Annotated in this window: 52 protein-coding genes and 2 tRNA genes (1 of these 54 running past the window's edge); 12 read left to right on the top strand and 42 right to left on the bottom strand. The window is 37.9% G+C overall.

Annotation, left to right across the window (positions count from 1 at the left end):
- Positions 1-272: the beginning of a Crp/Fnr family transcriptional regulator gene (locus ACI6PS_RS11915; protein WP_421012795.1), read on the bottom strand. Its footprint begins 409 nt before the window's first position; 272 of the gene's 681 nt are visible here — the first part of the coding sequence; its start codon is at positions 270-272; its stop codon lies off the left edge, out of view.
- A gap of 102 nt (positions 273-374) precedes the next feature.
- Between ACI6PS_RS11915 and ACI6PS_RS11910 the strand changes: the two genes are divergently transcribed.
- Positions 375-2,753, top strand: coding sequence for a heavy metal translocating P-type ATPase (locus ACI6PS_RS11910; protein WP_421012794.1), 2,379 nt, complete (start codon positions 375-377; stop codon positions 2,751-2,753).
- 95 nt (positions 2,754-2,848) lie between these two features.
- Here ACI6PS_RS11910 and ACI6PS_RS11905 read toward each other — a convergent pair whose 3' ends face one another.
- The 19 genes from ACI6PS_RS11905 to mraZ all read right to left on the bottom strand — a co-directional run bounded on the left by ACI6PS_RS11905 (position 2,849) and on the right by mraZ (position 22,292).
- Entirely contained in the window at positions 2,849-3,649 is an 801-nt protein-coding gene (locus tag ACI6PS_RS11905) for a polysaccharide deacetylase family protein (protein WP_421012793.1), read from the bottom strand.
- 13 nt (positions 3,650-3,662) lie between these two features.
- Entirely contained in the window at positions 3,663-4,370 is a 708-nt protein-coding gene (locus ACI6PS_RS11900; RefSeq protein WP_421012792.1) for a DsbA family oxidoreductase, read from the bottom strand.
- 50 nt (positions 4,371-4,420) lie between these two features.
- Complete coding sequence (locus tag ACI6PS_RS11895) at positions 4,421-5,014, bottom strand: hypothetical protein (RefSeq protein ID WP_421012791.1); 594 nt, start codon at positions 5,012-5,014, stop codon at positions 4,421-4,423.
- Between the two features lie 149 nt (positions 5,015-5,163).
- A tRNA-Arg gene (locus tag ACI6PS_RS11890) sits at positions 5,164-5,237 on the bottom strand.
- 60 nt (positions 5,238-5,297) lie between these two features.
- On the bottom strand, positions 5,298-5,747 hold the full coding sequence (locus tag ACI6PS_RS11885) for a GatB/YqeY domain-containing protein (RefSeq protein WP_421012790.1): 450 nt from the start codon (positions 5,745-5,747) through the stop codon (positions 5,298-5,300).
- 271 nt (positions 5,748-6,018) lie between these two features.
- Positions 6,019-8,022, bottom strand: coding sequence for a cell division protein FtsZ (gene ftsZ / locus ACI6PS_RS11880; RefSeq protein ID WP_421012789.1), 2,004 nt, complete (start codon positions 8,020-8,022; stop codon positions 6,019-6,021).
- A 69-nt stretch (positions 8,023-8,091) separates the two neighbouring features.
- Entirely contained in the window at positions 8,092-9,480 is a 1,389-nt protein-coding gene (gene ftsA / locus ACI6PS_RS11875) for a cell division protein FtsA (protein ID WP_421012788.1), read from the bottom strand.
- An 8-nt stretch (positions 9,481-9,488) separates the two neighbouring features.
- Positions 9,489-10,223: a cell division protein FtsQ/DivIB gene (locus ACI6PS_RS11870; protein ID WP_421012787.1), complete on the bottom strand. Its 735-nt coding sequence runs from the start codon at positions 10,221-10,223 to the stop codon at positions 9,489-9,491.
- On the bottom strand, positions 10,210-11,559 hold the full coding sequence (murC, locus tag ACI6PS_RS11865; RefSeq protein WP_421012786.1) for a UDP-N-acetylmuramate--L-alanine ligase: 1,350 nt from the start codon (positions 11,557-11,559) through the stop codon (positions 10,210-10,212). Before murC ends, ACI6PS_RS11870 begins: the two co-directional genes overlap by 14 nt.
- A gap of 88 nt (positions 11,560-11,647) precedes the next feature.
- On the bottom strand, positions 11,648-12,739 hold the full coding sequence (murG, locus tag ACI6PS_RS11860; protein WP_421012785.1) for an undecaprenyldiphospho-muramoylpentapeptide beta-N-acetylglucosaminyltransferase: 1,092 nt from the start codon (positions 12,737-12,739) through the stop codon (positions 11,648-11,650).
- Positions 12,740-12,785: 46 nt separating this feature from the next.
- Positions 12,786-14,108, bottom strand: coding sequence for an FtsW/RodA/SpoVE family cell cycle protein (locus ACI6PS_RS11855; protein ID WP_421012784.1), 1,323 nt, complete (start codon positions 14,106-14,108; stop codon positions 12,786-12,788).
- Positions 14,109-14,145: 37 nt separating this feature from the next.
- Complete coding sequence (locus tag ACI6PS_RS11850; protein WP_421012783.1) at positions 14,146-14,514, bottom strand: four helix bundle protein; 369 nt, start codon at positions 14,512-14,514, stop codon at positions 14,146-14,148.
- A 43-nt stretch (positions 14,515-14,557) separates the two neighbouring features.
- A complete protein-coding gene (gene murD, locus ACI6PS_RS11845; RefSeq protein WP_421012782.1) occupies positions 14,558-15,892 on the bottom strand; it encodes a UDP-N-acetylmuramoyl-L-alanine--D-glutamate ligase in 1,335 nt (444 codons plus the stop codon).
- The gene (mraY, locus tag ACI6PS_RS11840; RefSeq protein ID WP_421012781.1) at positions 15,892-17,121 is read right to left on the bottom strand and encodes a phospho-N-acetylmuramoyl-pentapeptide-transferase; all 1,230 of its coding nucleotides are present in this window, start codon (positions 17,119-17,121) and stop codon (positions 15,892-15,894) included. Before mraY ends, murD begins: the two co-directional genes overlap by 1 nt.
- Positions 17,122-17,128: 7 nt before the next feature.
- Positions 17,129-18,592, bottom strand: a complete 1,464-nt coding sequence (locus tag ACI6PS_RS11835) for a UDP-N-acetylmuramoyl-L-alanyl-D-glutamate--2,6-diaminopimelate ligase (RefSeq protein WP_421012780.1) — start codon at positions 18,590-18,592, stop codon at positions 17,129-17,131.
- Positions 18,589-20,592: a penicillin-binding protein gene (locus ACI6PS_RS11830; protein WP_421012779.1), complete on the bottom strand. Its 2,004-nt coding sequence runs from the start codon at positions 20,590-20,592 to the stop codon at positions 18,589-18,591. The genes ACI6PS_RS11835 and ACI6PS_RS11830 overlap by 4 nt, the downstream gene beginning before the upstream one ends.
- Positions 20,583-20,930 (bottom strand): FtsL-like putative cell division protein, encoded by a 348-nt coding sequence (locus ACI6PS_RS11825; RefSeq protein WP_421012778.1) that lies wholly within the window; start codon positions 20,928-20,930, stop codon positions 20,583-20,585. The genes ACI6PS_RS11830 and ACI6PS_RS11825 overlap by 10 nt, the downstream gene beginning before the upstream one ends.
- A 5-nt stretch (positions 20,931-20,935) precedes the next feature.
- On the bottom strand, positions 20,936-21,844 hold the full coding sequence (gene rsmH, locus ACI6PS_RS11820; RefSeq protein WP_421012777.1) for a 16S rRNA (cytosine(1402)-N(4))-methyltransferase RsmH: 909 nt from the start codon (positions 21,842-21,844) through the stop codon (positions 20,936-20,938).
- Positions 21,819-22,292: a division/cell wall cluster transcriptional repressor MraZ gene (gene mraZ, locus ACI6PS_RS11815; protein ID WP_421012776.1), complete on the bottom strand. Its 474-nt coding sequence runs from the start codon at positions 22,290-22,292 to the stop codon at positions 21,819-21,821. The genes rsmH and mraZ overlap by 26 nt, the downstream gene beginning before the upstream one ends.
- A gap of 411 nt (positions 22,293-22,703) precedes the next feature.
- Here mraZ and ACI6PS_RS11810 point away from each other — a divergent pair, with 411 nt between their 5' ends.
- The 3 genes from ACI6PS_RS11810 to ACI6PS_RS11800 all read left to right on the top strand — a co-directional run bounded on the left by ACI6PS_RS11810 (position 22,704) and on the right by ACI6PS_RS11800 (position 24,777).
- Positions 22,704-23,468: an alpha/beta fold hydrolase gene (locus ACI6PS_RS11810; RefSeq protein WP_421012775.1), complete on the top strand. Its 765-nt coding sequence runs from the start codon at positions 22,704-22,706 to the stop codon at positions 23,466-23,468.
- A 94-nt stretch (positions 23,469-23,562) separates the two neighbouring features.
- Positions 23,563-24,180 carry a ribosome biogenesis GTP-binding protein YihA/YsxC gene (yihA, locus tag ACI6PS_RS11805; protein WP_421012774.1) on the top strand — a complete coding sequence of 206 codons (618 nt, stop codon included), beginning with the start codon at positions 23,563-23,565 and terminating at the stop codon, positions 24,178-24,180.
- Positions 24,181-24,315: 135 nt separating this feature from the next.
- The gene (locus ACI6PS_RS11800; RefSeq protein WP_421012773.1) at positions 24,316-24,777 is read left to right on the top strand and encodes a lipocalin family protein; all 462 of its coding nucleotides are present in this window, start codon (positions 24,316-24,318) and stop codon (positions 24,775-24,777) included.
- Positions 24,778-24,807: 30 nt separating this feature from the next.
- Here ACI6PS_RS11800 and gldC read toward each other — a convergent pair whose 3' ends face one another.
- Positions 24,808-25,143 carry a gliding motility protein GldC gene (gene gldC / locus ACI6PS_RS11795; protein ID WP_421012772.1) on the bottom strand — a complete coding sequence of 112 codons (336 nt, stop codon included), beginning with the start codon at positions 25,141-25,143 and terminating at the stop codon, positions 24,808-24,810.
- Positions 25,143-26,105, bottom strand: a complete 963-nt coding sequence (gene gldB, locus ACI6PS_RS11790) for a gliding motility lipoprotein GldB (RefSeq protein WP_421012771.1) — start codon at positions 26,103-26,105, stop codon at positions 25,143-25,145. Before gldB ends, gldC begins: the two co-directional genes overlap by 1 nt.
- A gap of 149 nt (positions 26,106-26,254) precedes the next feature.
- Between gldB and nadE the strand changes: the two genes are divergently transcribed.
- Positions 26,255-27,064 carry an NAD(+) synthase gene (gene nadE, locus ACI6PS_RS11785; protein WP_421012770.1) on the top strand — a complete coding sequence of 270 codons (810 nt, stop codon included), beginning with the start codon at positions 26,255-26,257 and terminating at the stop codon, positions 27,062-27,064.
- A gap of 85 nt (positions 27,065-27,149) precedes the next feature.
- Entirely contained in the window at positions 27,150-27,779 is a 630-nt protein-coding gene (locus tag ACI6PS_RS11780) for a response regulator (RefSeq protein ID WP_421012769.1), read from the top strand.
- Here the strand turns inward: ACI6PS_RS11780 and dnaG are convergent.
- The 7 genes from dnaG to ACI6PS_RS11745 all read right to left on the bottom strand — a co-directional run bounded on the left by dnaG (position 27,776) and on the right by ACI6PS_RS11745 (position 37,275).
- Positions 27,776-29,758: a DNA primase gene (gene dnaG, locus ACI6PS_RS11775; protein WP_421012768.1), complete on the bottom strand. Its 1,983-nt coding sequence runs from the start codon at positions 29,756-29,758 to the stop codon at positions 27,776-27,778. The genes ACI6PS_RS11780 and dnaG overlap by 4 nt on opposite strands.
- Before the next feature lie 426 nt (positions 29,759-30,184).
- Entirely contained in the window at positions 30,185-31,240 is a 1,056-nt protein-coding gene (locus tag ACI6PS_RS11770) for a hypothetical protein (protein ID WP_421012767.1), read from the bottom strand.
- A 30-nt stretch (positions 31,241-31,270) separates the two neighbouring features.
- Positions 31,271-31,993: a hypothetical protein gene (locus tag ACI6PS_RS11765; protein WP_421012766.1), complete on the bottom strand. Its 723-nt coding sequence runs from the start codon at positions 31,991-31,993 to the stop codon at positions 31,271-31,273.
- The gene (locus ACI6PS_RS11760) at positions 31,980-32,540 is read right to left on the bottom strand and encodes an RNA polymerase sigma factor (RefSeq protein WP_421012765.1); all 561 of its coding nucleotides are present in this window, start codon (positions 32,538-32,540) and stop codon (positions 31,980-31,982) included. Before ACI6PS_RS11760 ends, ACI6PS_RS11765 begins: the two co-directional genes overlap by 14 nt.
- 157 nt (positions 32,541-32,697) lie before the next feature.
- Positions 32,698-33,675 (bottom strand): polyprenyl synthetase family protein, encoded by a 978-nt coding sequence (locus ACI6PS_RS11755; protein WP_421012764.1) that lies wholly within the window; start codon positions 33,673-33,675, stop codon positions 32,698-32,700.
- Positions 33,676-33,905: 230 nt separating this feature from the next.
- Entirely contained in the window at positions 33,906-34,949 is a 1,044-nt protein-coding gene (gene rlmN / locus ACI6PS_RS11750) for a 23S rRNA (adenine(2503)-C(2))-methyltransferase RlmN (protein ID WP_421012763.1), read from the bottom strand.
- A 61-nt stretch (positions 34,950-35,010) separates the two neighbouring features.
- Entirely contained in the window at positions 35,011-37,275 is a 2,265-nt protein-coding gene (locus ACI6PS_RS11745; RefSeq protein ID WP_421012762.1) for a T9SS type A sorting domain-containing protein, read from the bottom strand.
- Between the two features lie 92 nt (positions 37,276-37,367).
- Between ACI6PS_RS11745 and ACI6PS_RS11740 the strand changes: the two genes are divergently transcribed.
- Positions 37,368-38,009, top strand: a complete 642-nt coding sequence (locus ACI6PS_RS11740; RefSeq protein ID WP_421012761.1) for an O-methyltransferase — start codon at positions 37,368-37,370, stop codon at positions 38,007-38,009.
- A gap of 17 nt (positions 38,010-38,026) precedes the next feature.
- On the opposite strand, the gene ACI6PS_RS11735 is transcribed toward ACI6PS_RS11740, so the two are convergent.
- The 9 genes from ACI6PS_RS11735 to ACI6PS_RS11695 all read right to left on the bottom strand — a co-directional run bounded on the left by ACI6PS_RS11735 (position 38,027) and on the right by ACI6PS_RS11695 (position 45,585).
- Complete coding sequence (locus ACI6PS_RS11735) at positions 38,027-38,617, bottom strand: phosphatase PAP2 family protein (protein ID WP_421012760.1); 591 nt, start codon at positions 38,615-38,617, stop codon at positions 38,027-38,029.
- Complete coding sequence (locus ACI6PS_RS11730; protein WP_421012759.1) at positions 38,617-38,988, bottom strand: Sec-independent protein translocase subunit TatA/TatB; 372 nt, start codon at positions 38,986-38,988, stop codon at positions 38,617-38,619. The genes ACI6PS_RS11735 and ACI6PS_RS11730 overlap by 1 nt, the downstream gene beginning before the upstream one ends.
- A 91-nt stretch (positions 38,989-39,079) precedes the next feature.
- Positions 39,080-41,302 (bottom strand): M1 family metallopeptidase, encoded by a 2,223-nt coding sequence (locus tag ACI6PS_RS11725; protein WP_421012758.1) that lies wholly within the window; start codon positions 41,300-41,302, stop codon positions 39,080-39,082.
- Between the two features lie 64 nt (positions 41,303-41,366).
- A complete protein-coding gene (locus ACI6PS_RS11720; protein WP_421012757.1) occupies positions 41,367-41,870 on the bottom strand; it encodes a DUF6702 family protein in 504 nt (167 codons plus the stop codon).
- Positions 41,871-41,882: 12 nt separating this feature from the next.
- Complete coding sequence (locus ACI6PS_RS11715) at positions 41,883-42,683, bottom strand: carboxypeptidase-like regulatory domain-containing protein (protein ID WP_421012756.1); 801 nt, start codon at positions 42,681-42,683, stop codon at positions 41,883-41,885.
- Entirely contained in the window at positions 42,673-43,425 is a 753-nt protein-coding gene (locus ACI6PS_RS11710; RefSeq protein WP_421012755.1) for a hypothetical protein, read from the bottom strand. Before ACI6PS_RS11710 ends, ACI6PS_RS11715 begins: the two co-directional genes overlap by 11 nt.
- Positions 43,415-44,125, bottom strand: a complete 711-nt coding sequence (locus ACI6PS_RS11705) for a hypothetical protein (RefSeq protein WP_421012754.1) — start codon at positions 44,123-44,125, stop codon at positions 43,415-43,417. The genes ACI6PS_RS11710 and ACI6PS_RS11705 overlap by 11 nt, the downstream gene beginning before the upstream one ends.
- Entirely contained in the window at positions 44,112-44,864 is a 753-nt protein-coding gene (locus ACI6PS_RS11700) for a hypothetical protein (RefSeq protein WP_421012753.1), read from the bottom strand. Before ACI6PS_RS11700 ends, ACI6PS_RS11705 begins: the two co-directional genes overlap by 14 nt.
- Positions 44,857-45,585 (bottom strand): hypothetical protein, encoded by a 729-nt coding sequence (locus ACI6PS_RS11695; protein ID WP_421012752.1) that lies wholly within the window; start codon positions 45,583-45,585, stop codon positions 44,857-44,859. Before ACI6PS_RS11695 ends, ACI6PS_RS11700 begins: the two co-directional genes overlap by 8 nt.
- 157 nt (positions 45,586-45,742) lie before the next feature.
- Between ACI6PS_RS11695 and pepE the strand changes: the two genes are divergently transcribed.
- Positions 45,743-46,453: a dipeptidase PepE gene (pepE, locus tag ACI6PS_RS11690; RefSeq protein WP_421012751.1), complete on the top strand. Its 711-nt coding sequence runs from the start codon at positions 45,743-45,745 to the stop codon at positions 46,451-46,453.
- A 45-nt stretch (positions 46,454-46,498) separates the two neighbouring features.
- Here the strand turns inward: pepE and ACI6PS_RS11685 are convergent.
- Positions 46,499-46,571, bottom strand: a tRNA-Gly gene (locus ACI6PS_RS11685).
- 335 nt (positions 46,572-46,906) lie between these two features.
- Positions 46,907-47,614: a murein L,D-transpeptidase catalytic domain family protein gene (locus ACI6PS_RS11680; protein ID WP_421012750.1), complete on the bottom strand. Its 708-nt coding sequence runs from the start codon at positions 47,612-47,614 to the stop codon at positions 46,907-46,909.
- A gap of 198 nt (positions 47,615-47,812) precedes the next feature.
- Between ACI6PS_RS11680 and ACI6PS_RS11675 the strand changes: the two genes are divergently transcribed.
- The 3 genes from ACI6PS_RS11675 (at position 47,813) to ACI6PS_RS11665 (ending at position 55,065) form a co-directional block, all read left to right on the top strand.
- Entirely contained in the window at positions 47,813-50,215 is a 2,403-nt protein-coding gene (locus tag ACI6PS_RS11675; RefSeq protein WP_421012749.1) for a DUF5916 domain-containing protein, read from the top strand.
- A 104-nt stretch (positions 50,216-50,319) separates the two neighbouring features.
- Positions 50,320-51,837, top strand: coding sequence for a 2,3-bisphosphoglycerate-independent phosphoglycerate mutase (gene gpmI, locus ACI6PS_RS11670; RefSeq protein WP_421012748.1), 1,518 nt, complete (start codon positions 50,320-50,322; stop codon positions 51,835-51,837).
- Positions 51,838-51,999: 162 nt separating this feature from the next.
- Positions 52,000-55,065, top strand: coding sequence for a T9SS type B sorting domain-containing protein (locus tag ACI6PS_RS11665; protein WP_421012747.1), 3,066 nt, complete (start codon positions 52,000-52,002; stop codon positions 55,063-55,065).
- 71 nt (positions 55,066-55,136) lie between these two features.
- Here ACI6PS_RS11665 and ACI6PS_RS11660 read toward each other — a convergent pair whose 3' ends face one another.
- Complete coding sequence (locus tag ACI6PS_RS11660) at positions 55,137-55,409, bottom strand: hypothetical protein (protein ID WP_421012746.1); 273 nt, start codon at positions 55,407-55,409, stop codon at positions 55,137-55,139.
- Between the two features lie 53 nt (positions 55,410-55,462).
- Positions 55,463-56,740, bottom strand: coding sequence for an acetyl-CoA hydrolase/transferase family protein (locus ACI6PS_RS11655; RefSeq protein WP_421012745.1), 1,278 nt, complete (start codon positions 56,738-56,740; stop codon positions 55,463-55,465).
- Positions 56,741-56,878: 138 nt separating this feature from the next.
- On the opposite strand from ACI6PS_RS11655, the gene map reads away from it, so the two are divergent.
- The coding region (map, locus tag ACI6PS_RS11650; protein WP_421012744.1) for a type I methionyl aminopeptidase at positions 56,879-57,671 on the top strand (793 nt) is incomplete at its 3' end.

Raw genomic sequence — 57,671 nt, 5'->3', positions numbered from 1 at the left:
TCATCGCTGATCATGGAACGTTGTCCGAGCAATTCGCCTTTCTTTACCAGCTTCACGATTTGGTCTTTTCCGTTCTGGCTTAACTTAGTCATCTTACAGACCCCATCCTTTACACAGAAAACACCGTTTACATTCTCCCCTTCTTCAAAAATGATATCGCCTTTTTTTATATCCATAGAAGTTTTACAGTTTGCCATCTTCAATAACTCATCTTTACTGAGCGCTTTAAGGGAACTGAACTCTCTAACGATACATTGCTCACATTTACTCATAACCACCTTTTTAAGTCCCGCAAATTTACAACTTTATATGACAAATATCATATAATAAATAACACTATCGTAGGAACTTTGTCACAGGTAAATGAGCAAATTATGGATGCACAAAATTGTTTCCATTGTGGACTTGATGTTGTAAAAGAAGAAGAGATTGTTTTTGATGATCGGACGTTTTGTTGCCAAGGCTGCAAGACGGTGTACGAGATTTTCACCTTAAACGACCTTACTTCTTATTATGATTTTGAGCGATCGCCGGGCGCGACTCCACAGGATATCAAAGGAAAATATGATTTTTTAGACAATGAAAAGATCGTTGAGAAATTATTGGAATTCAGGGAAGATACAACCGCTATTGTTTCCCTTAACATACCGCATATACACTGCAGTTCGTGTATTTGGATTCTGGAAAATCTACAGCGTCTTCAAAAGGAGATAAGTTCTTCCCAGGTAAACTTTCCGGAGAAGAAAGTACGCATTATTTTTAATCCTGAACAGCTTTCGCTAAAGGAAATTGTCACGCTCTTGAGCAAGATTGGCTATGAGCCTTACATCAGTTTAGAGAATTATGAGACTGGAAAAAAGGTTACCGATCGCACACTGACTTATAAGCTGGGTGTTGCCTTCTTTTGCTTTGGAAACATCATGCTTTTGTCGTTTCCCGAGTATTTTGAATCGACTGAATTCTGGCTGGACCATTACAAAGGTTTTTTCAGATGGCTTGTTTTCGCTTTATCGTTGCCGAGCTTCCTTTATTCGGCGAGTGGGTACTATGTTTCGGCCTATAGGAGCATACAGGCGAAGATGTTGAGCATTGATATTCCGATTGCTCTGGGTATTATCATTATGTTTATAAGAAGTACGGTGGATATTGTCTTTGATTACGGCCAGGGATTTTTTGACAGTCTTACCGGATTGGTTTTCTTTATGCTCTTGGGCAAAATGTTCCAGATTAAAACCTATAGTTTTCTGAGTTTTGAAAGGGATTTTAAATCCTACTTCCCTATTGCGGTCACGAAAATAAAGGGCCGCAACGAGGAAGAGAGTGTTCCGATTTATGACGTGCAACAAGGCGACCGTTTATTGATCCGTAATGAAGAATTGATTCCTGTTGATGGTATTTTGATCAGTGACAAGGCTTCGATAGATTATAGTTTTGTGACGGGAGAAGCTGTACCGATTACAAAAAACTCCGGCGACAAGATTTTTGCGGGTGGAAAGCAGATGGGGAAAGTCGTCGAGATGGAAGTGCTCCGTTCGGTTTCGCAAAGCTATCTGACGCAGTTGTGGAGCAATGCTGTTTTCCAGAAAAAGGTAGAAGAGCATTATAAAACGATTACCGACAACATCAGTCATTATTTCACACCTATATTATTACTGATTTCGTTTGCGGGATTTGGATATTGGGCTTTCCTTGATATGAATACGGCCTTCAATGTATTTACGGCAGTACTGATTGTTGCGTGTCCGTGTGCGTTGGCCTTGACGGCACCCTTCACAATGGGGAATGTATTGCGTATTCTCGGCAAGAAGAAGTTCTATCTTAAAAATGCACTCGTGATCGAACAATTGGCCAAGGTTGATACGCTTGTTTTTGACAAAACAGGAACGATTACAACCAACAAAAAATCGAATATCTCTTATGAAGGCGCATTTATTTCTGAAGAAGATATGATTCTGATTAAGAATACGCTCCGAGCCTCGAACCATCCTTTGAGCAGGATGCTGTATGCTTATCTGCCGGAAACCATTTTGCATACATCCATCGACTTTGAGGAAATTACGGGCAAGGGAATCCGGGCGAATATTAACGGAATGGCTGTGATGATTGGATCGGCCTTGTTTGTGGAGCAACAGGAAGAGCAACACTTACAACAGACGACGGTTCATATTAAAATCAATGGAAATTATCTGGGCAAATTTATCTTCAACAATCAATATCGTGAAGGCTTGGAGGCACTGTTTGCAAGTTTATCCAAAGAATATGAGTTGAAGGTTTTGTCGGGTGATAATGAAGGTGAAAGATCTACTCTGGAACAACTCGTCCCTGCGGGCACCGAGTTGATTTTTGACCAAAAACCCGAGCAGAAGCTTGCGTTTATCAAAAAACTGCAGGATGAAGGTAAAAATGTAATGATGATTGGCGACGGCCTCAATGATGCTGGTGCCTTGGCGCAAAGTAATGTTGGGATTTCGATTTCGGAGAATGTAAATGTGTTCTCTCCTGCCTGCGATGCGATATTGGATGCAGGAGAATTCCAGAAGTTGCATTACTTTTTGAAGCTTTCGCATAAAGCGATTACGACGATCAAGATGAGTTTTGTATTATCCTTACTGTATAACGTGGTTGGATTGACGTTTGCGGTAACGGGAAATCTGTTACCGCTTGTTGCAGCGATTATTATGCCGCTGAGCACGATTACCATTGTGAGCTTTGTGACATTGATGAGTAATTATTATGCGCGGAAGCTGAAATAAAAACAAACACGAAGTGCACGAATTGCACGAATTTTCACTAATCATTCGTAAAAATTCGTGCAATTCGTGTCTATTAATAGTATAAAAATAATTGACTATTTCCCCTGCTCCTTCTTGATGTACTGCGCTACCTCTACCATTGTAGCCACCCAGATGTCCTTTTCTCTTTTCTTCAGATAATCTAAAAGCTTTTTGTGTTCGCTCTCCTCAACATTCATAGGATGCTCTCCTCCCACACCGTGGAAGAGGAAGACTATAAACGAACCCGCTTTTTCAGCTTCTTCAATCTGTGCTATCATTTGTTGGGCATTAGATCCATCGTGACCAAAAGCATTAATATCCGAAAGATTAACCGATTTCGCAGGGAGATAGCCTGATGCAACACCTCTTGCGCCTACAAAATCATTCTTTACGAGATCGTAATAAGGCTTCCCGCCAATAGTGAAATCGCCACACGGATAGGCAAATGTTCGCTCCTTTTTTCCATCAATCGCGTACAGAAGTGTGTTGGTGGTTTTGATTTCGTTTACCGCCCTTTCAACGGTGTAACGCGAAAGATCAGTTTCTGGATTTACCCATTCTCGTCCTGGCAAACTTCCATCACAGGGATGATTAAAAGTATGATTTCCTAATTCATGTCCGTTTTTAGCAATTTTTCGCCATTCCACCAACCTGTTTGCAACAACTGGCGATGAAGCAACGACATAAAAGGTACCTTTTAGCCCGTGCGCATCCAGTGCAGGGACCACTTTATCGAGATGCACATTCAATGCATCGTCATAGGTCAGCACGACTGCACATTTCTTTCCGTTCCAATTTCGGGAATTTTCTTGGGCAAAGGCTGAAACATTAGCGATCAGCAGGAAACAGAATACTGTTGTTATTTTGAACTTCATAAGCTTTAGCTAATTAATCACAGTTACCTTCTATATCACAGGATTCGCTTTGTTGGACATCCAGTTTAGTGATTGGACTTTTCTGCAAAAATTCCCCGTAGGATTTCTCCAGGGCCTGTAGAAAAGTATGGGAGGGCTGTGCTCCCGATACTGCATATTTTCTGTCGAATACAAAAAATGGAACTCCCGTTACACCGATTGCTTGTGCTTCATCTATATCCTGATGTACATTTTCCGCATATTGATCATTGGTAAATGCTTCGCTGATTTCATTTGGATCAAGGCCGATTTCTTTACCGATTTCTGTTAGTGTTTCCAGATTGGCAATATCTTTTCCATCCGTGAAATATGTTTTGAACAATTTTTCTTCGGCTTCGTTCCCCAGATTTTTTGATTTTGCAAATTGGATAAGCCTGTGCGCATTGAACGAATTGACGATTACTGATTGCTCCAAATTAAAATCCAGTCCTGCTTGACGGGCAGTATTGGTTACCTGTTCCATCATTCCCTTTACCTGTTCTGCAGGAAATCCTTTTCGCTTGGCGAGGTATTCTTCATGACTATCTGTAGCCACTGCAGGGAGATTTGGATCCAATTGGAAACTTTTCCATTCGATTTCTATGTTATTTGCTTCGGGGAATTGTGCCAATGCTGTTTCAATGTTTCTTTTTCCGATGTAACAGAAAGGACACATCACGTCGCTCCATATTTCTACTTTCATTTATTTTGCTTTATTTTTTTTTATATTTATTTCACGAGTTCGTGTTAGTGTCATTCTCTTTCTTTTATACCGTATTTGATACCATGCATGAGAAAGAAATTTTTAATCAAATCTAGTTTTCCTTGACAAAATTCTCCAAAATTATCTTTCTTAAATACTTTCACTTGACTACAGTCGAAACAAATTTCTAAAAACTCAATTATAGAATCTTCTTTGTCTAGAAAAACTATTGCATTTCTAGGCATATAGCAACTAGCCATCGTGTTTACCAATCCCTTCTTACGGTCATAATTGTAATTGTAGAGCACATCCGTCAAAAGTTTAATGCTTGGCAGTTCTAAATCTTTATATTCTTTTAGGTTCTCATAATCTAACCAATTGCCTTTTCTTGGAAGACTGTCCCTTTGAATGCTCTCAATTCCTTCTCCTTTGTCGTCAAGAATGATTGTATTTTCATATACAAACGAAACAATTTGAATCTTACTCGCTTTATTGAACGGATATTTTTTTATTAATTTTTCGAATTTCACATCCTTGTTTCGAACGCAGTTGTTACCATGCTGACTAGCAAGAATCTCCTCATTACTGGTTTGACAGAACGATAGGTTGGCATACAGAAACAATAAGAATTTAAATACTTTCATACATGCAGGTTATTACTTCATAAAACTTAAAAGGTAAACGAATGTATAAAAAAACAGTCAACTATCTTTTATCTGGAAGAAATAATCAATATTTATAAAAACAAAAGCCTATAAATCAAATGACTTATAGGCTTTTTTAATTAAGAATGTGACCGCGAAGGGATTCGAACCCCCAACCCTCAGAGCCGAAATCTGATATTCTATCCAGTTGAACTACGCAGCCAAAATAATTTTAGATTTCAGAGTTTAGATTGTAGATCTGAACTCCAAAATCTAAAGTTTTTTATGACAATAACTTCTTAACGATTGTTGAAATGGTTTTCCCTTCGGCTGTTCCGCCCAATTGTGCTGATGCAAGTCCCATTACTTTTCCCATTGATGCGATTCCAGATGCTCCGGTTTCGGCAATGATTTTAGCGATAACGGCTTCAACTTCTGCTTCGGAAAGTTGTGCAGGAAGGAATTTTTCGATTATGGCAACCTGAGCCAATTCTGGTTCTGCCAAATCCAAACGATTTTGCTCGGTAAAGATTCTTGCGCTTTCTTTTCTTGTTTTTACAAGACGCTGCAGGATTTTTATTTCTTCATCCTCACTGATTTCTTCTTTTGAACCTGTTGCCGTTTGTGCCAAAAGCAACTCGGATTTTACCGATCTTAAAGATTCTAATGCAACGGTGTCTTTAGCGCGCATTGCATTCTTTATTTCGTCCATTATTCTTTCTGAAAGACTCATTGGATTTTATATTTTAGATTGTTGAATTTAGATTTTAGATTGTCGGTTAACAATTTATGATTTGCTTACTAGCCCTGATGGTGCCATTGTTTGAGCTCTTAAAACTGTGACTAACAGTTTTAAAGCGAGTGGCTCCAGCAGGAAAATGGATTCTGAAAAAGCCTAAGCCTTTCGCTCCTAATTATGCTACGCAAACCGAGTGCGAAGATAAAAAAAATAACCCGAAAATCACATTGAATTTTCGGGCTATTTAGCGTTTGGTTTGAGTTAATTAATCCACGTTGTCGTGAAGGAAAGAATTGTTGGAACGCAACTGGATGTCGTCGTTACTGTCCATTCCTAATGAAGTTCTGGATTTATTATTGTTGGCAGGAGTGCTTGAAATGTCGATTCCGAGGCGTTTGTAGGCTGGCTCTTTTTCGAATTCGTCTACTCTTGACGGATTGTTGTGGAATTTATAGTTGAATTCTTTCAACTTTCTTCTTCTTTCGTCGGCTCTCAATCTTGAAGCTTCTTCCAAAGACATTTCTGTCGGAGAGATGGCTTCATAATGTGTTCCGAAGCTTGAAGGCTCGGTGATTTTCATGGTGATTTTCAAATCTTCGCTTTCTGGTTCTGCTACTTTTGCAACAGGCTTAGAATCGAGAAGACTGTTCTCCACTTCCATATATTCCTCTAAAGAATAACGGATTACACCATTTTCGTTCAATTCTGTCATTGGAACTACTTGAACCGGCTGGTTTACTTTGATGTCACGTGTTTCATTTGTCAATTCGAAAAGCATTCTGTCTTCGTTTGGCTTCTCTACCTTGCTGATTGGCAAATCGAATGAAAAGGTAATCTGCTCCTCTTCGCGAACGAATACCGGCTCACGAACTTCAATTTCCTTAACTTCCGGAGAAGTGAAATAGAAATCATCTGTAGAAACTGCTTTTACAGTAGAAGCTGGTGAAACAATCTCGAACGTAACGTCTAAATTCTTGATGAACTCGGTTGTTGGCACCAAATTGTATTCGAAAGCTGGCTCTTCTTTAGCAACTGGCTCTGTAAACAAAGGCATGTCAAAAAGAGGCTGTTCTGTTACTGCTTCAACCACCAAAGGCTGTTCGAAGATTGGCTCTTGTTCCATCAAATCGTGAACGATTTTTTCCTCATTCTTTGCGGATGGAATTGGGGCTGAAAAGTCGAATGACTCAATCACTTTTTGAGATAAATTGTGTGTCAATTTTTGCTCATCTTCCAAAGAATGGATAATCTTTTTTGGCTCTGTATTTACTATTTCGTTTTGTTGTTCAACATTGAAACCTGTAGCGATGATGGTAACCGCAACTGCTTCTCCTAACGACTCGTCTTCACCAACCCCCATAATGATGTTAGCATTGTAGCCTGCTTCAGTTTGGATATGGTCGTTGATTTCTCCGATTTCGTCAATCGTGATTTCGTTGGTTCCAGAAACGATAAGCAACAATACGTTTTTGGCTCCTGTGATTTTGTTGTCGTTCAATAATGGAGAGTCTAGAGCAGCAACAATTGCTTCTTTTGCTCTGTTTTCGCCACTTGAAATGGCAGAACCCATGATGGCAGTTCCGCTGTTTGACAATACGGTTTTAGCATCTTTTAAATCGATGTTTTGTGTATAGTGGTGCGTGATTACTTCGGCAATACCGCGTGATGCAGTTGCCAAAACTTCATCGGCTTTGGAGAAACCCGCTTTGAAACCAAGATTTCCGTAAACCTCTCTTAATTTGTTATTGTTGATAACGATAAGCGAATCTACTTGTTTTCTTAATCTTTCCACGCCCAAAAGCGCTTGGTCCTGACGCACTTTCCCTTCAAATTGAAAAGGAATTGTCACGATACCAACGGTTAGGATGTCTCTTTCTTTTGCCAATTGAGCAATTACCGGAGCAGCTCCCGTTCCGGTTCCACCACCCATTCCTGCGGTGATAAAAACCATCTTGGTATTGCTGTCTAGCATTTTCTCGATGTCGGCAATGCTTTCTATTGCTGATTGCTGTCCAACTTCTGGGTTTGCTCCAGCTCCTAATCCTTCTGTAAGGTTTACACCCAACTGAATTTTATTAGGAACCGCACTGTTTTGCAATGCCTGAGAATCAGTATTACATACAATGAAATCCACTCCTTTTATACCTTGTTGGAACATGTGGTTGATGGCATTGCTACCACCTCCACCTACACCAATTACTTTAATAACATTTGATTGGTTCTTTGGTAAATCAAATGAAATACTTCCAAAATCTGAGTTGCTTGTCATATAATCTGGTATTTAATTTTTTGTTTGTTTTCTTTTTTATAGCTAATTTTTATTCTTTTTCTTTAATCTCTATTCTGCATTGTCCAGAAAGTCCCTGATTTTATCTACATACTTATCAAAAAATGATTTTCTGATTTTGGTTTCTGTAGATTCAGGCTCTTTTGCTTTTGCAACCGGTCTTTCTTCCTCTTGCACTTGGACTTCTTCCTCGTATTGTTGCGTTTGCACTTGAGGCTCTGGTTGTCTGTAAACCACCTTTACTTCTTTTTCTGCTTCAATTGCAACGGCACTGTTTGTATTGTTTTGGATGGAATTCATCACCAAACCAACTGCTGTCGCGTATAACGGACTTGAAATTTCCTCGCTTGAATTACCCGCCAAATGTTCGTTCGGGTAGCCAATTCTCGTGTCCATTCCTGTGATGTATTCCACCAATTGCTTGATGTGTTGCAATTGTGCCCCACCACCTGTCAAAACAATTCCTGCAATCAATTTTTTTCTTGGGTCTTCGTGACCGTATGCTTTTATTTCTGCAAAAACCTGCTCGATGATTTCCACCACACGAGCATGGATGATTTTCGACAAGTTTTTCAACGAAATTTCTTTTGGTTCTCTACCTCTCAAACCTGGAATAGAAACAATCTCGTTGTCTTTATTTTCTCCCGGCCAAGCAGAACCGAATTTCACTTTCAATAACTCCGCTTGCTTTTCGATGATTGAACATCCTTCTTTGATGTCTTCTGTGATTACATTTCCACCGAAAGGAATTACAGCCGTGTGGCGAATGATTCCGTCTTTGAAAATAGCCAAATCTGTTGTTCCACCACCGATATCAATCAAGGCAACACCTGCTTCTTTTTCTTCCTGACTTAAAACTGCATCAGCCGAAGCCAATGGCTCCAATGTCAATCCAGACAATTCAATTCCTGAACTTTGGATGCATCTTCCAACATTTCTGATAGAAGAAGCTTGACCTACCACAACGTGAAAGCTCGATTCCAATCTTCCGCCGTACATTCCGATTGGTTCCTTGATTTCAGATTGTCCGTCGATTTTAAATTCTTGTGGCAAAACGTGGATGATTTCCTCACCTGGAAGCATTGCCAATTTATGTACTTGATTGATTAACAAATCAATATCCTTATCTCCAATTACTTCTTCAGGATTGTTTCTGCTGATGTAATCGCTGTGTTGGATGCTTCGGATGTGCTGTCCTGCAATTCCCACCACAACATCTTTAATTCTGTAACCTGAATCTGCTTCTGCCTCTGCAATTGCTTGTTGAATAGATTGGATGGTTTGGGTAATGTTGTTTACCACGCCTCGGGCAACGCCAAGACTTTTGGATTTTCCAACGCCCAAAATTTCCAATTTTCCATATTCATTTTTCTTGCCAATCATTGCAACAATCTTCGTTGTCCCAATGTCTAAACCAACAGCAATTTTTTCTTTTTCCATAACCAATTTTATTTTGTGCACACCACCTGTTGCGTAAACTTCAGATTTATTTCCTTGTATTTGCTAATCGTACTATCTTGAACTGCCTTTTGAAAAAACGCTTTATAGTTGTTGAATTTCTTCTCTACATTTTTTGTTTTTCCAAAATTGATGACATAATTAAAATTCCTGTTCGTCATTTTTAGGCTACCACCGTGCAAAACTTCAACACCAATGATGTTTTTCTTCAGAAAATCATCGCTGTGAATAAGCTTCAATAATTCGTATAAATCTTGCTCCTTTACTGCATTTATTTCACCCGAAACCAACGGAACCCTTGCTGTATTGATATCCGAAAGAGGCATTCTATTCCCCTCTGAATCAATATAAAAAGAACCTTCGTTTTCAAAAACCCTTGCAATTGGAGTCTTCTGTTTCACCACTGCTTTCAGGACACCATCAATACTCACAAATACTTCTGATTTCTCAACCATATCGTGTTCATTGATGGATTTTTCCAGTTTATTCAAATCTAAATTAACTTTCCCAATAGTTTGTTGCTCTTGATTTTTTTCTATTAACAATTTATTAACCGATTCGTGCGTCAAAAAAAGGCTTCCTTCGTCGAGAAATTCTACGATTGGTTTCTTGATTTTTCGGTCTTCATTTCGCTTTGATGTGAAGGAATACAAAAACGCAATTACTGCCAACATCAGCAATAACCGCACATTTGTCCAAATATTTCTCCAATTAAGCTTTTTCATTCAATGCTTCTTTAATCGGTTTTACCAACTCGCCAATATCTCCAGCTCCAATGGTTACGATAACCTTTGCGTCACTCTTTAAAATCGTAGAAATTAAATTTTCTTTTAAAACTAATTTCTTGTTTGCATTTGTCATTTTTCCTAAAAGCCAGGCTGAATTCACGCCTTCAACTGGAAGCTCTCTTGCGGGATAAATATCCAACAGAATTACTTCTTCAAAAGCGGAAAGACTTTTGGCAAAATCATCAATAAAATCCTTTGTTCTGCTGAATAAATGCGGTTGAAAAATCGCCAACACTTTTTCGTTTGGATACAATTCAGAAACCGCCTGATGTACTGCATTTATTTCGGTTGGATGGTGGGCATAATCATCGATATACACCAAATCATCTGTTTTTATTTGATACGAAAATCTTCTTTTAATTCCTTTGAAAGAACCCAAAGCCGAAATAATGGCTTCGTTAGATGTTCCGTAGGTTTTTGCCATAGCCAAAGCCATCAAGGCATTTGTCAGATTATGTTTTCCTGGCAATCCAAACTTTATATTTTTTATGGTTTCTGATGGTGTTTCCACATCAAAAACATATTGACTATTTTCTATTCTGACATTGATTGCCTTGTAATCGGCGGATTCGTTTACGGCAACTGAAATTCCTTTTAAAGGCAAATCTTTTGCAATAAACAATTTCGATTTGTCTTCGATTTTATCAGCAAATTCAACAAACGAAGCTTCGATGGAAGCACTGTCACCATAAATATCCAAATGATCGGCATCCATCGACGTGATGCAGGCAATATTTGGATGCAAATGCAAGAACGAACGGTCGAATTCATCGGCTTCGACAACGGTTACGGTTTTTCCGTTTCCGATTAAATTTGAATTGTAATTTTCTACAATTCCTCCTAAAAATGATGTTACATCAGCTCCGCTTTCATACAAAATATGTCCAAGAATGCTTGATGTAGTTGTTTTTCCGTGTGTTCCAGCAACTGCAAAACAGAACGTGTCTTTTGTGATGATTCCTAAAACTTCAGCTCTTTTCTTGATTTGGAATTCTCTTTCCAAGAAATAATTCCACTCTGAATGTGTTTTTGGAACCGCTGGTGTAATCACAACAAGCGTATTTTCAATATAATAATTCGCGGGAATCAAATCGATTCGGTCTTCAAAATGAATGTCAATTCCGCTTTCGATTAATTCATCTGTTAATGTGGTTGGCGTTTTGTCGTAACCCGATACATTTTTTCCGAGGGTCTTGAAATAACGAGCAAGAGCACTCATTCCGATTCCTCCGATGCCGATGAAATAAACGTTATGTATCTGATTTAAATTCATTTTTTTATTGTTGCTGAGTTCCTGAGTTTAAAGTTTCTGAGTTTTTCTCATTGATGCTAACTCTTGCCTCTATTCTTTTGGCTATTGCCTATTTAATCAATTTTACTATTTCGTCCACGATGTCTTTTGTGGCGTTTACTTTTGCTAATTTTTCGATGTTTTCGGATAAGCTTTTTTGCAAATTTTCATCGTTCAACACCTTATTAAAAGTGGTTGAAAATTGCGTATCTAATTCTCCTTCTTTCACCATCAAAGCACCTCCTTTATCTACGATTGCCTTTGCATTTTTTGTCTGATGATCTTCGGCAACATTGGGCGACGGTATAAAAATTACCGGTTTTCCAACGATGCACAACTCTGAAACAGAAGAAGCTCCCGCTCTTGAAATCACAATATCTGCAACAGCATACACCAAATCCATCCGGTCGATAAACGACATCACCTGAACATTTTCATTATCGTTGTAACGCTGGTATTCGTCGAAATATAATTTTCCGCACTGCCAGATTACCTGGACGTTTTGCGAAGTGAAATTCACCAATTCTTTTGCAATAAGTTGGTTGACTCTTCTCGCTCCCAAACTTCCGCCTAAAACCAACAATACTTTTTTATCTTCGGCAAGATTGAAATATTCCCTTGCTTGTTGTTTTTTGTTTTTGATGTCAATCAAATCCTGACGAACCGGGTTTCCTGTCAATACAATTTTACTTTTTGGGAAAAATTGCTCTAAATTCTCATAGGCAACACAAATCTTGCTTGCTTTTCTGCTCAGCCATTTGTTCGTAATTCCAGGATAGGAATTTTGCTCTTGGATAACCGTTGGAATTCCTGCAAAACCAGCCACTCTCAATAATGGCCCACTTGCAAAACCTCCCGTTCCGATGACTACATTCGGCTTGAAATCGCTTATTATTGTTCTTGATTTCAACAAACTGTCCAATAATTTTACTGGAAAAAGTGAATTGTCAAATGTCAATCTTCGTTGAATTCCGGCAATCCACAATCCTTTGATTTTATATCCGGCTTGCGGTACTTTTTGCATTTCCATTTTGTCCCTTGCTCCTACAAATAGGATTTCGCAATCGGGAAAGCGTGTCTTCAATTCATTTGCAATAGCGATTGCCGGGTAGATATGTCCACCTGTTCCGCCACCGCTTAATATGAATTTTAAATTTGTCATTCTTTCTTTAGTTGCTGAGCATCTGAGTTAATTGAGATACTGAGTTTTATTTATTTCTGACAGCATCCATCGGGTTTGCTGTTTCTTCTATTGAATAATTTCCTTCTGATGCTGTTTCTGGTTGAAATTCTTTTGCTTCTTCTTCCAAAGCATCTTCTTCTAATTGCTTGTCGATTAATTTCTGAAGTGCAATTTCTCTTTGTTCCTTTTCGGCCAATTCTTGAGCAATTTCTTCTTCTTTCTTGGTAACGCTCAAAATGATTCCGATGGCAATACAGGTCATCCAAACGGAACTTCCTCCACTACTTATCAAAGGCAATGGTTGTCCGGTAACCGGTAGTAATTCTACCGCAACTCCCATATTGATCAAGGCTTGGAAGATAATTGGGAATCCTAAACCGACAACCAATAATTTTCCGAAAATCGAATTCGACTTGTGAGCGGCAACGATAAATCTGAAAAACAATAAGAGATACAACGCTAAAACACCCAAACCACCAATCAAACCGTATTCTTCGACGATAATGGCGAAAATAAAATCTGATGATGACTGTGGCAGAAAATTCTTCTGAACACTTTTCCCTGGACCCAATCCGTAAATTTGGCCAGATGCAATTGCGATTTTTGCCTTTTCAATTTGATAATCGTCTTCATCAGGCTTGTCGCTTGTAAAATTTTCAATACGGCTTATCCAAGTATCGACACGGTTTGGAAAAGCATTCGGAAAAGCTTTTGCAACTAATACAAAAAATGCGAACGAAATAATTCCCATTCCGACAACAAATCCAATGTATTTCAAAGGATATTTTCCAATAAAAACCAACAGCAACACCATTGAAAAAATCAAGGCTGCTGTGGAGAAATTCGCAGGAAGGATAAACATTAACGTTACTCCTACTGGTGTCCAAAGCTCCCATAGGGAATTCTGGAAAGTAACCGGAGTTTCTCTTGTTTTGGATAAATACCGTGCAACAAAAATCATCAATACAATGGATGCCAATGTAGACGTCTGGAACGTAATCCCTACAAAGGGTACTTGTATCCAACGGCTTGCATTTGCTCCTTCGATTACAGTTCCTTTCAATAATGTATAAGCCAATAGCAACCAAACAATTGGCAATGCTATCCTTGAAATTCCTCTAAAATAATGGTAAGGAATTTTGTGCATCTGATAGATGATAATAAAACCTGTCAGGATGCTGATGCCGTGTTTTACTAGATAACCAATGGTGTTTCCAGTACCTTTTCCGCCCATGTAGGCCAAATTACTACTTGCACTAAAAACAGGCATAAAGGAAAACAGGGCAAGCAGGGCCACGAATGACCAGATGCCTTTATCTCCTCTTAAACTGTTTATTAGTTGTTTCATTTTTATTTTAGATTTTAGAATGTAGATTTTAGATTACTTATGATTGCTTGTTATTAATTCGATTATTTACCGTTTTTAAAGAGCTTACAAAAATCGCCGTCAACTCATTTCCTTCTTTCCAAACTTTTTCTAATTCATTTTCGAGTAACCAATTTTTTTCTCTTATAATTTCTAACCAAAATAAAGTTTCATCAACTTCTTCTAAAACAATATTCATTTTAGACACAAATTCTCTGTCGCTTCTAGCTCTACAAACTGCTCTGTAATTTGCTCCTACTGAAGTTCCACTTCTTACAATTTGATTTGAAATAACTCTTATTGTATTTAAGTTTGGCAGTTTTTCAACTAGATTTATAATTTCAATTGAAAAATTTTTTGTTCTTAATTTTAATTCTTCCGTCGTCATGGTCCCTTTTTAAAATCTAAAATCTGAACTCTAAAATCTAAAATTATAAATTCTGAACTGCTTGCTTGAATTGCTTTCCTCTGTCTTCGTAATTTTCGAACAAATCGAAACTTGCACAAGCTGGAGACAATAAAACGGCATCTCCTTTTTCTGCCAATCTTTGTGACGTTCTTACAGCATCCGACATATTTGAAACTTCCACCATCACATCAACAACATTACCGAAGGCATCAATTATTTTTCGGTTATCTACACCAAGACAAACTATCGCTTTTACCTTTTCGCGCACCAAAGACATCAATTCTGCATAATCATTTCCTTTGTCAACACCACCTACAATCCAAATCGTAGGAACCGTCATACTATCCAAAGCAAAAAAGGTAGCATTCACATTTGTAGCCTTAGAATCATTGATGTATTGTACATTTTGAATTTTCAACACCTTTTCCAAACGATGCTCCACACCTTGAAAATTCGACAAGCTTTCTCTGATGGTCTGCTTTCTGATTTTCATCAGTTGTGCTACAGAAGCTGCCGCCATTGCGTTTTTCATGTTGTGCTTCCCTTCGAGTGCCAAATGTGTCGTATCCATTGTAAATTCTTCGTCTTTGATGTTTATTTTCATTGTTTTGTCTTTTATTGATGCTCCTTCTTCAAGCTGTTTTGAAATTGAAAAAGGCACTTTCTTTGCTTTTGTTTTGTTGTTTTGAAACCAATTTGAAATAGCTTCATCGTCTTCATCATATATCAGAAAATCTTCTTTTTTCTGATTCATCGTAATCCTGAACTTGGAATTGATATAATTTTCATACTTGTATTCATATCGATCCAAATGATCCGGACTTATGTTTGTTATCACTGCAATATGCGGGTTGAACGTATAGCTGCCATCCAATTGGAAACTGCTCAATTCCAGAACATACACTTCAAACTTGTCTTCTGCAACCTGCCAGGCAAAGCTCTTTCCGATGTTTCCCCCCAATCCTACGTTCAATCCTCCTGATTTCAGCAGATGATAGGTCAGCATTGTGGTGGTTGTTTTTCCGTTGCTTCCCGTTATCCCGATTATTGTTGCATCTGTCAATGGAGCCGCAAATTCAATTTCGGAGATTACCGGTATTTTCTTTTCAAGGAGCCTTTTTACAATCGGCACTTTTTCTGGAATTCCGGGGCTTTTCATTACCACATCGGCATTCAGTATCAAGCTTTCCGTATGCTGCTCTTCCTCCCATTCTATCCTATTAATTGTAAGAACTTCTTTGTAATTTTCTTTAATCTTTCCGAAATCGGATACAAAAACATCGTATCCTTTTTTCTTACCGAGAATTGCCGTTCCAACGCCACTTTCTCCTCCGCCAAGAATTACCAGTCTTTTCATTATCTTAGTTTCAAAGTCACAATTGATAAAATGGCCAGTAAAATTCCAACAATCCAGAAACGGGTTACAATCTTGCTTTCATGATAGCCTTTCTTCTGATAATGGTGGTGCAAAGGCGACATCAGGAAAATCCTTCTGCCTTCGCCAAATCGTTTCTTCGTATATTTAAAATAGCTCACCTGAAGGATTACGGACAAATTCTCTGCAAAGAAAATTGCACATAAAACCGGCAACAGCATTTCTTTCCTAACCGCAATTGCCAAAACAGCAATGATCCCACCGATTGTCAAACTTCCTGTATCTCCCATAAAAACGGCAGCCGGATAGGAATTGTACCAAAGAAATCCCACCAAGGCTCCAACGAAGGCGGCGATAAAAACCGTCATTTCTCCAGAGTTTGGTATATACATAATATTCAGGTAATTCGAAAAAACGATGTTACCGGAAACGAATGTAAAAATACCCAGCGCTAGAACCGAAATAGCAGAAGTTCCGGCCGCAAGACCGTCAATTCCGTCTGTTAGGTTGGCACCGTTTGAAACCGCCGTAACGATAAAAATTACGATTGGAATAAAAACCAACCACGCCAGATTATGATAATCATCTCCTGTCCACGCCAATAATTCGGCATAATCAAATTCATTATTTTTAAAGAACGGAATGGTCGTCACAGTTGATTTTTCTTCAACTGGCATCTGTGTAATTACATTTTCAGTCTGATTTCTATAGGTAAAACTTCCTCCTGTATCTTGTCTAACCGTTACACCTGGATTAAAATATAAAACAAGTCCAACTATTAATCCTAGACCCACTTGCCCAATAACTTTGAACTTTCCTTTCAAGCCTTCCTTGTCTTTTTTAAAGATTTTGATATAATCATCAATAAAACCAATGGTTCCCATCCAAAGAGTGGTCACGATCAGCAAAACGATGTAGATATTATCCAACTTTGTCAGCAAAACAACTGGAATCAAAGTCGCCATAATGATGATCAAACCTCCCATTGTTGGCGTTCCTGCTTTTTCATTTTGACCTGCCAATCCGAGTTCTCTCACGGTTTCTCCAACTTGCTGTCTTCTCAAGAAATTGATGATCTTTTTTCCGAAAACGGTCGATATCAACAACGATAACAAAATGGCCAAAGCCGATCTGAAAGTGATGTATTGGAAAACTCCCGTTCCAGGAACATCAAGGGTTTTGTCTAGGTATTCAAATAAATAATACAGCATCTTTCAATTATTTGTTTAGTTGTTCTAAAAGTTCTTTTACAATTTGCATATCATCAAAATCATATCGAATGCCTTGAATTTCCTGATACGTTTCGTGACCTTTTCCAGCAATCAGGATGATGTCGTTTGGTTGTGCCAATTGACAAGCCGTTTTGATGGCCTGTTTTCTATCGGTAATCGAAATTGTCTTTTTAAAATTCTGAGGCTCCACTCCTTTTTCCATTTCAGCAATGATGGCTTCTGGATCTTCTGTTCTTGGATTATCTGATGTAATGATTGCCTTGTCGCTCAATGTTGAAGCAATGTTCGCCATAATTGGCCTTTTCGTTCTATCTCTATCGCCACCACAACCCACAATCGTAATCAATTGTTCGTTTTTTGTACGGATGTCGTTGATGGTTTTCAATACATTTTCCAAAGCATCAGGAGTATGTGCGTAATCAACTATTGCAGTGATTTTATCGTTTGAAATAATGAATTGAAATCTTCCTGAAACGCTTTCCAATTCTGATAACAATCGTAGAACTTCCAACTTATCCAAGCCCAATTCAACAGCCGTTCCGTAAATCGCCAATAAATTATAAGCATTGAAAGTTCCTATCAATCGCACCCAAACTTCATTGTCGTTTATTCTTAATAACAAACCTGAAAGTTGATTTTCAAGAATTTGCGCTTTATAATCGGAGTATGTTTTTAGAGCATACGTCAGCTTTTTTGCATTTGTATTTTGCAACATTACTGGACCATTCTTATCATCAATGTTTGATAAGGCAAAGGCCGTTTTTGGCAAATGATCAAAGAACGATTTCTTAACATCTCTATATTCTGCAAACGTTGGATGGTAATCCAAATGGTCATGCGAAAGATTGGTGAAAACGCCACCTTCAAAATGCAAACCTTCGGTTCTTTTTTGATGGATTCCGTGTGAACTCACTTCCATAAAGCAATATTCCACTCCGGCTTCGTTCATTTCCTTCAAATATTTATTGATGGTCAACGAATCTGGTGTTGTGTGTGTTGCCTTATATTCAATATCATCCACCAAAATTTTTACTGTCGAAAGCAGACCTACTTTGTAACCTGCCTTTTTAAACAATTGATACAGCAGAGAAGCAATTGTGGTTTTACCATTTGTTCCTGTAATTCCAACCAATTGTAGGTTTTTAGATGGATTATTGTAATAATTTGAAGCCATAAAAGCCAAAGCCGAATTGGTATCTTTTACTTTTATGTAAGCAATTCCCGTAACAATTATTTCTGGTAAAGTATCGCAAACTATGGCAATCGCACCCAGATTGATGGCTTTTTCTATAAAATCATGTCCGTCAGAAATGGTTCCACGGATGGCCACAAAAACATCATTTTCTTCAACCTTTCTTGAATCGAATTCGATTTTGTTCACAGCAGTTTCGGTCGTTCCGTGAACCGACTCAATTGCTACTTTATATAATATGTCCTTTAAAACAATCACGATAATTCGAGTGTTATGGTTTTATTTTTCTCTAATCTTTCTCCAGCCGAAAGGGATTGCTTTTTTACTTTTCCTATCCCGATAACTTTTACTTTCAATCCAAGATTTCCCAGCAAGGCTACCGCATCCATTCCTGCCATTCCGTGAACATTTGGCACAAGGCTCATTTTTGTTTCCGCTTTAGCGTAATAATCGCTGTAGCTTTTCTCTTGGATTTTTTCTTTCTTTTGAAGATTCTTAACTTCATTTGTTGTTGGCGAATCTGTAAAAATCTTTTGTGCAACTCTTTTAAAAACCGGACCTGCAACATCGGCTCCGTAATAATTATTCTTTGCTGTATTTGGTTCGTGAACTACTACAATACAAGAATATTTAGGTTCATCAGCAGGAAAATAACCTACGAATGAAGAAATATAATGTTTCTCTGAACCACCTTTCTTAGCATAATTGGCTTGTGCTGTTCCTGTTTTTCCGGCCATAGAAAAATCTTTCGAATACAACTTAGCTCCTGTTCCTTTCTTTACCGCATTTGCCAAAACAGCTTTCACTTTCTTAAGCGTTTCATCCGAACAAATCTTCGGATTTATTACTTCCTTATCATATTTCTTGATGGTTTTGTTCCATGCTTTTATTTCAGAAACAAATTGTGGTTTTACCATTTCTCCATTATTTGCCACAGCATTATAATAGGTCAACGTTTGCAAAGGCGTTATCGAAACTCCATATCCAAAAGCCATCCAAGGCAATGAAATCGCACTCCATCTGGCATCTTTTGGATGAGGAATATATGGTTTTCCTTCACCTTTAAAGGGCAATCCTAATGGCTTGTTCAATCCGTAACTATGAAGATGATTTACAAACTGCGTCGGATTATCTTTGTAGGCATTGTAAACTGCCTGCACCATGATCGTATTCGAAGAAACTTCAAAACCTCGAGCCAACGAAATTTTTCCATAACCACCTTCTTTAGAATCTCTTACCTTTTTTCCAGAATAGGTCATTATACCACCAAATGAATTGTAAACATCACTTGTATCGGCTTTTTTGTCCTCCAATAAGGCCATCAAATCTGCCAATTTATAGGTTGAACCTGGTTCGTGAGATTCTGCAATAGCGTAATTTGTAGTTTCATAGTATGAACCGTCTTTTGCTCTTCCGAGATTTGAAATTGCCTTTACGTGACCAGTTTTAGTTTCCATCACCACCACACAACCGTGCTCTGCTTCGTACAACTCCAACTGTTTCAACAAAGCGTGATGTGCTATATCTTGAATGTAAACATCAATAGTTGAAATTACGTCATAGCCGTCCTGAGGTTCAATTTCATTGTCGTCACGAATTGGTTTCCATTGTCCTTTTGCTATTTTTTGTTTCCAAATCCTGCCGTCTTTCCCGTTTAAATAATTACGGAACGCCCATTCAATTCCCTTTCCATCAGGAGTTCCGTCTGGTGTTATCCTCTCATAACCAATCGTTCTTTCGGCTATTTTCCCGATAGGATGTTCACGAACCGTTTGCTGGTCGACGATAATACCTCCTTTGTAAACACCAAGATTGAACAACGGAAAGCTCTTGATTTTTACATATTCGGTATAACTCAAATTTCGAGCAATAAGGTAATACCTATTTTTATTGGTTCTGGCACGTGTCAATTCTCTTTCGTAAAAACTTTTTGGCTTTCCTAACAACATCGAAAGTGAATCTGCCAAGGGCTCGATGTTTTTTTGAAAATTTTCGCTTGTTGGTGCTACCGCATCAAAACGGATGTAATAGTTTGGGATAGAAGTTGCAAGCAAACTCCCATCCGAAGAATAAATATTTCCTTTATTAGCCGGAATCACAAATCGTTTTACCGATCTGTCTTTGGCTAATTTTCGATAATAATCACCTTCAACCCATTGAATATTGGTCAGTTTTATGACAATTGCAGACGCCATCAGCAGTATTGCGAATGCAAACAGATAAATTCTATAAGAAATATTTTTATCTTCTACTGCCATAATTTTTTATACCAACTTTTTTCTTCTTCTTTTTTGACTTTTATTTTTACCGGAGGAACCGATGATGGCACTATTCCCTTTTCTGCCATTTTCTTTTCTATTGTCGATTCGAGCTTCAACTCCATCAACTCCGATCTTCGGTCTACAAATTCAGACCTTAACTCCTTAACTTCTTCTTCTAGCGCCTTGATTTTAAATATCTTTCTTTCGTATCGATTGGTATTTGCAATCATTACAATGGCGAGAAGAATGATAAAAACGATGAACCTCCAGTTTCGATTAGCATCTTCGTTTACAAGAAATCGGGCTTTTAATATGTTATAAATTCCGCCTTTCATGCTGATTATATTTTTTCAGCGATTCTCAACTTTGCACTTCTCGCGCGATTGTTGATTCTGATTTCCTCGTTATTTGGAACAATCAATTTTCCGATTGTTTTAAATGGAACCGAAAAATTCCCGAAGAAATCACGCTCTGGCTCACCTTCGAACATGCCATTTTTGATGAATCTTTTTACTAATCTATCTTCTAATGAATGATACGAAATCACACTTAGCCTTCCTTCTGGGTTTAAAATTTCTAAGGATTGCTCCAAAAATTCTTTCAAAACATCCATTTCTTGGTTTACTTCGATACGGATTGCCTGATACATTTGAGCCAAAATCTTGTGACTCTTGTGAGCTGGAAGGAATCGACTTAAAACCATTTTCAACTGTTCCGTATTTCTGATTTCTTCTTTTTCTCTGGCTTCTAAAATTACTCTAGCAATAGCAGGAGCATTTTTCAATTCGCCATAATCCAAAAACACGCGACGAAGATTGGCTTCATCGTATTCGTTTACAACTTTATAAGCACTCAAATCGTTTTTCTGACTCATTCTCATATCCAATTCCGCATCGAAACGGGTAGAGAAACCTCTTTCTGCGACATCAAATTGATGGGAAGAAACCCCCAAATCAGCGAGAATTCCGTCCACAGATTTAATTCCGTGGAAACGTAAAAATCTTTTTATAAATCTGAAATTCTCGTTTATCAATGTAAAACGTTCGTCTGGCAAGGCATTCGCCAAAGCATCTTCGTCTTGGTCAAATGCAAACAGTTTCCCGTTTGGCCCGAGCCTGCTCAATATTTCTTTTGAATGACCACCTCCACCGAAAGTCACATCCACGTAAACTCCATCCGGTTTAATATTCAAACCATCAACAGTTTCCTTCAATAAAACCGGATTATGATATTCCATTTTCGTCGTCATTTAAATTTCCCATTACTTCTTCTGCCAAATCTGCAAAATCAATATCATCATCTCCGATTGATTTTTCATATAAATCCTTGTCCCAAATTTCAACGATGTTCACTTTTGATGAAAGCACGACGTCTTTAGTGATTTTACTGAATGCTACAAGGTCTTTTGGAATCAACAATCTTCCCAAATCGTCAATTTCAATCACCTTTACACCCGCCATAAATTTCCGGATGAAGTCGTTGTTTTTCTTATTGAAACGGTTCAGCTTGTTTATCTTCAGCATCATTAAATCCCATTCTGCCATTGGCCAAAGTTCCAGACAAGCATCAAATACTGAGCGTTTTAACACAAAACCTTCCTGCAACGACGCGGTCAATTGCTTCTTCAAAGGAGATGGCAATAGCAGCCTTCCTTTAGCATCAACCTTACATTCGTATGTTCCGATTATTGTGTTCAACTTTCAATCATTTGATTATAGCAACAAAAATATAAAAAATAATACCACATTTTACCACTTTATACCACTTTGTTGATAAGTTTTACCACTTGGACATCAAAAAGCTTAAATGTTCGTTTACAGATTATTAGAATTTTATTAGCGATACTATAATGATTCGAGCATTTTGAAAAAGAATCATCAACAATTGATCTTTGACCTCATAAATTTTATTATATCTTCAAGAAACCAATTTTCAATATTTTAATAAGTAAATCATAACCAGATGAAATTGAATTGTTAAAATCTCATGAAACGATTTCGATTAAATCGCATTTAAACACAAATAAAAAAGGGAGAAAAAATGATTTTTACCTATAAAATCATATATTTGTTGTTCTCGAAATTCGGGATAAACGCTCAAATTCAAGAATGGAAAACGACTTAAAAAAAGAAGGAAAATATAAATATTTCGAAGCCGGAGAAGGCACCCCAATCATCATCCTTCACGGCTTGATGGGAGGCTTGAGCAACTTCGATGGAGTTGCAGATTATTTCCCAAAAAATGGCTACAAGGTTGTGATACCAGAATTGCCAATTTATACCCAAAGCATCCTAAAAACGAATGTTAAGGCTTTCGCCAAATATGTAAAAGATTTCATCACTTTTAAAGGTTTTGACCGGGTAATTCTTTTAGGAAATTCCCTTGGAGGGCATATTGCACTGTATCATACAAAAATGTATCCTGAAAAGATGCTTGGACTTATAATTACAGGAAGCTCAGGCCTATACGAAAACGCAATGGGCGACAGTTATCCTCGAAGAGGTGATTATGACTACATTCAAAAGAAAGCCGAAGATGTTTTTTACGACCCAAAAATTGCCACAAAAGAAATCGTTGACGAGGTTTACGGAGTAGCGAATGATCGTATAAAATTGATTAAAACGCTAACGATTGCAAAGAGCGCCATCCGTCATAATATGGCAAAAGATTTACCAAAAATGCACGTTCCTACTTGTATTATTTGGGGCAAAAACGATAAGGTTACACCACCAGAAGTTGCCGAAGAATTTGATAAATTACTACCAAATTCTTCCTTGTATTGGATTGATAAATGTGGCCATGCCGCCATGATGGAACATCCAGATGAATTCAATGAAGTGATGCATTCTTGGTTGAAGAAAACCAACTTGTAACTCTAAAACAATAGCAATAACCGCTGTTTACTGAATTTTTTTCGGCAAAACAGCGGTTATTTTTTTTGATTAACTTTGCAGAAATATTCAAATAATGAAAATTAATACCGCCGAATTTATCATCAGCAATTCTGAAGTTGCAAAATGCCCGAAAGACCCAATTCCTGAATATGCTTTTATCGGGCGATCAAACGTTGGAAAATCCTCGTTGATCAACATGCTGACGAATCATAAAAATTTGGCAAAAACTTCTGGAAGACCTGGAAAGACGCAACTTATCAATCACTTTAAAATCAACAACAATTGGTTCTTGGTCGATTTGCCTGGTTATGGATATGCAAAGGTTTCGAAGAAAACAAAATCGGTTTTCCAGCAATTTATTACGGATTATTTTGAAACGCGAGAACAGTTGGTTTGTGCTTTTGTATTGATTGACATCCGCCATGAAGCTCAAAACATTGATATTGAGTTTATGAATTATATGGGCGAAAGTGAAATTCCTTTCTGTATTATTTTTACAAAAGCCGATAAGATCAGTAAAACCAAAATCGACTCTCATATAGCCGCTTACAAGAAATCAATGTATGCTAATAACTGGGAAGAGATGCCTCAATATTTTGTCACTTCTTCACTCGATGGCTTCGGAAAGGATTCTATTTTGGAGTTTATAGACGGGATTAACGACGAAATGTTTAAAGGAAATTTATTGTAAATACATTTTCTAATATATTGTTGCAAATTGAAATTTAAATTTAAACATCTGTTGCTAAAAATACCTAATTGTAGGCATTTTATAACCGGTGAAAATCTTTTAAATTTACAGTTATTAACTAAACCAAAATATATTATGAAAAAACAAAACTTAAAAACTACTGTCCTTTTATTATTTATTAGCAGCCTCTTAATAAACCTTTCAAGCTGTTCCGGTTCTGATGATAACGAAAATTCAACTTCTTTAGACAAGAACAAACTCTATGGCAAATGGGAATTTTATAGATATCTTGATTCAACAAATGAGGAAGGTTATGGACTTTACGAACATGGCTGTGAAGACAAAAAGGATTATTTGGAATTTCAAATGACCGAGTCTCGATTTTTTCATCAAAGCTGGGATACGGATTGTGAACAATTTACAGCTACAGGCAATTGGTCTCTTTCTAACCAAAACATCACCATCAATGCTCAGGATGAATTTGAATCCTATCAGGTTACCGTAGAAGTATTAGAGTTAACCGACAACAAGCTTGTTGTAAAGGAAACCGAAGCAAACGGCGATTTTTGGATAGACGAATTACGAAAAATAAATTAATAAAAAGGGCGGTCAAATGACCGCCCTTTTTTATTTCTTCAATTCCATTTTTTCAGCAAAATAATCGCAGAAATCCCTCATAGTATCCGTCATTTTTTCGTCGTCTGTTGCACGCTGGAAAGTATCGGCCATTGCTACAAGCGTTTGATGAAAAAACACTTTCATTTCATCAACAGGCATGTCTTTTGTCCATAAATCAATTCGGAGCGTTTCTTGTGCTTTGCTGTCCCAAATCGACAACATTATTGCCTTTGCTTCTTCTGCATCAACACCGCCATCTTGTGCAGTCCATTTCAATTTTTCCGGAACTCTATTTTCGTCTAGTTCAACTAGGAATTTTATCTCTGAGGTAATTGTATTTGCCATTATTTCTTTGGTTTGTATTTTGATTTATTAAAAATTTCTACAGCATCCATTTGTAAAAGTTGCTCCAGCTTCACATCATTATTTTTCATGAACGAACGAACGATTTGCCATCCTACCCAAGTCCCAATTCTACCTGGGGATTCATTATCAATTTCAAGATAGAATTTAGAAAATGGCGCCCTGTTGATGAAACGGTTTCCGAGTTTGGAATCTGAATCATATAAAAGATTGCCTTCTATGAAATAACGCCACATGTATTCTTCGTTTTCCTGACTCCATGTGATTTGTTCAGGCGTATAGCCAATCTTATCAGCATCTGAAGTTTCTGGAAGCAACAAGTCCTTAATATATAGTTCCTTTCCAGCATAGATCATCTGTGACAAAAGATTTTTATTTGTTGGTTCTGCAATTTTTCCAGTTGTCAACGTTGAAACTATATCCGGCATCATTTGACTTTTTTCAAAGTTCTGACGGATATAAACCGGAAATTCACCTTCATAATATTTATGATCTTTTCCCAGATAAAGTTCCAATGAGATCAAAAGCAAATTCCCAGTGTAGATTACCTTATTATTATAGTCCATTTCCGAAATAACCGTAATCACTTCCGGAACCTGTGTTTCTGGAAAATAATATTTCGCATGTCTAAAGACATCTTCGATAGCTGTTTTTTCTGGACCAAAATCGCCAAATGTTTTTTGAACTTCAGAATAAAGCTCCTTCCAAAGAGGATTTGTCATTTTTTCAACCCAAACTTCATCTTGTACGCCAGGCGGGAAAAATTCGGGATAGGTTTTTTTAATCTTTGGCAATTCTTCAACTGGAGATTCAAAGAACACTTTATCGAAACGCTCTACTTTTATCTCCAATGGAATTTCTTCTACTTCTTTTTCTACTTTGGATTTCTTGTCGCATGAAATCATCAGTACTATTAAGGAACAAGCTAGAATTATTTTTCTCATAAAATCTTCGAACTAAATTTTGTTTGTCGGTAATTACCTAAAAAAATAATGAAATATTATAACATTCACTACTTTTGCTTTTTATAATTTTATAACCTTGAAAACTCAGTGCAAATATACACCGCTGTTTTTTTAGATATCAAAATATTATGCAAAAAAACAATAAAATTGACGTTTCTAAAACAAACGATCATATTGTAAATTGGTTGAAATCATACGCCGTTAACGCTAAAGTTGATGGTTTTGTTGTAGGGATATCTGGAGGTGTAGATTCTGCAGTGACATCAACACTTTGTGCACAAACTGGCTTAAAAGTTTTGTGCATTGAAATGCCTATTCATCAGGATCCAAGACAAGTAAATCGTGGAAAGGAACATATCGAGCAATTGAAAAGTCGTTTTGATAACGTAAGCAATACAGTTGCTGATTTGACTTCTACATTTGAAACTTTTAAAAGTGCTGTACCTGAAACTGAGGATCTGGCAAAACTAAACTTATCTCTTGCTAATACAAGAGCTCGTTTACGGATGACAACTCTGTATTATTTTGCAGGTATTCACAGTCTTTTGGTTGCAGGAACAGGCAATAAAGTTGAAGATTTTGGCGTAGGATTTTATACAAAATATGGAGACGGAGGTGTCGATTTGAGTCCGATTGCCGATTTGATGAAAAGCGATGTATATGCCTTAGGGGAATATCTAAAAATTCCAGAATCTATTTTGAATGCTGCTCCGACAGATGGATTGTTTGGCGATGACAGAACTGATGAAGATCAGCTTGGAGCAAGCTACGATGAGCTCGAGTGGGCAATGTTAGCTCATGAAGCTGGGAAAAATTCTGATGATTTTACGGGAAGAGAACAAATTGTTTTTGATATTTACAAGCGATTGAACACTGCCAATCACCACAAAATGAATCCTATTCCAGTTTGTGAAATTCCTTCGCTATTAAAACAATAATTTTTTAACATTTTTATAACACTATATGTTTTTTTTAATTAACTTTACGTGCCCGAATTGATTAACGTTTCTTAAATTTATTATTATGATCAAAGTAATTGTAGCAGATAATCAGCCGGTGGTTCGATTTGGAATTAAATCTTATTTTAAAAATCATTCAGATATTAGCACAGTTGGCGAAAGCCAGAATTTTTCAGAAGTATTGGATACTCTAAAAAACAAGGATGTTGATGTCTTGATTTTAGATTTAGAATTTGAAGGTTTAAAGAGTGTGAATGTGGTAAAAACTATGGTAAAGGATTTTCCAAAAACCAAAGTTGTTATTTTTACCAATCTTTCAGAAACAATGTATGCACCAAATCTTTTAAAGACGGGGGTTGCTGGATTTCTTCACAAAACAGAAAGTCTGGAGTCGCTTGAATCCGCAATAATCAATGCTTCCAAAGGTGAGGTTGTGTTCAGCGAAGCCGTGAAAAGAAACATTGCGATGGCAGCCAAACTTCACAAAAGTGAAAGACTTTACAGAAAATTATCTACAAGAGAGCTTGAGGTTTTAAGGTACCTGAGTGGTGGAAAAAAGAACCACGAAATATCTGAAATTCTTGGACTGAACGAAAAAACTATCAGTACTTACAAGCTAAGACTGCTTAACAAATTGAATGTTACCAATCTTGTTGACTTGGTAAACAAAGCAAAAACACTCGATATCGTTTAGTGATATCGGGACATTACCCTTCCTAGTTTGGAGGAAAACGAATTAATCAATTTATAATAATCCATAGCCATTAAAAGGGTTTCTGAATTATCTGCATCAGGCTCTTGAGAGATTTCTCCTTTTAATTCTTCGATTATTTTATCTACTAAAAACCATCTCATAGTGAGTATTGTTTCTGAAACATACTGACTTATGGAATGGTTTTTTTGTTTTACGATGATGTTCTGCGCTTCCCAATTGTGGAGTGCCACTTTTTCATCTTCCATCAAAATATCGGTTACTTCTTGGGCAAAATCTTGGTTGAGTTGCATAAGATAATGCTCCATGTTAAAATTCTCGGCTTGATGAAAATAATTGATAAGGTCGTTATAGATGCCTCGAAACAACGGATTGGCAAGCTCAACCTCATCTTCCTGAAGGCTCAGGTATATGCGTTGGTATACTTTATAATTCTTTTTTTCAGAAACGGTGACAATCTCTCCTTCTTCATTGGCTTTCATCAAAACATCTTCAAATTCGTCTTCGATGTTTCCGTAAAGCAATAAAATTTCGATTATTTTTCGCTCTAGACCATAAAGAATATCAATTTTTTCTGGAGTTATCGCCTCATCTTCGGGCTTGATGACATCAAAAGCTTTCTGCTCCTGCTTCATCTTTTTACCCACTTCGGCAATATCTTTTTGAACGAGCTGTGCAAGCGTACTCACCAATACCTGCTCGGAAATATCCATAATTCGGGAACATTCTTGGATATAAATCTCTCTCTGAATGCGGTCTGGAATCTTGGAAATGCTCACGACAATTTCCCTAATCAAATCGGCTTTCTTTACCGGATCGTTCTTGGCATCGTCCATCAAAAGTGAGGCCTTGAATTGAATGAAATCCTTTGCATTGGTATCCAAATAAGCTACCAAATCTTCGTAGGATGTTTTTCTGGCAAAGCTATCCGGGTCGTCTCCATCAGGAAAAGTGCAAACTTTTACGTTCATGCCTTCTTCCAAAATCAAATCGATTCCTCTGATAGAAGCTCGAAGTCCAGCCGCATCTCCATCAAACAAAACGGTGATGTTTTTGGTCAATCTATTGATCAATCGAATCTGATCGGGTGTCAAGGCGGTTCCAGAAGAAGCTACAACATTCTCAATTCCTGCTTGGTTGAACTGAATGACATCGGTATAACCTTCTACCAAAAAACAATTGTTTTGCTTGGCAATGGCTTGCTTCGCCTGATAAATTCCGTATAGAACCTTGCTCTTATGATAGATATCGCTTTCGGGCGAATTCAGGTATTTCGCCGCTTTTTTATCATTGGTTAAAATCCTTCCACCGAAACCCAATGTTCGTCCCGACATACTTTGTATCGGAAACATCACTCTCGCACGAAAACGGTCTAAGAGTTTTTGATCATCTTTTACAATCGTCAGACCGGTGCTTTCAAGGAATTCCAATTTATAGCCTTTCCCTAGAGCTTCTTTCGAAAAAGCATCCCAAGATTCGGGCGAATAACCCAAACCGAATTTCTTGATGGTTTCGTTGGAAAATCCTCTCTCCTTAAAGTAGGAAAGCCCAATAGCCTTGCCTTCCTCCGAATGTAAAAGTGTATCGTGAAAATATTTTTGGGCAAATTCCGAAACCAAGAACATACTTTCCTTCAAGTCGACATTGGCTTTCTCGGCTTCCGTCTGTTCGGTTTCTTCAATCTCAATATTGTATTTCTTGGCCAAATAACGAATGGCTTCCGGATAGGTAAAATGCTCGTGCTCCATCAAAAAGGCGATGGAATTCCCTCCTTTTCCAGAACTGAAATCCTTCCAAATCTGCTTGACAGGCGATACCAAAAACGAAGGTGAGCGCTCGTTCGAAAACGGGCTCAAGCCTTTAAAATTGCTACCAGCTCTTTTGAGTTGCACAAAATCGCCGATAACCTCCTCTACTCGGGCGGTTTCGAAAACAGTATCTATGGTGGCTTTGGATATCACTTTTGTAGAATAAATTCAATGGTTGAGAGGCTCAAAGATACAAAGTTTTTGGTCTTTTAAAATAAAAGCGAGCCGTCCAAGGGGTTTGTTTTCGTCAATTCAACTTTCTGAGAACAACCAAGGGGTTGGAAAGTTCAAATTCGCTTGGCGCACTCCAACAAACCTCTTGAAAAGCTCAAATTCGCTTGGCGGAGGCAAACCAAGTGGTTGGAAAGTCCAAACTCGCTTGGCGCACTCCACCCAACCCCTTGGACGGGTTCTAGAAAAGTGGTTTCGCTCAAGGGGTTTGGCGAGAGGCATTTTTCTGAAAAAACAGCCTTTTTTCAATATTTTAATTTTAAAAAATAGCATTAGATTGGTCATCTTAAACAAAAAAGTGCCTCCCAAAAGAAGCACTCTTATACAAACTAATAACTAACCTAATTCTTAATTGAAGTCGAAACGGATTCCCAAGGAAATATTATTCTGGTCGATGGCATTGTCCTTAAACATTGGATTCAAGTCGTATTTCAAGTAGATGCTCGTTTCTTTGTAACCGATGTAAGTGCTCACACCATATACAAAATCGTTCACATTGAAATTCCCTTTTGTTACCTCTCTGGTTTTGTATCCGTCAATATCATACTTGATGATTTGTTTCGATTTCACGTTTACTCCTGCATAACCTCCAATCCCGAAGCGGAAGGTTTTGTGTGTCTTGAAGATTTGCTTTCCGTCGTGTTCTCTCTTTGGTGTAAAATCGAATTCCAAATGAACCGGCACCACCAGATTTACATTCCTGAAACGAGCATCTTTCATGTTAACAGGAGAAGTTTCTAAATCCGTAGTATTTCCATTATCTACAAACAAACGATTGTCGGTAGCGCGAAGATTGTTGTACATTACCGAAATACCGTACTTCAAGTGCAAAAGGTTGTTGTTCTTGGCCAGACGTGTGTTCCAGGCTGTTCCCCATTCGTAAAAATGCGAACCCATGTATCTGAAATCGGAGTTGGCTACTGCTCCATCGGTTACTAAATTATTGATACCTGCCGCAAAAACAAACTGCGAAGTAGTTCTACTTTCTGAAGTTATGTTGTGAATAGAATCTCTTTTTCTGACATCTTTCTTCCAATTGCTAGAACGCCATACAAACTTAAATCTTTTTAGCGTGTCCGGATCTTTGATCTTTCCGTCCACCTTTTGTTGCACAATTTCTTTCAGTTCGGCTTCATATTGCGCCACCTTGGTTTCAATGTTGGTCGATCTCGTTTCGGCAAGTAACAGTTTCTTTGCATCGCCTTCTTTATACGATAATTTTCCGGCTTCGACTTCTGTATTTACGGCGTCGACTTCTTTTTTAAGCAATGCTTTTTCTTCTTTTGTTACCTGCTCAATTTTCTGAGCGATGTCGCGAACTCTTTGGTCGAAGGTTTCCTGTGCTGTCATTTTGGTTGCAAAAAGACATGCGGTTACAGCTAAGTAAATGGTTAAATTTCTCATGATTGGTTTATTTTAAAATTGATTGATGATTTATTCTTGGTTGCGTGTGCTCAAGGCCACTTTCACTTCTTGGTAGTTTTTCTTTACCGATTTGATTACTTTTTGTCTGAAAGAAAGCTCCAACTCGCCATCTACCTGCGAAAGCAAGTCGTTCGAGTTTACCCTAACCGTAGCCTTGTCCTGAAAAAGCTTGTCCTTCTTGTTTTTCTTAACGGCTGCCAAAAGTTCGTCAACATCGGCAAAGTTCGATTTTTGTTGGGGAGCTTCCGTTATCAGTTGTTGGTTTTCGGTTGTCGGTTGGTGATGAACGGCAACTTCGTTTTGAGGAATAACAACAGGCTGATTTTGATTGATTGTTTTTTGACTGATGATTGATTCTTTCTTATTGCTTGATTTATCCTCCGTTTTTACAATGGTTTGCTCAACTTTTAGGGTGATGTTTTCCGCTTTGATGACTTCCTCTTCGGACGGTTTTTCGATGGTTTCGTTCACGATTGGCGCTTTTTCAACATCCACCAACTCTTCTGTCTGGCTTAGAAAAACCGTTGCAATCATTATAAATCCAATAAAGCTTGCCGCGATATGCATCCATCCGAAACCTCGTTTTGGTTTTTTCTTTTCCTCTACCGTATTGTTCGAATCGGCAACCGTCAGCATGGCATCCAAGCGGTCCCAAGCATTATCCGAAGGCTTGATTTCCCTGCTGTTCAGCTTTTCTCTAAACTGGTTTTCTATATTGTTATTCGGTTCCATTTTCATAATTCTTTAATTTGTTAATCTGCTCCTGCAACATTTTCCTGGCGTGCGATAACTGTGATTTTGATGTTCCTTCATTAATATTCAACATCTCTGCAATTTCCTTGTGTTTGTAACCCTCGATGGCATAAAGGTTGAAAATCATTCTGTATCCATCGGGCAAACTGTCTATCAACGATTGAATGTCTTCTACCGAAAAATTACTTTCGATGTTGTTGAAGCTTCCTTCGGCATAATATTCATCTTCTAAAAAGCTTACTCTTTTTTGAGCTCGGACGAAGGAAATGCTTTCATTTACCATAATCCTTCTGATCCAACCTTCGAAACTTCCTTTGCTTTCAAAATTTTTCAAGTTGGTAAAAACTTTCATGAAAGCAGTGATCATAATGTCTTCTGCTTGATGAACATCTTTGATATATTGACGGCAAACGCTCAACATTTTAGGCGAAAACTTAGCATATATCTGATGCTGCGCATGCCGATTATTTTCGGTAGCCAGTCGGATCAAATCCTTTTCGTCCTGATGTAAATTAATTACCTTCAACTTTGTTTTGTTTTGTTTTTGGTTGAAATCCTGTTTTCTAACCGACTTCTATTACATAGACGAGAAAGGTTGAAAAATAGTTGCATAAAGAATTTAAAAAAGTAGAAAAAAAATACTTTATTCCAGTAAAATCAATACTTTACAGCGATAAAAAAATTTATTTTTTTCTTTCGATAACGTAGTTCACCATCAACGTCAAGGCTTCTTTGTATGGGGAATCTGGATAATTTTCGATTAGGGCGAGTGCTTCCTGTTGGAATTCTACCATCTTGTCTTCGGCATACGAGAGTCCGTTATTGTTTTTTACGAACGCAATAACCTCCTTCACTCTTTTCTTGTCCTTGTTATGATTTTTGATGGAATTGATAAGCCAATTCTTTTCTTTTTTGGTGCAGTGGTTGAGGACGTGAATCAGAGGCAGGGTCATTTTCTGCTCCTTGATGTCGATTCCTGTAGGTTTTCCGATGGCATCGTCGGTATAATCGAACAAGTCGTCTTTGATTTGAAATGCCATTCCGATGAGTTCGCCGAATTTCCGCATATTCTCCACTTGAACTTCATCTTCAATAACCGATTTGGCACCAAGCGCACAACAAGCGGCAATCAAGGTTGCAGTTTTTTGTCGGATGATTTCGTAGTAGATGTCTTCGGTAATGTCGAGTCGGCGTGCTTTTTCAATCTGAAGTAATTCGCCTTCACTCATTTCACGAACGGCTACCGAGATGATTTTCAACAAGTCGAAATCGCCATTGTCTATGGAAAGTAATAATCCTTTTGAAAGAAGATAATCACCAACGAGGACAGCAATCTTGTTTTTCCAGAGTGCGTTGATGGAGAAAAATCCTCTTCGGCGGTTACTGTCGTCCACCACGTCGTCGTGGACTAAGGTTGCAGTGTGAATAAGTTCAATTACCGAAGCACCGCGATAGGTTCTTTCGTTTACGATTCCGCCGGAAATCATTTTAGCCGTTAGGAAAACGAACATCGGTCGCATTTGTTTTCCCTTTCGGTTGACGATGTAATAGGTAATTCGGTTGAGCAAAGCCACTTTTGAAGTCATTGAGTCCTGAAACTTCTTTTCGAAAAGTTCCATTTCTTGTAGGATGGGCTGTTTTATTTGCTCGGTGATTTTCATTGATGACAAATATACGGCTTATGATTTTAAAATTAAAAGATTTAAATATTGAAGGATTGAAAGATTCGGCCCTGATGAGTCAGAAAGTTTAAAGAATGCCTAAAGTTTTTAAACTAGCCCCGACTGGAGGGAAAATCCTTTTTTGTTTTTTCTTTAAAAACAAAAAAGATTTGGAAGGAAGGCGGGAATATGGTTTCTGAAACCAGACTAAAGTTCTGCTCCTAAAAATACTATGCTTCTTTATTGGCCAATTGTCCACAGGCGGCATCGATGTCTTTTCCGCGACTACGGCGTACTTTTACTACGATTCCGGTGGCTTCGAGCGCCTTGATGTAGGCATTAATGGACTCTTCGGAAGCTTGTTGGAATTCGCCGTCGTCGATTGGGTTGTATTCGATCAGATTGACCTTGCAGGGAACGTATTTGCAGAATTTCACGAGTGCATCGATGGATTCCTTGTTGTCGTTGATGCCTTTCCAAACGACATATTCGTAGGAAACCTTGCTTTTGGTTTTTCGGTACCAATATTCGAGTGCTTCGCGCAAATCTTTTAAAGGAAAATTCTTGCTGAACGGCATGATTCGGGCACGAATTTCATCGATAGCGGAATGCAGGGAAACGGCCAGCTTGAATTTCACCTCATCATCGGCCAGCTTTTTGATCATTTTTGGAATTCCTGATGTGGAAACCATGATGCGTTTTGGCGACATTCCCAAACCTTCTGCCGAAGTGATCATTTCGATGGCTTTGAGGACGTTATTGTAGTTCATCAACGGTTCGCCCATTCCCATAAAAACGATGTTGGAAAGTGGATGATTGTGATACAAACGGCTTTCGCGATCGATGGCTACGACTTGATCGTAAATTTCGTCTGGACCAAGATTTCGCATTCTTTTTAAACGGGCGGTTGCACAGAAATTACAATCGAGACTGCAACCTACTTGCGAAGAAACACAGGCGGTTGTTCGGGTTTCGGTAGGAATTAAAACGGATTCTACGACAAGACCATCGTGAAGTCGGACTGCGTTTTTAACGGTTCCGTCTTCGCTTCGTTGCATCTGATCGACCTTGATGTGGTTGATGACAAAATTCTCTTCGAGCATCTGGCGGGTTGGCTTGGCTACATTGGTCATGTCATCAAATTGATGGGCGCCTTTGCTCCAAAGCCATTCATAGACTTGATTTCCGCGAAAGGCCTTGTCTCCATTTGCCACAAAAAAATCCCGAAGTTGGTCTTTTGATAATGCCCTGATGTCTTTTTTCTCGATTTGCATGATGCAAAAGTACTGAAATTGTTTTGCATAAAAAAAGGGAGCTAAATGCTCCCCTTTTGTATTACTCTTTTATGAGTTTGAAATTTTTAGTTTTGCTCGAAACTTTGTCGGTTATCTTCAAAAGATAAACTCCTTCAGTTTGCGCAGATAAATCAATTGTAGACTGATTACTATTTGAACTTCCTTTTATGATGGTTTGTCCCAAGATATTATAGACTTCAAATTCAATATCCAAAGCATTGTCAAGTTTTAGATTGAAAATTCCTTTTGATGGATTTGGATACACTTTTATGAAATTACTTGATGTAAAATCATCTGTAGAAAGATTTTCTGATGCTCCAAAAGTGATTGATTCGCCTGTTTCAAAATTTCCACCTTGAATAATTATTTGATTGCTTATTGTTTTTAAAGAATAGCTTCCATTACCCTCTTCACAACAAATACCATCGCCATATTCGTCATTGATTTCAAAAGTATAACATCCGTCTGCCGGTAAATCGATTATTTGATTAAAGGTTGTGTTATCTGCATAATTTTCACCCGAAGCAATGACTACATCATTTGAATCTTTTAGCGACCAAGAGGTTTCCTCACCATATCCATCTGTAGTCAACTGAAATACCACTTGAGTAGTTTCATACGAAGTAGCGACGCTAAAGGCAACTGAGGCAGTATTGTCGGCTGGAAAACCATCTGTTGTATTATTAGGGTTTTCAATAATTGCATAGAAAGTGCTTTCGCTACTGGCTATATTCAATTGTCCAACAGATACCTCAGCACTTTGTCCTTGCAAAAGGTTTCCTGTCCAGTTGATCGTAGTTTGCGAACCTGTATTTAAATTATACTTAACTGTAGCCGATGTTAAAGCAGTGGAACCGTTATTGGTTATCTTGATTGTAGGACTAATTTGGCTTCCGCAAACTACGTTATTCAAACCTGCTATTGAAGCTTGCGCATTTACCGGATAAACCACTGAAGGCGGATATACATCTGCTGTCATTGCATTGGTATTGGTTGGATCCAGCCAATCTCTTAGTCGCGTTGCTGGAGTTGTTCCTGTATTCCAAGATGTATTCAATCTTCCGTAATCGTCATAACCACCATTATCAACCAATCCGCTGCATCCTGAAGAACCACCCCAAAGCTGGCCAATAATTCTTCCCTGGTTATTGAAAAGTGGCGAACCGGAAGAACCGCCTTCTGTTACACCTTGTGTCCAATCGTTTACTCTCCAAACATTTCCGCCAGCATCCTGCGAAGTTGGAGCTCCATTATCCAGACATACTTTCATGATTGCTCCAGCCGGGTGATGAATTCCAAAAACGGATGGTGGCGCAGTTGTTCCTCTGTCCCATCCTGCCCATTTAACATCCCAAGTTGCAGGTATTGCGGAATTAATTTGAACCAAACAGAAATCAGATTCTGTACGTCTGGCTCTTAATGTTGCTCCACTAATTGTTAGGTGCCCTGTCATATTTGTACTTGCAGCATTCTGAGCACAAACTGGATTCGGGCTGATCCACTTGAACCTGAACGACCAAGTGGCTGGATTAGAATAGCAGTGATTAGCCGTTAAAAAGTATGGAGTTCCATTATTACTCGTATTGTTGATTAAAGCTCCAGTACAGAAGCTATCGCCACCAGTTATCATTAATCCTACCGATTTCTTGTTTACATTTTTTAATGCGTCAATAGCACCCATCGTACAATCTACGTCGTAATTACATTTCCCAGCAGAATTCAAATCATCGTCAACCGCTTTTTCATTTTCATCAGATGTTCTGTATCCATGGATTACTTTAAATACTTCCAGCTTTCCTTGATTGAATTGTGCTTTTGGCTCATAATATTCCAAGAAAATATCTTCTCCATTAACCAACCAAGTTCCTAAAACTCTTTGATCGTTATTTTGCTTAGAATCATAAGCTCCCAATAAATCGGTACGATTATTATTGTACAAGTACAAGGTTGCGCCTTCCGGCATATAAAAATCGCTGAAAATAAAATTCATCGTTTTGGCTCCATTTGATTGGAAACGAATCCTCCAAATTCTATCACCATTTTCAAGAGTAGTCCACTCGCCTGAATTTCCAAGATTATAGTCTACGATGATTTCTTGTCCAAAACGCCAAGGCAAATCCTTTCGCTGATCGTTCACCAAATCCTCTGCTTGTAATTTTTTCAGATTAATTTCCGGAAGAACTATCGGGGTAATTTTAGCTGTATTTCTAAGGCTCCAACTCTTTGGCTTACCCTCATTTGTAACTTGTGCGTTCATTCCATAAATGGAAAACAAAATGCACAAAAACGCAATCTTAAATTTCATTTTCTAACAATTTTATTAAATTTTTGTAAAACTATAAAAAAAGCGGATACCTAAAATTTTATTGCTTGCTTTTTTATCTTTGCAGAAAAAACATGCACTTCATATCACAAGAATTAGAAGACTACGTTTCCCATCATTCTGAAAATGAACCGGCACTTTTGACTGCCTTAAACAGAGAAACACATCAGAAGATTTTACTGCCAAGAATGTTGAGCGGTCATTTTCAGGGACGTGTTTTGAGTATGTTGTCCAAATTGATTCGACCTTTGAATATTTTAGAAATCGGAACTTATACCGGTTATGCAACTTTATGCCTTTGTGAAGGAATGCAAGAAAACGGAACAGTTGACACCATTGACATCAATGAAGAGTTAATGGATTTCCAGAAAAAATATTTTGATTTATCGGATTGGAAAGGACAAATCTTTCAGCATTTAGGAAATGCTACACAGATTATTCCAAATTTGGACAAAAAATATGATTTGGTTTTTGTGGATGCCGACAAGGAAAATTATTTAAATTATTTTGAAATTATTCTTCCTAAAATGAATAAAGGCGGCATCATCCTTTCGGATAATGTGTTGTGGAGCGGGAAAGTTCTGGAAACACCAAATCCCAAAGATTTGAGCACAAATGTCTTGTTGGAATACAACAAAAAACTGAAAGAAGACCCAAGGGTTGAAACAGTTTTGTTGCCAATTAGAGATGGACTGACTGTCAGTAGGGTACTTTAAAAATAAAAAAACGCTTTCTAGATGAAAGCGTTTTTATTTTGTTTATCGGTCAAGTTGTATTTATTGTTGAAATAACAAAATAGTTTATAAAAACCGAAACCTGTTGTTGTTCCAAAAAGATAACCAACCAAAATATCGCCGGGGAAATGCAATCCCAAATAGATTCTGGTATAAGCGAAAATCAATGGAAAAAAGAAAATAAGGAAGGCGTATTTATAGTATTTTCTTAAGATTAAAAATAAAATCAAGATGGAACCACTCGAATTTGAAGCGTGTCCGGAAAAGAAACTCCAGCTGTGGCTTCCCTTTACAAAACGGATGACGTCTTTTAATTCCGGATCGTTTACTGGTCTATAGCGTTCAACTGTGTTTTTTACCAAGTTAGTCATCTGATCGGTGAAAACAAAGAAAACGGTTAAAACCAAAACCAATAATAAAAACTGTTTTGGACTTATTTTTTTTAGAAGAAGATAAATAAGAAACAAGAAGAAAGGCCACCAGTTGAGTTGCTTGGTTGCATATAGAAAAAAGCCATCCCAACTTTCAGAACCCAATCCGTTAAGATAGACCAGTAGATCCCTATCGAACTGTAACAACTGCTCGAACATTATCGCTGTCTTTTGATAGGTCCGGTCATGTCTTCGATGTTTTCCTTGGCTTTGTTGATTTCGGTTTCGATATCGCCGGTAACGGAAGTCATATCCAAAGGCTTGTCGAGATTATTATCGGATATCATCTTATTGAAACCTTGCTTCACGTTATCAATTTCTTCTGTGAAACCGCCTGTTAGGCTGTTTTTATCGAAGCCACTTTCTTCGGCACTTCTATGGATTTCACTTTTGATATCGTTAGTTGCATTTTTCAATTGTGCCATTCCTTTACCTAAAGTTCGTGCAATGTCTGGTACTTTATCGGCACCAAAAAGCATTACGACAATCATTATGATAAAAATTATTTCCGAACCACCAATTCCAAACATCTTGCTTTTTTTGAGGTTACAAAGTTAACTAAAAAATGGTTTTAGGCTTTGCCAATTCTCTTAAGATTTTCCCATTTTATAAATTAACAACTTAATCAAATTTTGATTTCACGGCTTCTTTTGGCCATGTATTATTGGTTACATCAATATCAGCAGTAAGTAATTTCGGGTCAATTACTATTTTGGAAATCTTCTTTTCAGTTGCAAAAACTCGGCTTACTTCCTTATCATTCAAACGCCAGATTTGTGCTGGAAATGAATGATTTTCGGTTGTTCCATCTTCAAATGTAAGTTCTACCAAAATAGGCATAACCAATTCTCCAGGTTTATCAAAAGTGACTTGATAGAAATAGTTTGGAGTTTTTAACTTAGTTCTTTCTTCTGCTGTGAAATTTGATTTCAGATATTCCTCCAAAGGCTTGATGTCTTCAATTTTCAAGGCTTTTGTTTTTCCGTTACTGTCTTCAATCATATACACCATTTTTCCTTCGAGGTTAAACCTGTTTCTTCGAGATGGCTGTTCCACTTTGATTCCGGCAGGCGCTTTATCGGTTACGACAAAACTTTTTACTTCCTTGATTCCGATGTCATTCACCCAAGTGGTATAAAACCATCCTCTCCAAAACCAGTCTAAATCTACAGCTGAGGCATCTTCCATCGTTCTGAAAAAATCTTCGGGTGTCGGATGTTTGAATTTCCATCGGTTGGCATAGGTTTTAAAGGCGAAATCAAACAATTCCCTTCCCATTACCACTTCTCTCAAAATATTCAAACCAGTTGCAGGCTTCGCATAAGCATTGTTCCCGAATTGACGGATGTTTTCGGAATTCGTCATAATCGGTTCCAAGCCAGATTGTTCGCCACTCATATAAGGAACAATAAGTTTCGCAGGTCCTCTTCTGGTTGGAAAATCGGCTTGAAATTCTAATTCTGTCAAATACTGTAAAAACGTGTTTAAACCTTCGTCCATCCAGCTCCACTGGCGTTCATCGGAATTGACAATCATCGGGAAATAATTATGCCCAACTTCGTGGATGATTACGCCAATCATTCCATATTTTACACCATCTGAAGTGGTTCCGTCTTTCTCTGGTCGTCCGAAATTCCAGCAAATCATCGGATATTCCATTCCTTGGTCTTGGGCATTTACGGAAACTGCCTTTGGATACGGATAATCGAATGTATACTTTGAATAACTTCTTAAAGTATGGGCTACCACTCGTGTAGAATATTGTTCCCAAAGCGGATTTCCTTCTTTCGGATACAATGAAGTCGCCATCACATCCTTGTCGCCTAATTTCACGGCCATTGCATCAAAAATGAATTTTCTGGAGGTTGAAATTCCAAAATCGCGCACATTTTCTGCCTTGAATTTCCATGTTTTCTTTTTATCCGAAAAACCTTTTTCGGCTTGCATCGCTTCGGCTTGTGTGACAATAATCACGGGATTGTCATAGGATTTTTCAGCTTGGGCATATCGCTTTAATTGTTCTGAAGTAAAAACCTCTTTTGGGTTTTGCAAAACACCAGTCGCTTCCATGATGTGGTCAGCTGGAACGGTAATATTCACTTCGTAATTCCCGAATGTCAAGGCGAATTCACCACTTCCCCAGAATTGCATGTTCTGCCACCCTTCAACATCGTTGTAAACTGCCATTCGAGGATAAAACTGTGCCAAAACATATAAATTATTACCATCTTCAAAACGTTCATAACCCGAACGACCACCTTGAACCATGTAATTATTGATGTTGTACCACCATTTTATAGTAAACGAAATCTTTTCGCCGTGCAACAAAGGTTTCGGCAAATCGATACGCATCATAGTTTCGTTTACCGTGTAGAGCAAGGCCTTTCCGCTTGCGTCTTTTACATATTCAATCTTGAAACCGCCATCAAATTTTTCTTCCAGATAATTTTTAGAAAAACCTTGAACGCTTATCGCAGGGTCAACCGAATTGCTGTTTCTTTTTTTGGTAACCGAGTTTGGATTTTGAGAATTCTGATCCAATTGAATCCAGAGATAATCCAATTGTTCTTTTGCGTTGTTGTGATAGGTGATGGTTTCTACTCCATCCAGACGTGCTTTTTTATCATCCAAAACAAGGTCCATTTTATAATCGGCTTGTTGCTGGTAGTATTCTGGACCAGGAGCTCCCGAGGCGGTGCGATACATGTTTGGAGTCGCCAAAAGGTCATACATCTGGCGGAATTTATCGGTAGTGGGTTCTGATTTTTGCTTATCGGTTTCTTTTTGTTGTGCAAAAGCAATTTGAAAAACGAACAAAAACAGCAAGATGGTATATTTTTTCATAACACTAAAAATTGATGCCTTAGGAAAAGCAAAGCCCTAAAAGTAATTATTTTGTTTGGATTTTTTAAAACTTTAAGATTTCAGTAAAGCTTTCGCCCTCGAACATCAGGCTTTTCTTTTTGCCGTTGATGTTGGTTTGGATGATGTTTTGCTGGTCGGAATTTAAATCCAAGAGCACTTTGTTCTGTATTTCGATGGAAGTAATTTTTGAAATAGCAGTTATCCTAAAATAGCAAACCACCACATTATTGTCAATTTCCTTGCTCAAGAAATGAATCTCTTTTGGCTTTCCGTTGATTTTGATGGAAAAATTTTCCTCGATGTACTTTTTCATCATCGAAACATCTTCCTCACTTTCGTTAGGTTCTCCGATGTTGACTCTTTTTTTGAATTTCTTTTCCAAAACAAAATTCAAATCGTCCATAAAAATACGGGACGTGATTTGAAGCATTTTTTTCTCGGGAACAAAATTGATCTGGTAAATGGAAACATAGAATTTATGCACTCCAAAAGACGAGAACGCAACAAACAAAACCCCTAAAAACAATAGAAAACCTTTCTTTTTCATCTGCCAAAAATACTATTTCTTTTCGAGCGATTTGAGGTATTCCGGTTTTTTAGAAATCAGAAAATCGACCAATTCAAATTCTTTGTTGGCATATAATAAACCCTGGGCCCTTGGATCATTTTCACAATAGGCCAAGAAAAGTCCAATTTGGTCTTTCTTTAATTTCAAGGTGTCCAAGAAAAAACCTTCGGATAATTTTTCTTGAACGGCTACGGGGAATATTTTACTGGACGTGAATTCAACTTTTTTATCCTTCTTTTTCCCTTTGAATAGCCCAAACATTTGAACAATTTTAATTAGATCGGGTTGGTAAAGTGTTTCAACGTGCCCCGGCCCTCGAATTGCAGTATTTAGCGCAGAAGTTTGTCCATCAGCCTCAAACTCCTGATTTAATGCATCTTTCATATTGATTTTCATATCAATTTGAGTGACTTTTATATTCTTACTGTCCTTATCCAAATCACCCGTGAGTGAATTTGGGTCGATGATCACTTCATCGAGCTGCATAATATGACTTTTTAATTTTATGCGAAGAATCTTCATCTTAAAATCAGAAGAGTTTAAAACAACCGATTTCGAAGAATAATTCATACTCGTAAAAACCAAGGTATCTTTTTCCCTAGCGTGTAAACTAAAATTTCCCTCATTATCCGAAACAGAATAACGGTTTGTGGTTTTATTCGTTATGGTAATGCCCTCAACTGTAATAGAGTCGGAAATGATTTGTCCATAAAGAATTTCACGCGGCAGTTGCTGTGCAAAAAAAATTTGCGTGATAAAGAGCAAAACGAATGTAAGGGTATTATTTTTCATTTGATATTTTATTAAATTCCAAAGCCAATCCTCCTATTAAAAAAGTCGTGAGCACCTTATTTCTTGAGTTCAAGGCTTCGATGAAACGTTCGTTGTAAATTGCATAATACTGAAATCCTTTGATGGATTCTTTCTTGATTTTTAATTTTTCAGTGTAATATTTATCGTCGTACAAATTGCGAAGTTTTTGGAGCAGGAATTCTTTTTTCTCTACCTCTCCTTCCTTCTTCAACATGGCCGTTCTTCCAGAAATCCAATTAATCAAGGGATCCAAACCTAGGGAACCTCCCATCATTGTTCCGACATTTGCCGTGGGATACATGGCTGTAGCGGTTTTCAATCTTCTTTCTGCCGGTGTGTATATTTTGGCGGGCCTGGAAAGAATTCCCAAACTAACTGCATTTATATTCGAATAATTTCGCACCTCCACTTCATCCAATTGCGTTACTTTTGAAGTCATCTCAATAATGATGGCACCTGAAGTATAATCTTCCTCTTCAATAAATTTCCGCATGTGATCCAAATGTGTAGCCGAGAACACAAGCAAATCTTCGGGTTTAACCATAATGGTAAATTCACCTTTACTGTCGGTCAGCACTTCCTTTTCAGTCACAAGATTGACAACCCGGACACCAGAGACCATTGCATCCTTTACCACTATTTTTCCTTTGAGAAGCTTTGCCTCTTGAGAAAAAACAAATTGTGTGACTATCAAAACAACAAAAAGAAAACTATTTTTCATTTAGCAGATTGTATTTTTGAGCAATTTCTATAATCAAGAATGTGGCCAGCATTTTGTTTTTTGCATCCAATGCTTCGGGAAACCGTGAATCTTCCACCAAGAAATAATGAAACCCTTTGATTCTTTCTTTTTCGATTCCAAGATTCTGAAGGTAGAATTCATCGGGATAAAGTCCGTCCAACTTGTCCAGCATAAACTCTCTTTTTTCAATCTCTACACCTTTTTCAAGCATTTTTGTTCTGCCCGAAAGATAATTGATCAAGGCATCCACAGGAGAACTTGTTGCTCCAAAAAGCCTTCGTTCGGCTGGAGTATACTCCTTCGCTGGTTTCGATAAGATTCCTAAAGCAACTGCGTTCACGCCCGAATAGTTCTTCACCACAACTTCATCCAATTTATTGATTTTAGAAGTCATTTGTATTGTAATGAAACCAGAATCATAATCGTCTTGTTCCACTATCTTTCGCATATAATCTAAATAATCTGCCGAAAAAACCAGCAAATCATCTGGCTTTACTAAGATACTAAATTCTCCCTTCCTATTGGTTATTGTTTCTTTTTCGTTTGATAAATTTATTACGCGGATATCACTGACTTTGGCATCTTTCACTACAACTTTGCCATTGATTATTTTTTCCTCCTGAGAAAAACAAAATTGTACACTGAAAACCAAAAAAAACAGGAAACTACTTTTTTTCATCTGAAATTAAATTATTGTATTCTACGGAAAGCTGGCTCATTGAAAACGAAATCTGGGTTTCATTGCTTTTTTCCAAAAGCGTTACAAAAGCATCATCTTCAAGCAGATAATATTTAAAACCATCCACATAATCGGCATTGATTTTTAATTTTTTTATATAGAAATCAGTTTCATACAGTTCATCCAGCTTAGAAAGATACTGTTCTTTTTGTTCAATCCTAATTTGCTCCTTCAATCTTTTCGTGCGTCCGTTTATGGCGTTCAAAACAGGATCAAAAGGCATCGAACCTCCAAGTATCTGCAATAAATGTATAGGCTTAAAATCTCCGGCAGTTTGCAATTTCCGTTCAGCCGGTGTGTATGTTTTTACGCCATTGGTAATACCCAGATTTTCTGCATTGAGATGAGAATAATTCCTCACTTCAACTTCATCCAATTCATTGATTTTGGAAGTCATTTCAACTCTAATTTGAGCAGAATCATAATCCGATGGCTCTATAATCTTTCGCATGTAATCCAGATGATTGGCCGAAAAAACCAACAAATCATCCGGTTTTGCCAAGATTGAAAAAACTCCTTTACTGTCCGAAACAGTTTCTTTTTCGTTCATCAAGTTAATGACATGAACTCCTTGAGGCGTAGCATCTTTTATTACAATCAAACCATGAAGAAGCTTCTCATTTTGCGAAAAAACGAATTGGGAAATAAAATAAAAGATCAGGAAAGTAGCTTTACTCATAGGCGATTGAACTTTTATATTTTACCGCCAATTCTGCCAAAACAAAATGCAAAACCGTCTTGTTTTTTCCTTCTAATAATTGAACAAACCTTTTGTTTTCCACCAAGAAATATTGGAATCCTTTTATATATTCTGATGGCACTTTTAATTTTTCAACCAAAATTACATCTTCAAACAATTCTTCAATTTTTGTCAGCCAGAATTCCTTCTTTTCCGTTTCCACATTTCGCTTCAACTCAGCAGTTCTTCCTGAAAACATATTTAAAATAGGATCAACCGTCAAAAAACCTTTGCTTGCCGATTTCAATTTTCTTTCGGCTGGTGTATATTTTTTTTGATCTGCCGAAACAATTCCCAACGAAACCGCATTGATATGATTATAATTGATGACGGTAACTTCACTTAATTGTGTTGCAACGGTTTCGAGCTTTACAAACAACAAATCCTTTTGCAAATCTTCTTCACAAACCAATACTTTCAAACCTTTAATATTGACACCCGAAAACATCAGCGTATCGCCTTCTTTGGCATCAATCGAAAAATAGCCACTAGTCTGCGTCTTCTTGAACTTTTCGGTTTGCATATTAATCACGTCGATGTCTTCAAGATTATAAAGTTCGGCCATCACTTTTCCGTTCAGATTTTTCCTGACCGTTTCCTGTGACCACAAATTTTGCGATACAGCGAGAACGAAAATCAAACCGAACTGAAATCTTTTCATTTTGAAAGGTGTAGTATTTGTTTTCGGTAAAAGTATCGTAATCCCTTCCAAATTAATTATTAATGCCTTTGTAAAGTTATGTTAATTAAAAAAAGTATAAATCCTTACAGAAACACTTCCAAGATTTTTATCTTTAACCATTATTTATTAATTCCTTATGAAAAACCTCATCATTGCCAGTACTTCAACTCTACACGGAGGCGAATATTTGGAATATATTTTACCCGAATTAAAGCTTCATTTCCAAAATTGCAAAACAATTATCTTTATTCCTTTTGCCCGTCCAGGCGGCATTTCCCACGATGCTTATACTGAAAAAGTAAAGCAGGCTTTCGCCAAAATCAATCTAGATGTAAAAGGCTTACACGAATTTGAAAACCCTGTTAAAGCCATCAATCAGGCTGAAGGGATTTTTACAGGCGGAGGAAATACGTTTTTATTGGTGTCGCAATTGTATAAATTCAATTTGATGAACGTTTTGGCAGATGCCGTAAAAAATGGAATCCCGTATCTGGGAACAAGTGCCGGAAGCAACATCACGGGACTATCGATGCAAACCACGAACGACATGCCAATAATTTATCCGCCAAGCTTTCAAACGTTGGGATTGATTCCGTTCAATTTGAACCCGCATTATTTGGATCCAGAACCGAATTCTACACACATGGGCGAAACGCGCGAAACCAGAATTAAGGAGTTTCATCAATTCAACAGCATTCCTGTTTTAGGGTTGAGAGAAGGAAGTTGGCTCGATGTAAAAGGTGATAAAATCGTTTTGAAAGGAACTTTGACGGCTCGACTTTTCAAACAAAATCAAATTCCAGAAGAATTGGAAAGCGGAAGTGATTTGAGTTTTCTCGGACGCTAAACTATAAAGCATAAAAAAAGCCTCTAACAATGTTAGAGGCTTTTGAGCGGAAGACGAGGCTCGAACTCGCGACAACCAGCTTGGAAGGCTGGAGCTCTACCAACTGAGCTACTTCCGCTTATCAACGGTGCAAATATACACAAACTTTTTTCTTACCTGCAAGCTTTTTTTCAAAAAAATTACTGCTTTTTGCTTCAAAAATTTACTTTAAGAACATAATTCATTTACAATTAAAAAGTTATCGGCTGAAAAATTTTTATTTTTTTTTCTCAAAAACACCAATCTGAATGCGGATTGAGGAACTTTAATCATCTTTTCTAGACTAAAGCGTCACTAAAAAAAATCAAAACAAACTTCTTTTCTATCTGTTTAGTGCATTTGAAGCATGAGAAATGAAAAACGGCACTTATTCAAAATAGAATAAGTGCCGTTTTTATCATTTTAAAAATATCTTTATGAAATCTGTCCTATAGAAATCTTTTTGTCTGAAGAAGGATGATAGATATAAAGACATGATTTATCCTTAATTGTATTGATGATTTCCTTTGTCATTCCAACTGGAATCGCTGGACAACCAAGACTTCTACCCAAACGTTTGTTTTGTTTGATGAACGATTCTGCTACATAATCGGCTCCGTGGATCACAACTGCTCTTGCTCTGGCTTTGTCGTTCACACCTTTTTCAAGTCCGTCTAATTTAAGCGATAATCCATGTTTTCCTTGATATACTTCGCCAGTTGCATAAAAACCTAAACTGCTTTTATACGATTCTGGCTGATTGGAAAACGATTTTGCAAATTCATCGCCTGTATTTCTTCCGTGAGCCACTAAAGAATTATACAAGACAGTATTGGTTGTCAAATCGATAATCCAAAGTCTTTTTGTATTTGAAGACATACTGAAATCAATCAAAGTCAAAATATCTCTTTTGATTTTTCCTTTTTCTTTCAAATCGTAGAAACCTTCCAAGGCTTTTGTAAAAGTCCCTAATTTAGGCAATGAGAGATTGTTAGAATTTAAATTGTTGTACAAAGATTCTGCTTTTGAAGCGAAACTTGTTTTAGTAGTTGAAGCAATTAATTTAGGCTCTGTAGGTTTTATTTCGTTTGAACTAAAAGAAGTAAAAAGAAATAATAAAATCGGGGCTATTTTGTAAATCATTGAATGTGTTTAGGTTATACAATTTTTACGGGTTGCAAATATTAGACCAAAATTTATTAAATCAAAATAACTCACTGACTTTAACAATCTTATAATATTTGCATAATATCTTATAAAACGAGATTTTTCAAAATTTATTATCTATAAAACTGTTAACGTTGGTTAAATTATTATTTTTGTCTCCCCAGATTGAAATTTATGCACCAACTTTCCCGAGTCTTTTTAACACTCACATTATTAATTGTTTCCGCATCCTACAGCCAAAAAAAGTCTGTTGATGCAAAATCCATATCGGAAAAGATTACAATAAATGGCGAGCTGGACGAAAACATTTGGAACACTGCAAAAGTTGCTACTGATTTTGTAATGTTGGAACCCGACAACGGTGTTCCGATAGCTACTGAGAAAAAAACCGAAGTCAGGATACTATACGATAATGAAGCAATTTATGTTGCCGCATTATTATACGACAACCAACCCGATTTGATTTTAAAAGAAATGACCCAGCGTGACAATTTTGGAACGGCAGATCATTTCGGGATCTACATCAATGGCTTTAATGACGGACAACAAGACTTCAGGTTTTATGTGAGTGCGGCGGGAGTACAGATGGATTGTCTTGCAACCGAAGCAAACGAAGATTATTCCTGGGATGCGATTTGGAGCAGTAGCGTAAACATTACAGAATTTGGCTGGGTGGTAGAAATGAGGATTCCATACGCCGCACTTCGTTTTTCTGAAGAAGACAAGCAAACTTGGGGTTTGAATTTATACCGAGAAATAAAACGTGATCGCCAAAAATATACTTGGAGTCCGCTTGACATGAAAATTGGTGCCTTCTTGCCTCAGGCGGGAATCTTGGAAGGTATTGAAAACATAAAACCACCCGTTCGCCTTTTCTTTATTCCGTATGCTTCCTATTATTACGAAAAGAACGAAACTACTTCCAATCATACCTTTAAGGGCGGAATGGACATCAAATACGGCATCAACGATTCCTTTACTTTAGATGCGATCTTGGTTCCCGATTTCGGGCAAACCGTCTACGACAATGTGCAACTGAACCTTGGTCCGTTTGAACAACAATTCAATGAAAATCGACCATTTTTTACCGAAGGAACTGATCTTTTCAACAAAGGAGGTTTGTTGTATTCGAGAAGAATCGGCGGAAGCCCATCCACTTATGCTTACAGCGATAATCCTGATGAAGAGGTGAAAAATCCAACATCGGTGAATCTGATTAATGCTTTAAAGATTTCCGGCAGAACAAAAAACGGATTGGGAGTTGGTGTTTTGAATGCCATAACCGAACGGACATTTGCCACCGTTGAAAACAAAGTTTCCGGCACTAAACGCGAAATTGAAGTGGAACCGATGTCCAATTATAATGTTTTTGTTTTAGACCAACGTTTCAATCAAAACTCATCTGTGGCTTTTGTCAATACCAATGTAACCCGAAATGGTCTCTATCGTGATGCAAATGTTTCGGCATTAGTTTATGATTTGAATACTAAAAACAACAAATACAATCTTTCGGGCGATTTCAAATACAGCTATATCAACCAATATGGCGATTCGGATGACACAAACGGTATCAATACCACTTTAGGATTTGCAAAAAAAGGAGGCCATTGGCGTTACAGTGCTGGAGCAAATTATGTTTCTGACGAATATGATTCTAATGATTTGGGCATCCTGTTCATCAATAATTATCACGGCGGCTATGGAAATTTGAGCTACAGGATCTTGAATCCTACGGGAATCTTTAACACCTTTAAAATAAATACCAATTATTATATAGAGCTTCACAACACAACTGGAAGAGCGCAGCAGGCCCAAATCAATATCGATGTAACTTCTAATACTCGAAAGAACGATTACATTAGCTATGCCTTGTACATAAATCCTTTTGAAACCTACGATTTTTATGAAGCCCGAATGAGCGGAAGATTTGTAAACCTACCGAAAAATGTTTACAACGAGCTTTATTTTTCGTCCAACTACAACCGTCCGTTTGCATTGGATATCAATTTATACAGCACGATAACGAATGAACCAAACCGTGAGAATTACGGAATTACGGTTGCCCCAAGATTACGAGTAAGCGACAAACTTTTATTGAATCTTTCCGGAAATGTTTACAATCAGAAAAGTGATAAGGGTTGGATTACTTTTGATGGAAACGACATCATTTTTGCCGAAAGGGACCGAAAAACATATACCCTGCAACCAAGTGCAAAATATGCCATTAGCCCAACCATGACAGTGAATCTATCTGCTCGTTATTATTGGTCGTATGCTGAAAACAAGCAATTTTTGAATTTGCAAGAAAATGGAAGCCTGACGCCAAATACCACTTTTACAGAAAACAGAAATTCTGATTTTAGTACTTGGAATTTGGATTTGTCGTACTCCTGGTGGTTTGCTCCTGGTAGTCAATTATCGGTTTTGTATCGAAACAATGCCTCTAATTTCAGCAGAGATATCAACAGAGATGTTCGCAATAATTTTAGCAATTTATTCGAAAACAACCTCAACAACATCTTCTCGGTAAGCTTCCGATATTTCATAGATTACAACTCTATCAAAAATGCTTTCTAAGGTTTAAAACACTATACCGTTTTCGTAATTTATCGCAATATACATTTCTGCATCAACCTTTTTTAACATTGAAATCTTTTATCTTTGTGTAAAATAATTTCAAAATGAACAAAAAAGTAATCCTTATGATCCTTGACGGATGGGGAAAATCGCCCGACCCAAAAGTTTCAGCCATTGATAATGCAAACACTCCTTTCATTGACAGTCTATATACAAAATACCCAAGCGCGCAACTAAGAACCGACGGTTTGAATGTTGGTCTTCCCGAAGGACAGATGGGAAATTCCGAGGTGGGACACATGAATCTTGGTGCCGGAAGAATCATCTATCAGGATTTGGCAAAGATTAATCTTGCTGTGGAAAATAAGACTTTGAATCAGGAAAAAGTGTTGGTGGATGCTTTTCAATATGCGAAGGACAACAACAACGATGTTCACTTTCTAGGTTTGGTTTCCGATGGTGGCGTGCATTCTCATATCGATCATTTGAAAGGTTTGGTAGATGCAACTCAGGATTTCGGTTTGGAGAAAGTATTCATCCATGCGTTTACGGATGGCCGTGATGTGGATCCTAAATCGGGCGCTTACTTTATTTCTTCATTGGAAAATCACATTAAGGATACAACTGTAAAATTGGCTTCGGTTGTAGGAAGATATTATGCAATGGACCGCGACAGACGTTGGGAAAGAGTAAAACTTGCCTACGATTTGATTGTAAACGGCGTGGGAACACCTTCTACAAATGCACTGGACAGTATCCATAATGATTACAACCAAGACATTACCGACGAGTTTTTGAAACCGATTGTAATGGTAGATGAAAACAACGAACCAATCGCAAAAGTAAAGGAAGGCGATGTGGTGATTTTCTTCAATTTTAGAACGGATAGAGGAAGACAACTGACCGAAGTTTTATCGCAAAATGACTGCCACGAACAGAACATGCACAAGCTGGATTTGTATTATGTAACGATGACCAACTACGATGATAATTTTGTGGGGATGCACGTTATCTACGACAAGGACAACATCACTGAAACCTTGGGAGAGGTTTTGGAGAAAAATAACAAAAAACAAATCCGTATTGCCGAAACGGAGAAATATCCACACGTGACTTTTTTCTTTTCTGGCGGTAGAGAAGAGCCTTTTATCGGCGAAAGCCGTATTTTAAAAAACTCTCCAAAGGTGGCGACTTACGATTTGAAACCTGAAATGAGTGCTTTCGATTTGACCGACGCCTTGGTTCCGGAATTGGAAAAGGAAGAAGTTGATTTTGTATGCCTGAACTTTGCAAACGGAGATATGGTTGGCCACACAGGTGTTATGGAAGCCGCCATCAAAGCATGTGAAGCGGTGGACAAATGTGTTGAAAGAGTGATTACAACTGCATTGGAACACAATTATACTACCATCGTAATTGCCGATCACGGAAATTGCGAAACGATTATCAATCCTGATGGTAGTCCGAATACGGCCCATACCACAAATCCAGTTCCGATTATCTTGGTGGACAAAGAATTGAAAACAATCCACGATGGGGTTTTGGGCGACATTGCTCCTACTATTCTGCATTTGATGGGAGTAGAAAAACCTGAAGTGATGAACAGACATTCTCTACTGTAATATATTCATTTACATCACATTCAACCAATATCTCATTCTATTCAATGGGATATTGGTTTTTATACAATAATTAACACTTATATCTGAAATAAATTTAAATTATTTCAAAATTTCTTACTTCCTTTGCTCCTCATTATCTATTAATTAGACAATTACGTTTCAATGAAAATAGTTCATAAAGTTCTTTTTACCCTTACTTTGTTCCTCATTCAATTTGCCAATGCCCAGGAAGGCGCTTCTTCTTGCAGTGAATTGCAGGCCAATTTTCAACAATATCAATCTTGTGCCACGAGCATCCCTTTTCAAAACACTACCAACAACAATAATGGAGAAACTTTTACAACCTCGTGCATCTTAGACCAATTTAAAGCTCCTACGTGGTTTTTCATGAAGATTCAAACATCAGGAAATATCTTTTTACAGATTGGACAAGTAAACAACGCTGGAGTTGGAACCGATGTTGACTTTGTACTCTGGGGTCCTTTTAACGACTTAAACAACATTTGTAGCCAATTGACTCTTGGCAAAGAAGTGGATTGCAGTTATGCTCCTGATAGTATCGAAAATGTTCAGATATTCAATGCCGTTCAGGGAGAATTTTATATTTTACTAGTAGACAATTATGATAATGTCCCTGGTCAAATTACAATAGCACAAACAGGAGGAACAGGAAGTTCAGATTGCAGCTTTCTATCGGCAGTGGATATCTTGGACAACGCAGGTAACGAGATCACCCAACCGAATTATTGCAAACCTGACACTAAGGACCTTGTTGCAACTATTGATATTGCCAACTTCCCTGGAAATCCTGCCGATTTAAGATTCAACTATAAATGGTTTAAAGATGGAGTTTTACTAACAAGTATAGCTGACTCAACAACAAGTACAAATACTTTGACAGCATCTGAAACAGGTCTCTATAAAGTAGAAATTACGGCTTATGACAGTACTGATCCAACTGTTAATCCAAGTCGATTGGAAGTTAGTGCCGATGAAATTCAACTGAACTTTTTTGACAAGCCTGCCTTGATTCCAGGTCCTCATACTTTACAACAATGCGATTTTATAGCTCCAAATAATGATGGTTTGGCTTCAGTAAACTTAACAGAATTGAGCAATGCGATTACAAACAATACAACCGGCATTACACTAAGCTATTTTACCGATGTCGCTTTGACACAACAAATTCCAGACCCGGCTGATTTTACAAATACAAACCCTTTTAACCAGACGATTTATGTTACAGGCGTAATTACTGGTCAGACATTTCCTTGTATATCCAACACAGCCGAAATTCAACTGACTGTAAATCCAACCAGTGTAGCTTCATATTCTAACATCCCTGCGGTTTGTCCTGTACTGAACACCAATTCAAATACGATAGATTTTGAAACGCAGAGAGCAATCATAAAAAATACTTTTTTTCCAACTACGAATGTTGAAATTGCTTTCTACAGAAACACGAGCGATGCTTCTTTGGAACAAAATGAAGTTACAAACGCATCAGAATTCATATCTGGAATCCATATCATTTATACACGAATTGAAACCGGAAATGATTGTGCCGGTATTGGTACTTTTGAAGTTGAAGTTTATGACAGTCCCGATCAGAATCCCGTTGCAACTATAGTCGTTTGTGAAGATGAAAACGTGATTTTGGCCAATAAAGATGCTGAGATTTTAGCTTTGCAAAGTCCTACGGTTCAGACGCGTTATTTTAGCACCTTTGAAAACGCAAGGGACAATATCAATCCTATAAATAAAAACTCAAATCTGAATCCTGCCGTTGGTAATTCAACCGTTTTTGTTCGATTAACAGACACTGCTAATCAATGTTTTTCAATTGTAGATTTTACGGTGAATGTTTTCGCTGTACCAAACATAACCAATCCTAGTCCGCTTGCTGCCTGTGGCGATGGCGCCTCAACCATCTTCAATTTAAATTCAAAAATTGCAGAAATCACTGGCAACAACGCTAATTATGTAGTTGCTTTTTATGCCACCCAAGCCGACCTCCTTGCTGATAATGCAATTCCGGATCCTGAAGCTTACACTTCCGTTTCGAAGACCCTATTTATAAAGGTTACTGACCCTACCGGAAATAACTGTAATGCCGAAACGACTATGGCAATAAATGTCATTCAGACACCAGGGATCAATACAACTCCTAGATTGCTTGAAGAATGTGACACAACAGGATTTCATGATTTTGATATAACAGAAAGAGAACCTATCTTAAGAGGAACAACACCGCTAAATGAAGTTGCTTTTAAATATTACATCAATTTGAGTGACGCAGAAGCAAATAACAGCAACACCATTAATACGCCAGAGGCATTTACGAATACTATAATTGATTACCAAAAAATATACATCCGTTTGAACAGCACTGTGAATTTTGACAGCCAAACAGGAATTGCCTGCCATAGGATCTATGAACAAGAGCTCTTTGTACGTCCGTATCCTGAAAATTTATTAAAAGATACTTCCTACAAGATTTGTATCGATATTGACGGAAATGTGATCAATCAGGCCTTTGTAGACGCCGGCCTTCCAGATTCAGAATATGCTTTCAGTTACTACAACGGATTTGATGCAATTGATGCAAACCGAATCATCAATGGAAACGAAAGAATTTTTACAACACCTTTTGCAGGAGAGTATTCAGTGAAAATAACAAACATTACAAACAGTGCCCTTTGTTCGACTGTTGCCAATTTTACTATTGAAAATACCTTGATACCATTTTCTATAAAAGGAGAACCTTCTCAATTGGTTGCATTTGGAATTGACAATACCATCACCGCCATTGCAACGCCTCAATCCGCTGATTTTGAATACATGCTTAATAACGAAGGATGGCAACAATCTAATGTTTTTACCAATGTTTCAGAAGGAATTTATATCCTCAGCGTTCGGAACAAGTTTGGCTGTGGCGAAATAAGTACATCTGTCGTAATCACCGATTATCCAAAATTCTTTACGCCAAACGGTGACGGCTACAATGATTATTGGAACATCGGCGGACGCATTGGCGTAGATGCTTTAAAGGTATACATATTTGACCGCGCAGGAAGGTTGATAAAAGACCTTACCAATAATGAATCTGGATGGGACGGAACCTATGAAGGCCGTCAGCTTCCGTCTGATGATTACTGGTTCAAGGTAATTTATTCCAAAAATGGCATAACAGGAGAATACATGAACCATTTCTCTTTAAAAAGATAATACCAAAAGACCCCGGACAAACATCCGGGGTCTTTTTTAGGTTTATCATATTTGGAACAGTTTAATTTTTTCTAAATATTTATAGAACGTTGTACAGCTGTACAACCCTCTAAAGCAAGTGCTTTTATACCTTGTACAACTGTACAACCCTTAAAAACAAGTGTAAATGCCACTTGTACAACTGCACAACCCTCTAAAGCAAGTGCTTTTGTGCCTTGTACAACTGTACAACCCTTAAAAACAAGTGTAAATGACACTTGTACAACTGTACAACCCTCTAAAGCAAGTGCTTTTATGCCTTGTACAGTTGTAACAGTTTTATATAAATCTGCCCAAAAACACAATATTAGATACAGCTGTATAGGTTTGGTTGAAATTACATCAAAAACGCTAAAATCTATACAGCTGTATTTTTCACTTCAAAAAACTGCCTTTCGATGTTTTCCTGATGCAATGGATGCGCAATTTTCACCATCTCCTTCATCCTTTGCTTCAGCGTCTTTCCGTACAAATCGGCAATACCGTTTTCAGTAATGATGTACTGAACGTGCGAACGCGTAGTAACCACTCCTGCCCCTTGACGAAGGAAGGGTACAATCCTGCTCTCGCCTCTTTTCGTAATCGACGGCAGTGCAATAATCGCTTTTCCACCCGCACTCAACGAGGCACCTCGTATAAAATCCATCTGGCCACCCACTCCCGAATACATCCTTGCACCGATAGAATCGGCACACACCTGTCCGGTAATATCGACCTCAATTGCCGAATTGATCGCAATCATTTTTGGATTTCTTCGGATAACCGCCGTATCGTTTACAAACGATGATTCGCGCATTTCCACAAATGGATTGTCGTTCACAAAATCATACAAGCGTTGCGAACCAATCAAAAAAGTAGCCAACGCACGGCCTCTCACAACACCTTTGTAGTTGCAATTGATGACATCGTTTTCAATTAAATCGACCACACCGTCCGAGAACATTTCGGTATGCAAACCCAAATTTTTATGATTCACCAGTTTGGTCAAGGCCGCATTCGGGATAGAACCGATTCCCATCTGCAACGTGCTTTCGTCTTCAATCAGCGATGCAATATAGGTTCCGATGCGGTCTTCTTCTGGCGAAATTAAGGCCATCTCATGACTGTGAATTGGCTCGTCTACTTCCACCAAATAATTGATTTCCGAAACATGGATAATGCCGTCGCCAAAAGTCCTTGGCATCCTCGGATTGACCTGCGCGATGACATACTGTGCATTTTCAATAGCGGCAACCGTAGCTTCAACCGAAACACCAAGCGAACAATAGCCGTGCTTATCTGGCATGGAAACGTGTATAAACGCGACGTCAATCTTTAAAACTTTTTTTCTAAACAGATGCGGTAATTCGCTCAAAAATACCGGCGTATAGGAACCATTTCCCGCTTGAAGCGTATGGCGCACATTCTTCCCAATAAAAAAGGAATTTACATGGAAACTCTCTGCAAGTTCGGGATTCGCATAGGGAGCCTCACCCTCCGTGTGCAAGTGGCAAATCTCCACATCTCTTAATTCTGATGCCCTTTCGGCCAATGCTTTTGTCAATACTGTTGGCGTGGCCGCAGCCGCCTGAACATATACTCTATCACTCGATTTTACAATCTTAACCGCTTCTTGGGCAGAAACATATTTACTCATACCTTTTAATTTTACTCAAAGTTAGGGCAGAAAATCCAGCCAAAAAATGACAAATCTCATATTACAAATAAATACTTACTTTTGCAGACAGACACGATCCGCCGCGGCGGAGAACTGAACGAAGTTAAATTTTCAGATATGATAATCCAAAAAACAAGAGAAGAAATAGAGTTGATGCGCGAAAGTGCCCTATTGGTTTCTAAAACACTGGGAATGATTGCGTCAGAAATCAAACCTGGAATTACGACGCTACAACTAGATAAAATGGCGGAAGCATTTATCCGCGATCATAATGCCGTACCGGGATTCCTGGGATTATACGGATGCCCATCTACACTTTTGACGAGTGTAAACGAACAAGTGGTACACGGCTTGCCAACCAACCGCCCGATTGAAGAGGGTGACATCGTTTCGGTAGATTGTGGTGCATTAAAGAATGATTTCTACGGAGATCATGCCTACACCTTTGAGATTGGCGAAGTAGCTCCCGAAACTAAGAAGTTATTGCAGGTTACAAAAGAATCCCTATACGTTGGAATCCGTCAATTCAAAGCCGGAAACCGTGTGGAAGATATCGGAAATGCCATCCAGACCTACACCGAAGCACAAGGATATGGCGTAGTTCGAGAATTGGTCGGACACGGCTTGGGCAGAAAGATGCACGAAGATCCAGAAGTTCCAAATTACGGAAAACGCGGTAGAGGAAAAATGTTTGTGGAAGGAATGGTAATCGCCATCGAACCGATGATCAACATGGGAACCCGCAACATCAAAACCCTAAAAGACGGCTGGACGATTGTAACGGCTGATAAAAAGCCTAGTGCGCATTTCGAACACGATGTGGCCTTGGTAGACGGAAAACCTGAATTGCTTTCTACTTATGCTTACATCTACCAAGCTTTGGGAATCACTTCGAATGAGGAGGATGAGT

This window comes from Flavobacterium sp. PLA-1-15 (genome assembly GCF_049060005.1).
GTDB lineage: Bacteria > Bacteroidota > Bacteroidia > Flavobacteriales > Flavobacteriaceae > Flavobacterium.
This window is presented reverse-complemented; position numbering and strand designations above follow the sequence as displayed.

What these genes read in the sequence shown, in the direction of transcription:
- ACI6PS_RS11810 (WP_421012775.1), top strand. Translation starts at nt 22,704, where the DNA reads ATGGAAAACGACTTAAAAAAAGAAGGAAAATATAAATATTTCGAAGCC.
- murG (WP_421012785.1), bottom strand. Translation starts at nt 12,739, where the DNA reads ATGACAAATTTAAAATTCATATTAAGCGGTGGCGGAACAGGTGGACAT.
- ACI6PS_RS11885 (WP_421012790.1), bottom strand. Translation starts at nt 5,747, where the DNA reads ATGAGTCTTTCAGAAAGAATAATGGACGAAATAAAGAATGCAATGCGC.
- murC (WP_421012786.1), bottom strand. Translation starts at nt 11,559, where the DNA reads ATGAATTTAAATCAGATACATAACGTTTATTTCATCGGCATCGGAGGA.
- ACI6PS_RS11675 (WP_421012749.1), top strand. Translation starts at nt 47,813, where the DNA reads ATGCACCAACTTTCCCGAGTCTTTTTAACACTCACATTATTAATTGTT.
- ACI6PS_RS11735 (WP_421012760.1), bottom strand. Translation starts at nt 38,617, where the DNA reads ATGTTCGAGCAGTTGTTACAGTTCGATAGGGATCTACTGGTCTATCTT.
- ACI6PS_RS11855 (WP_421012784.1), bottom strand. Translation starts at nt 14,108, where the DNA reads ATGAAACAACTAATAAACAGTTTAAGAGGAGATAAAGGCATCTGGTCA.
- ACI6PS_RS11680 (WP_421012750.1), bottom strand. Translation starts at nt 47,614, where the DNA reads ATGATTTACAAAATAGCCCCGATTTTATTATTTCTTTTTACTTCTTTT.
- ACI6PS_RS11700 (WP_421012753.1), bottom strand. Translation starts at nt 44,864, where the DNA reads ATGAGTAAAGCTACTTTCCTGATCTTTTATTTTATTTCCCAATTCGTT.
- ACI6PS_RS11695 (WP_421012752.1), bottom strand. Translation starts at nt 45,585, where the DNA reads ATGAAAAGATTTCAGTTCGGTTTGATTTTCGTTCTCGCTGTATCGCAA.
- ACI6PS_RS11770 (WP_421012767.1), bottom strand. Translation starts at nt 31,240, where the DNA reads ATGAGAAATTTAACCATTTACTTAGCTGTAACCGCATGTCTTTTTGCA.
- nadE (WP_421012770.1), top strand. Translation starts at nt 26,255, where the DNA reads ATGCAAAAAAACAATAAAATTGACGTTTCTAAAACAAACGATCATATT.
- ACI6PS_RS11800 (WP_421012773.1), top strand. Translation starts at nt 24,316, where the DNA reads ATGAAAAAACAAAACTTAAAAACTACTGTCCTTTTATTATTTATTAGC.
- yihA (WP_421012774.1), top strand. Translation starts at nt 23,563, where the DNA reads ATGAAAATTAATACCGCCGAATTTATCATCAGCAATTCTGAAGTTGCA.
- ftsA (WP_421012788.1), bottom strand. Translation starts at nt 9,480, where the DNA reads ATGGAAAAAGAAAAAATTGCTGTTGGTTTAGACATTGGGACAACGAAG.
- ACI6PS_RS11655 (WP_421012745.1), bottom strand. Translation starts at nt 56,740, where the DNA reads ATGAGTAAATATGTTTCTGCCCAAGAAGCGGTTAAGATTGTAAAATCG.
- ACI6PS_RS11705 (WP_421012754.1), bottom strand. Translation starts at nt 44,125, where the DNA reads ATGAAAAAAAGTAGTTTCCTGTTTTTTTTGGTTTTCAGTGTACAATTT.
- ACI6PS_RS11895 (WP_421012791.1), bottom strand. Translation starts at nt 5,014, where the DNA reads ATGAAAGTATTTAAATTCTTATTGTTTCTGTATGCCAACCTATCGTTC.
- ACI6PS_RS11730 (WP_421012759.1), bottom strand. Translation starts at nt 38,988, where the DNA reads ATGTTTGGAATTGGTGGTTCGGAAATAATTTTTATCATAATGATTGTC.
- ACI6PS_RS11905 (WP_421012793.1), bottom strand. Translation starts at nt 3,649, where the DNA reads ATGAAGTTCAAAATAACAACAGTATTCTGTTTCCTGCTGATCGCTAAT.
- gldC (WP_421012772.1), bottom strand. Translation starts at nt 25,143, where the DNA reads ATGGCAAATACAATTACCTCAGAGATAAAATTCCTAGTTGAACTAGAC.
- ACI6PS_RS11745 (WP_421012762.1), bottom strand. Translation starts at nt 37,275, where the DNA reads ATGAAATTTAAGATTGCGTTTTTGTGCATTTTGTTTTCCATTTATGGA.
- pepE (WP_421012751.1), top strand. Translation starts at nt 45,743, where the DNA reads ATGAAAAACCTCATCATTGCCAGTACTTCAACTCTACACGGAGGCGAA.
- ACI6PS_RS11725 (WP_421012758.1), bottom strand. Translation starts at nt 41,302, where the DNA reads ATGAAAAAATATACCATCTTGCTGTTTTTGTTCGTTTTTCAAATTGCT.
- ACI6PS_RS11780 (WP_421012769.1), top strand. Translation starts at nt 27,150, where the DNA reads ATGATCAAAGTAATTGTAGCAGATAATCAGCCGGTGGTTCGATTTGGA.
- ACI6PS_RS11765 (WP_421012766.1), bottom strand. Translation starts at nt 31,993, where the DNA reads ATGGAACCGAATAACAATATAGAAAACCAGTTTAGAGAAAAGCTGAAC.
- murD (WP_421012782.1), bottom strand. Translation starts at nt 15,892, where the DNA reads ATGAAAAGACTGGTAATTCTTGGCGGAGGAGAAAGTGGCGTTGGAACG.
- ACI6PS_RS11710 (WP_421012755.1), bottom strand. Translation starts at nt 43,425, where the DNA reads ATGAAAAATAGTTTTCTTTTTGTTGTTTTGATAGTCACACAATTTGTT.
- ACI6PS_RS11755 (WP_421012764.1), bottom strand. Translation starts at nt 33,675, where the DNA reads ATGAAAATCACCGAGCAAATAAAACAGCCCATCCTACAAGAAATGGAA.
- gpmI (WP_421012748.1), top strand. Translation starts at nt 50,320, where the DNA reads ATGAACAAAAAAGTAATCCTTATGATCCTTGACGGATGGGGAAAATCG.
- ACI6PS_RS11830 (WP_421012779.1), bottom strand. Translation starts at nt 20,592, where the DNA reads ATGGCAGTAGAAGATAAAAATATTTCTTATAGAATTTATCTGTTTGCA.
- ACI6PS_RS11900 (WP_421012792.1), bottom strand. Translation starts at nt 4,370, where the DNA reads ATGAAAGTAGAAATATGGAGCGACGTGATGTGTCCTTTCTGTTACATC.
- rlmN (WP_421012763.1), bottom strand. Translation starts at nt 34,949, where the DNA reads ATGCAAATCGAGAAAAAAGACATCAGGGCATTATCAAAAGACCAACTT.
- ACI6PS_RS11850 (WP_421012783.1), bottom strand. Translation starts at nt 14,514, where the DNA reads ATGACGACGGAAGAATTAAAATTAAGAACAAAAAATTTTTCAATTGAA.
- mraY (WP_421012781.1), bottom strand. Translation starts at nt 17,121, where the DNA reads ATGCTGTATTATTTATTTGAATACCTAGACAAAACCCTTGATGTTCCT.
- ACI6PS_RS11740 (WP_421012761.1), top strand. Translation starts at nt 37,368, where the DNA reads ATGCACTTCATATCACAAGAATTAGAAGACTACGTTTCCCATCATTCT.
- gldB (WP_421012771.1), bottom strand. Translation starts at nt 26,105, where the DNA reads ATGAGAAAAATAATTCTAGCTTGTTCCTTAATAGTACTGATGATTTCA.
- ACI6PS_RS11825 (WP_421012778.1), bottom strand. Translation starts at nt 20,930, where the DNA reads ATGAAAGGCGGAATTTATAACATATTAAAAGCCCGATTTCTTGTAAAC.
- ACI6PS_RS11720 (WP_421012757.1), bottom strand. Translation starts at nt 41,870, where the DNA reads ATGAAAAAGAAAGGTTTTCTATTGTTTTTAGGGGTTTTGTTTGTTGCG.
- ACI6PS_RS11910 (WP_421012794.1), top strand. Translation starts at nt 375, where the DNA reads ATGGATGCACAAAATTGTTTCCATTGTGGACTTGATGTTGTAAAAGAA.
- ftsZ (WP_421012789.1), bottom strand. Translation starts at nt 8,022, where the DNA reads ATGACAAGCAACTCAGATTTTGGAAGTATTTCATTTGATTTACCAAAG.
- ACI6PS_RS11870 (WP_421012787.1), bottom strand. Translation starts at nt 10,223, where the DNA reads ATGAAAAAGCTTAATTGGAGAAATATTTGGACAAATGTGCGGTTATTG.
- ACI6PS_RS11715 (WP_421012756.1), bottom strand. Translation starts at nt 42,683, where the DNA reads ATGAAAAATAATACCCTTACATTCGTTTTGCTCTTTATCACGCAAATT.
- rsmH (WP_421012777.1), bottom strand. Translation starts at nt 21,844, where the DNA reads ATGACGACGAAAATGGAATATCATAATCCGGTTTTATTGAAGGAAACT.
- ACI6PS_RS11665 (WP_421012747.1), top strand. Translation starts at nt 52,000, where the DNA reads ATGAAAATAGTTCATAAAGTTCTTTTTACCCTTACTTTGTTCCTCATT.